At 48.5% G+C, this 57,671-nt stretch carries 43 protein-coding genes, 2 tRNA genes and 1 pseudogene (2 of these 46 running past the window's edge); 8 read left to right on the top strand and 38 right to left on the bottom strand.

Features of this window, described 5'->3' with window-relative positions:
- The 9 genes from NFR62_RS08245 to murB all read right to left on the bottom strand — a co-directional run.
- A protein-coding gene (locus NFR62_RS08245) for an energy-coupling factor transporter ATPase (protein ID WP_251617303.1) crosses the window boundary here: on the bottom strand, positions 1–864 show its 5' portion. 21 nt of this gene lie to the left of the window's left edge; the window shows 864 of its 885 coding nt (coding positions 1–864); it begins with the start codon at positions 862–864; the stop codon falls past the left edge of the window.
- Positions 855–1,676: an energy-coupling factor transporter ATPase gene (locus NFR62_RS08240; RefSeq protein ID WP_251617301.1), complete on the bottom strand. Its 822-nt coding sequence runs from the start codon at positions 1,674–1,676 to the stop codon at positions 855–857. Before NFR62_RS08240 ends, NFR62_RS08245 begins: the two co-directional genes overlap by 10 nt.
- The gene (locus NFR62_RS08235) at positions 1,663–2,787 is read right to left on the bottom strand and encodes a DUF2238 domain-containing protein (RefSeq protein ID WP_251617299.1); all 1,125 of its coding nucleotides are present in this window, start codon (positions 2,785–2,787) and stop codon (positions 1,663–1,665) included. The genes NFR62_RS08240 and NFR62_RS08235 overlap by 14 nt, the downstream gene beginning before the upstream one ends.
- A gap of 28 nt (positions 2,788–2,815) precedes the next feature.
- On the bottom strand, positions 2,816–3,775 hold the full coding sequence (gene pfkA, locus NFR62_RS08230) for a 6-phosphofructokinase (RefSeq protein WP_251617297.1): 960 nt from the start codon (positions 3,773–3,775) through the stop codon (positions 2,816–2,818).
- Positions 3,776–4,068: 293 nt separating this feature from the next.
- Positions 4,069–7,719 carry a DNA polymerase III subunit alpha gene (locus tag NFR62_RS08225; RefSeq protein WP_251617295.1) on the bottom strand — a complete coding sequence of 1,217 codons (3,651 nt, stop codon included), beginning with the start codon at positions 7,717–7,719 and terminating at the stop codon, positions 4,069–4,071.
- A 31-nt stretch (positions 7,720–7,750) separates the two neighbouring features.
- Complete coding sequence (locus tag NFR62_RS08220) at positions 7,751–8,008, bottom strand: HPr family phosphocarrier protein (protein WP_251617292.1); 258 nt, start codon at positions 8,006–8,008, stop codon at positions 7,751–7,753.
- Positions 8,009–8,059: 51 nt separating this feature from the next.
- Positions 8,060–8,983: a DNA-binding protein WhiA gene (gene whiA, locus NFR62_RS08215; RefSeq protein WP_251617289.1), complete on the bottom strand. Its 924-nt coding sequence runs from the start codon at positions 8,981–8,983 to the stop codon at positions 8,060–8,062.
- Positions 8,984–9,766 (bottom strand): PHP domain-containing protein, encoded by a 783-nt coding sequence (locus NFR62_RS08210; protein ID WP_251617287.1) that lies wholly within the window; start codon positions 9,764–9,766, stop codon positions 8,984–8,986. It lies immediately after the preceding gene.
- The gene (murB, locus tag NFR62_RS08205; RefSeq protein ID WP_251617285.1) at positions 9,767–10,600 is read right to left on the bottom strand and encodes a UDP-N-acetylmuramate dehydrogenase; all 834 of its coding nucleotides are present in this window, start codon (positions 10,598–10,600) and stop codon (positions 9,767–9,769) included. It abuts the gene before it with no gap.
- A gap of 159 nt (positions 10,601–10,759) precedes the next feature.
- Here murB and NFR62_RS08200 point away from each other — a divergent pair, with 159 nt between their 5' ends.
- Complete coding sequence (locus NFR62_RS08200) at positions 10,760–11,752, top strand: hypothetical protein (protein ID WP_251617283.1); 993 nt, start codon at positions 10,760–10,762, stop codon at positions 11,750–11,752.
- A 212-nt stretch (positions 11,753–11,964) separates the two neighbouring features.
- Here NFR62_RS08200 and NFR62_RS08195 read toward each other — a convergent pair whose 3' ends face one another.
- Positions 11,965–12,618, bottom strand: coding sequence for an HAD family hydrolase (locus NFR62_RS08195; RefSeq protein WP_338049907.1), 654 nt, complete (start codon positions 12,616–12,618; stop codon positions 11,965–11,967).
- A 68-nt stretch (positions 12,619–12,686) separates the two neighbouring features.
- Between NFR62_RS08195 and NFR62_RS08190 the strand changes: the two genes are divergently transcribed.
- Positions 12,687–13,766: a tetratricopeptide repeat-containing glycosyltransferase gene (locus NFR62_RS08190; RefSeq protein ID WP_251617273.1), complete on the top strand. Its 1,080-nt coding sequence runs from the start codon at positions 12,687–12,689 to the stop codon at positions 13,764–13,766.
- Between the two features lie 183 nt (positions 13,767–13,949).
- On the opposite strand, the gene NFR62_RS08185 is transcribed toward NFR62_RS08190, so the two are convergent.
- Entirely contained in the window at positions 13,950–15,062 is a 1,113-nt protein-coding gene (locus NFR62_RS08185) for a collagen-like domain-containing protein (RefSeq protein WP_275556890.1), read from the bottom strand.
- Positions 15,063–15,287: 225 nt separating this feature from the next.
- Between NFR62_RS08185 and NFR62_RS08180 the strand changes: the two genes are divergently transcribed.
- A tRNA-Met gene (locus NFR62_RS08180) sits at positions 15,288–15,364 on the top strand.
- A gap of 83 nt (positions 15,365–15,447) precedes the next feature.
- On the opposite strand, the gene NFR62_RS08175 is transcribed toward NFR62_RS08180, so the two are convergent.
- Together NFR62_RS08175 and NFR62_RS08170 are read right to left on the bottom strand one after the other, a co-directional pair.
- On the bottom strand, positions 15,448–18,396 hold the full coding sequence (locus NFR62_RS08175; RefSeq protein WP_251617270.1) for a type III restriction-modification system endonuclease: 2,949 nt from the start codon (positions 18,394–18,396) through the stop codon (positions 15,448–15,450).
- An 11-nt stretch (positions 18,397–18,407) separates the two neighbouring features.
- Entirely contained in the window at positions 18,408–20,336 is a 1,929-nt protein-coding gene (locus NFR62_RS08170; protein ID WP_251617267.1) for a site-specific DNA-methyltransferase, read from the bottom strand.
- A gap of 169 nt (positions 20,337–20,505) precedes the next feature.
- Here NFR62_RS08170 and NFR62_RS08165 point away from each other — a divergent pair, with 169 nt between their 5' ends.
- The 3 genes from NFR62_RS08165 to NFR62_RS08155 all read left to right on the top strand — a co-directional run bounded on the left by NFR62_RS08165 (position 20,506) and on the right by NFR62_RS08155 (position 21,492).
- On the top strand, positions 20,506–20,889 hold the full coding sequence (locus NFR62_RS08165) for a cell wall hydrolase (protein ID WP_251617321.1): 384 nt from the start codon (positions 20,506–20,508) through the stop codon (positions 20,887–20,889).
- 50 nt (positions 20,890–20,939) lie between these two features.
- Positions 20,940–21,248, top strand: a complete 309-nt coding sequence (locus NFR62_RS08160) for a hypothetical protein (RefSeq protein ID WP_251617264.1) — start codon at positions 20,940–20,942, stop codon at positions 21,246–21,248.
- Between the two features lie 168 nt (positions 21,249–21,416).
- Positions 21,417–21,492, top strand: a tRNA-Glu gene (locus tag NFR62_RS08155).
- A gap of 196 nt (positions 21,493–21,688) precedes the next feature.
- On the opposite strand, the gene NFR62_RS08150 is transcribed toward NFR62_RS08155, so the two are convergent.
- The 7 genes from NFR62_RS08150 to NFR62_RS08120 all read right to left on the bottom strand — a co-directional run bounded on the left by NFR62_RS08150 (position 21,689) and on the right by NFR62_RS08120 (position 32,095).
- Positions 21,689–23,860 carry an alpha-galactosidase gene (locus NFR62_RS08150; protein WP_251617261.1) on the bottom strand — a complete coding sequence of 724 codons (2,172 nt, stop codon included), beginning with the start codon at positions 23,858–23,860 and terminating at the stop codon, positions 21,689–21,691.
- Between the two features lie 272 nt (positions 23,861–24,132).
- On the bottom strand, positions 24,133–25,950 hold the full coding sequence (locus NFR62_RS08145; RefSeq protein WP_251617258.1) for a DUF5050 domain-containing protein: 1,818 nt from the start codon (positions 25,948–25,950) through the stop codon (positions 24,133–24,135).
- A gap of 158 nt (positions 25,951–26,108) precedes the next feature.
- Positions 26,109–28,499, bottom strand: coding sequence for a DUF4982 domain-containing protein (locus NFR62_RS08140; protein ID WP_251617255.1), 2,391 nt, complete (start codon positions 28,497–28,499; stop codon positions 26,109–26,111).
- 112 nt (positions 28,500–28,611) lie between these two features.
- The gene (locus NFR62_RS08135; protein ID WP_251617252.1) at positions 28,612–29,805 is read right to left on the bottom strand and encodes a hypothetical protein; all 1,194 of its coding nucleotides are present in this window, start codon (positions 29,803–29,805) and stop codon (positions 28,612–28,614) included.
- Between the two features lie 156 nt (positions 29,806–29,961).
- Positions 29,962–31,179 (bottom strand): ATP-binding protein, encoded by a 1,218-nt coding sequence (locus NFR62_RS08130; protein ID WP_251617249.1) that lies wholly within the window; start codon positions 31,177–31,179, stop codon positions 29,962–29,964.
- A 316-nt stretch (positions 31,180–31,495) separates the two neighbouring features.
- Complete coding sequence (locus tag NFR62_RS10155) at positions 31,496–31,741, bottom strand: helix-turn-helix transcriptional regulator (RefSeq protein WP_275556889.1); 246 nt, start codon at positions 31,739–31,741, stop codon at positions 31,496–31,498.
- A gap of 81 nt (positions 31,742–31,822) precedes the next feature.
- Positions 31,823–32,095 carry a helix-turn-helix domain-containing protein gene (locus tag NFR62_RS08120; RefSeq protein WP_338049906.1) on the bottom strand — a complete coding sequence of 91 codons (273 nt, stop codon included), beginning with the start codon at positions 32,093–32,095 and terminating at the stop codon, positions 31,823–31,825.
- A 74-nt stretch (positions 32,096–32,169) separates the two neighbouring features.
- Between NFR62_RS08120 and NFR62_RS08115 the strand changes: the two genes are divergently transcribed.
- Positions 32,170–32,559 carry a hypothetical protein gene (locus tag NFR62_RS08115; protein WP_251617240.1) on the top strand — a complete coding sequence of 130 codons (390 nt, stop codon included), beginning with the start codon at positions 32,170–32,172 and terminating at the stop codon, positions 32,557–32,559.
- A 117-nt stretch (positions 32,560–32,676) separates the two neighbouring features.
- On the opposite strand, the gene NFR62_RS08110 is transcribed toward NFR62_RS08115, so the two are convergent.
- Complete coding sequence (locus NFR62_RS08110; RefSeq protein WP_251617237.1) at positions 32,677–33,618, bottom strand: M23 family metallopeptidase; 942 nt, start codon at positions 33,616–33,618, stop codon at positions 32,677–32,679.
- 116 nt (positions 33,619–33,734) lie between these two features.
- Between NFR62_RS08110 and NFR62_RS08105 the strand changes: the two genes are divergently transcribed.
- On the top strand, positions 33,735–34,523 hold the full coding sequence (locus NFR62_RS08105; protein ID WP_251617235.1) for a histidinol-phosphatase HisJ family protein: 789 nt from the start codon (positions 33,735–33,737) through the stop codon (positions 34,521–34,523).
- Between the two features lie 91 nt (positions 34,524–34,614).
- Here the strand turns inward: NFR62_RS08105 and NFR62_RS08100 are convergent, their stop codons facing one another.
- The 17 genes and pseudogenes from NFR62_RS08100 to NFR62_RS08025 form a co-directional block, all read right to left on the bottom strand.
- Complete coding sequence (locus NFR62_RS08100; protein WP_251617232.1) at positions 34,615–35,793, bottom strand: serine hydrolase domain-containing protein; 1,179 nt, start codon at positions 35,791–35,793, stop codon at positions 34,615–34,617.
- Positions 35,794–35,796: 3 nt separating this feature from the next.
- A complete protein-coding gene (locus NFR62_RS08095) occupies positions 35,797–36,795 on the bottom strand; it encodes a LacI family DNA-binding transcriptional regulator (protein WP_251617230.1) in 999 nt (332 codons plus the stop codon).
- A gap of 178 nt (positions 36,796–36,973) precedes the next feature.
- Positions 36,974–38,941, bottom strand: a complete 1,968-nt coding sequence (locus NFR62_RS08090) for a hypothetical protein (protein WP_251617227.1) — start codon at positions 38,939–38,941, stop codon at positions 36,974–36,976.
- Positions 38,938–40,479: a hypothetical protein gene (locus tag NFR62_RS08085; RefSeq protein ID WP_251617224.1), complete on the bottom strand. Its 1,542-nt coding sequence runs from the start codon at positions 40,477–40,479 to the stop codon at positions 38,938–38,940. Before NFR62_RS08085 ends, NFR62_RS08090 begins: the two co-directional genes overlap by 4 nt.
- An 89-nt stretch (positions 40,480–40,568) precedes the next feature.
- Complete coding sequence (locus NFR62_RS08080) at positions 40,569–41,480, bottom strand: carbohydrate ABC transporter permease (protein ID WP_251617221.1); 912 nt, start codon at positions 41,478–41,480, stop codon at positions 40,569–40,571.
- Between the two features lie 18 nt (positions 41,481–41,498).
- Positions 41,499–42,614, bottom strand: coding sequence for a carbohydrate ABC transporter permease (locus NFR62_RS08075; protein WP_251617219.1), 1,116 nt, complete (start codon positions 42,612–42,614; stop codon positions 41,499–41,501).
- Positions 42,615–42,774: 160 nt separating this feature from the next.
- On the bottom strand, positions 42,775–44,292 hold the full coding sequence (locus NFR62_RS08070; RefSeq protein WP_251617216.1) for an ABC transporter substrate-binding protein: 1,518 nt from the start codon (positions 44,290–44,292) through the stop codon (positions 42,775–42,777).
- Positions 44,293–44,375: 83 nt separating this feature from the next.
- On the bottom strand, positions 44,376–46,511 hold the full coding sequence (locus tag NFR62_RS08065; protein ID WP_251617213.1) for a leucine-rich repeat protein: 2,136 nt from the start codon (positions 46,509–46,511) through the stop codon (positions 44,376–44,378).
- Positions 46,512–46,596: 85 nt separating this feature from the next.
- A complete protein-coding gene (locus NFR62_RS08060) occupies positions 46,597–48,747 on the bottom strand; it encodes a leucine-rich repeat protein (protein WP_251617210.1) in 2,151 nt (716 codons plus the stop codon).
- An 18-nt stretch (positions 48,748–48,765) separates the two neighbouring features.
- Positions 48,766–50,073, bottom strand: a complete 1,308-nt coding sequence (locus NFR62_RS08055) for an SGNH/GDSL hydrolase family protein (RefSeq protein WP_251617207.1) — start codon at positions 50,071–50,073, stop codon at positions 48,766–48,768.
- Positions 50,074–50,128: 55 nt separating this feature from the next.
- Positions 50,129–51,775, bottom strand: coding sequence for an SGNH/GDSL hydrolase family protein (locus NFR62_RS08050; RefSeq protein ID WP_251617204.1), 1,647 nt, complete (start codon positions 51,773–51,775; stop codon positions 50,129–50,131).
- A gap of 271 nt (positions 51,776–52,046) precedes the next feature.
- Entirely contained in the window at positions 52,047–52,313 is a 267-nt protein-coding gene (locus NFR62_RS08045) for a hypothetical protein (protein WP_251617201.1), read from the bottom strand.
- A gap of 127 nt (positions 52,314–52,440) precedes the next feature.
- Entirely contained in the window at positions 52,441–53,631 is a 1,191-nt protein-coding gene (locus NFR62_RS08040; RefSeq protein ID WP_251617200.1) for an ABC transporter ATP-binding protein, read from the bottom strand.
- Complete coding sequence (locus tag NFR62_RS10195) at positions 53,618–54,541, bottom strand: ABC transporter ATP-binding protein (protein ID WP_420851365.1); 924 nt, start codon at positions 54,539–54,541, stop codon at positions 53,618–53,620. Before NFR62_RS10195 ends, NFR62_RS08040 begins: the two co-directional genes overlap by 14 nt.
- A gap of 48 nt (positions 54,542–54,589) precedes the next feature.
- Positions 54,590–54,850: pseudogene (locus tag NFR62_RS10190) on the bottom strand (ATP-binding cassette domain-containing protein); the annotation flags it as partial.
- An 843-nt stretch (positions 54,851–55,693) separates the two neighbouring features.
- Entirely contained in the window at positions 55,694–56,833 is a 1,140-nt protein-coding gene (locus tag NFR62_RS08030) for an ABC transporter permease (protein WP_251617199.1), read from the bottom strand.
- 17 nt (positions 56,834–56,850) lie between these two features.
- A protein-coding gene (locus tag NFR62_RS08025; protein ID WP_251617198.1) for an ABC transporter permease crosses the window boundary here: on the bottom strand, positions 56,851–57,671 show its 3' portion. Its footprint extends 172 nt past the window's final position; the window shows 821 of its 993 coding nt (coding positions 173–993); its start codon lies beyond the right edge, outside the window; the stop codon is at positions 56,851–56,853.

Raw genomic sequence — 57,671 nt, 5'->3', positions numbered from 1 at the left:
GCGCAAAATCTCTTCAACAAGTTGCGCTTCGGTTAAAACAGAACGCGAAACGTTAAGCCCGAGCGAGTTAAGTTCGCACGCAAGCGCGGTAACTCCCGGCATTTCTATGTGCAAATCGCGCAAAAGTTCGGTTTGCGAAAAAAGCTCTGCGGGAGTGCTAACAAGTTTCAGTTCTCCCCCCGCCATCACCGCTATTTTGTCGCAATAGCGCGCCACTTCGTCCATGTTGTGCGAAATCATTATCACGGTAGGGCAAAGCGTTTCTTTTATTTTCGTTATAAGGTCGAGAATTTCCCGTTTGCCGCGCGGGTCAAGCCCTGCGGTCGGTTCGTCGAGCACCAAAATTTTAGGGTGCATGGCAAGCACGCCGGCAAGCGCCACTCTCCGCTTCTGCCCGCCCGAAAGGTCGAACGGACTGCGGGAACTGACCTCGTTATAATCAAGTCCCACCATTTCTATAGCTGACTTAACGCGCTCGTTCAATTCGTCGCCCTTAACGCCTATGTTTTTCGCGCCGAACGCAACGTCGTCGGCAACGGTTTCGGCAAACAGTTGATATTCGGGATATTGAAAAACCATGCCCACACGCGCGCGGAGCGCCTTGTAGTCGGGGCGGTGCTTCCGCTTAGGCTTTTTTCCGCCGTTCCCTATAAGCGTAAACTCGTCTATTTCTATCTTGCCGCTCTGTATTCTCGTAAGCGCGTTAAGGTGCGAAAACAGAGTGCTCTTTCCGCTCCCCGTGTGTCCGATTACACCCCAAAACTCGCCGTCGGCAATTTCAAGATTCACGTTCTTGAGCGCCGCTTTCTGAAACGGCGTGCCTTTGCTGTAAACGTAATTTAAATCTGTAATTTTTATCGGCATAGCGCTTTCACAAGCTCCTCAGGCAAAGTCACGTCGGCGTTCAGTTCGAGCCCGCGCGCTCTCAGCGCGTCGGCTATGCGGGCGGCAAGAGGCAGTTCGAGCCCCGCCCTTTCAATTAAATCGCGGTTGCGGAAAATTTCTTTTTTCCCCTCGCCCGCCACAAATCCGCCGCTAAGCACTATTATGCGGTCGGCGAGCGCAGCCTCTTCCATAAAATGCGTTATCATAACAACCGTCATTTTTTCTTCGCGGTTGAGGCGCATAATAACTTTCATAACCTCGTCGCGCCCAACGGGGTCGAGCATTGCAGTGCTCTCGTCAAGCACCATGATTTTGGGCTTTACGGCGAGCACTCCCGCTATTGCAAGGCGCTGCTTTTGCCCGCCCGACAGCCTAAACGGCGTACCTTTGCGGTGTTCTTCCATTCCCACCGATTCAAGCGCCCATTGCACGCGTTCGCTGATTTCTGCGGGCGGAAGCCCTATGTTTTCGGGTCCGAAAGCAACGTCGTCCTCTATTATGGACGCCACCATTTGATTGTCGGGATTTTGAAAAACAACCCCCACGGTTTTGCGAATGTCGAATAGCTTTTTCTTGTCGGCTGTGCTCATGCCGTCTATAAGAACTTCGCCTTCTTTGGGCAATATAAGCCCGTTAAAAAGCTTTGCGAGCGTGCTTTTGCCGCTGCCGTTATGCCCGACAAGCGCCACGAATTCGCCGTCGGCAATGCTAAACGACACGCCGCCGAGCGCCTCTTTTTCGTCGTCGGCGTCTTCGTTGTAAATATATTTAACGTTTTTAACTTCTATCATTCTTTACGCTTTTTGTTGCGCCGTTTTCCGCCGTCGCTTCTTGCGGTTCGGCAATAATTTGCGGTTCGCCGTTCCCTTCCGCATCTTCCGTCACGTCAACTTCGGCGCTGTCCGTTTTAACGCTCTCGCCGCCTGTTAGCGCAAGCTCTTGCTCTTGCGGTTGAGCTTCATCGCCCTCTTCGCCGTTTTCGGGCAACTGCGCCTCTTGCGGCGCCGAAAGTTCGCCGTCCGCCGATTCGTCTGTAATCTTTTCTTTTTCCGGGCTTTCTTCTTCCGATTGTTTCAAAACTTCGTCGCGCGCTTTTTTGAGCGCCTCCACAAGTTTGGTGTCGCCCGCTTCTTCGGCTTCCGCTATCGCGGTGTCGTAGTCGGGAATCTTACGCAACAAAAATCTGTTGAGATACTTTGTCTTTTTTCTAAGCGCAACATAGCCGAGCACGCTAACCACAAACGCCGCCGCAGTAGACACAATCATATCGCCCATTGTGTCTATAAGTCCGTAGCCCTGCTTAGGCGGAACAGCCTGTTCCACATTTTCGGGCGGAATATACCGTTGCATGTTAGTGCCGAAAAGGCTGTCGGAAGTAAATTCGAGCACTTCCCACAAAAGCGCGATTGCAAGAGCGAAACAAAACGAAAACAACGCCACAAACAACGGGCTAAGCTTTAAATGAGTGTTGCGCGAATCGTTCAAAATGTTCACAAGCGAGAATCCGCCCAAAGCTATGGCAAGCCCGCTCGTGGTGTGTAAAAGCTTATCGAATACCGCGCTCACTTTATACGTTTCGAAAACTTCGCCCAAAATGAAATGCGCGAATATGAACAACAGCACGAATATGTGCATTGCCGACGGAACATACAACTTAAATCTGCGTTGCGCTATGCTCGGAATGTTATATAAAACAAGCGAAACCACGCAAAGCATAATGTGCTCTATGTGAGTGCCTTTGTCGAAAAGAGTGGGCTCGGTAAAAAGCGACACAAGCGAAAACATCATCGTGCAAAGAATGAGTATTTGAAACATCCAATACACAACGCGCGTAGCCGTGCTGTTCAGCTTCGTTAAATTTATGTCGCTTTTTTTGTTGCGTTCGCCCTTTCCGTTTTTCATAAAGCTCCGTTTAAAATACGGCTCGATATTATCTTGCCACCACGCCCGCCATATTATAAAGCTCGGTGTTAAATTTCTTTTTCATGCCGCAAGCCGTAACAATGTCTTCGTCGTACAGCTTGTTGTCGCGTATGCCCACAACTCTGTTGCCTATTCCCTTTTCAAGAAGCTGCACGGCATACACGCCCATTGTGGTGCCCAAAAATCTGTCTTTCATGCTCGGACTTCCGCCGCGTTGCAAATGCCCGAGAACGGTAGAGCGAATACTCAACCCCGTGCGCTCGGCAATCTGCTTAGCCCATTCGTCCGCCGTGCCCGCGCCTTCGGCAAGCACCACTATTCCGCTGTGCTTTCCGCGTTGCTTGCTCGCCTCCAATCTTTCGCACACGCGAGCAATGTCTATTTTGTGTTCGGGAACTATTATAACTTCGGCGCCGCCGCCAAGCCCCGTGTGCAACGCAAGGTCGCCGCAGTTGCGCCCCATAACCTCTATAATCGAAACTCTGTCGTGGCTCGTCATTGTGTCGCGTATTTTGTTAATGGCGTCCAAAATGGTGTTGCACGCGGTGTCGAATCCAAGCGTGTAATCGGTGTAGGCAAGGTCGTTGTCTATTGTTCCGGGTATTCCGATAGACGGGAAATTGCGCTCGCTGAGAGCTTTCGCGCCCATAAAAGAACCGTCGCCGCCTATAACGATAAGCCCTTCCACTCCGTTCGCTTTAAGTTGCTCAACCGCCTTTGTTTGCCCTTCTTCGGTTTTCATTTCAAGGCAACGAGCCGTGCGCAAAACGGTGCCGCCGCGCTGAATAATATCCGACACGCTGCGCATGTTCATAGTCACGAACTTTCCTTCCAAAAGCCCCGCGTAACCGCGCTCTATTCCCATAACTTCCATGCCCGCGAAAATACCGTAACGCACAACCGCGCGTATTGCCGCGTTCATTCCGGGCGCGTCTCCGCCCGACGTTAAAACAGCGATTTTTTTCATAAAGCCTCCGTAGCAAAAATTTGCCCCGCAACGCCTTACGACGATTGCGGAAATTTCTCCGATAATATTGTATCAAAAAAAGCGCAATAAAAGCAACTGTTTAAAGAAAGTTTTTTTATTGTCTTGCGTGGCAACGGAAACTCTTTTTGACTTATTGAAACTTTGCGAGCGAAAGCGCGGCGGCTTTTTGGTCGCAAAAGGTCGGCGTTTGTTCAGAGCAAAGATTGCCGCGTCGCCTACGGCTCCTCGCAATGACAAGCGAACCCGTTGCCCGCAAAGCAACAAAACACCCCTTACTTCTTCACCGCAATTTTCACGTTTTCGCTTCCCATAAGTCCGCGAGCCTCGCTTACAAGGCTGTCGCTCACTTCCACCCCTATGCCGAGCGGATAAAGCTTGCCGTCGTCAAGGTTTTTGCAATACGTTTCGTCGCGTCCCGGATATGCCGAAAGAATGTCTTGCAAGTTGTCCATAACCGACGGGTCGCTATTGCCGAACGAAAGATAAAAGCAAATCATTTTGGGCGGAGCTTCGGGCTTAACGTCCCCCCACAGCTCTATTGAATCAACCCACACGGTAACGGAATCTTCGCGGTTTTTTATTTTGCCCGTAACGGTAACCATTCCGTCTTTTTGAAAAACGTTTTTAAGCTTTTTATAAGTGTAACCCGTAAGCATTAGGTCAACGGTGCCGTATAAGTCTTCGAGCTTTCCTATTCCGAGCTCTTTGCCCGATTTCGTGAATTTCTTTTCCGCCTCCACAAGCATTCCGCCGAGCTTTACAACGGTGTCATCTTTAAGTCCCGTAAGCTCGCCGTCGTCGCCCCACGCGGGTTTTATATTAGCCGAATTGTAGTTGTACTTTTTAAGATGCCCCGTATACTCTTCGAGCGGGTGCCCCGTTAAATACACGCCCGCAACTTCCTTTTCTTTGGCAAGTTTAACGCCGAGCGGATATTCTCTCATAGCGGGATACTCGAATTCGTCGAGCTTTGCGCAATCGTCGCTCATATCGAAAAACGAGAACTGACCTTTAAGGCGCGCCGCTCTGTCTTTGTTCACTCTGTCGATTACGGTTTCATACACCGCAATATATTGGCTGCGCGTTTTGCCCAAGCAATCGAACGCGCCCGCATATATAAGACTTTCGAGCATACGCTTGTTTAACTGCGCGTTTTCTATTCTTTTGACGAACTGCACAAAGTCGGTAAATTCGCCGCCCTTTTCGCGCTCTTTTATAATTTCTTCTATAACGCCCTTACCAACGTTTTTAATGGCGGCAAGCCCTATTCGCACCGCTCCGTTCTCAACCGTAAACTCGACGAACGACTTATTGATAGACGGCGGCAAAACGGTTACGTTGCGCTCTTTTAAATACGTTAAATAGTTGGTTATTTCGTCTATGCTCGTTATTCGGTTGTTGAGCACCGCCGTTATGAACTCTACGGGATAATAGCATTTAAGATATGCCGTTTGATACGCAAGATACGCATACGCCGCCGCATGGCTTTTGTTAAAGGCGTAAGACGCGAACGCAATCATATCGTCGTAAATCTTATTCGCCACGTCTTCGGGCACGCCGTTTTTAATGCAACCGGGAATTTCGACGCCGTGGTCAACCGTGCCGTGAACGAACACTTCGCGTTCCTTTTCCATAGCGTCCACTTTTTTCTTGCTCATCATGCGGCGCACGTTGTCGGCTCGTCCCAAAGTGTAGCCGCCGAGCGCCTGAACCATTTGCATAACCTGTTCTTGATACACCATTATTCCGTAAGACACTTCCAAAATGGGTTTTGTAAGCGGGTGGTCGTATTTTATTTTGTCGGGATTTTTTTTGTTGAAAACGTACTCGTCTATTTTGTCCATAGGGCCGGGACGGTACAGCGATATTCCCGCTATAATATCTTCGAGGCTTGACGGTTTTAGGTCGCGCATGAACTTTTTCATGCCTTCCGATTCGAGTTGGAACACCGCGTGCGTGTCGCCGTCGCCGATTAGCTTAAACACGCCCTCGTCGTTATATTCCATGTCGTAAAAGTCGAGGTTTACGCCCTGCGTCACCTTAACAATATCCACAGCCTTTTTAATGTCGGTAAGCGTTCTAAGTCCCAAAAAGTCCATTTTCAAAAGTCCGAGTTCCTCGCACTCTATCATATTGAACTCTGTGGTTATATTGCCGTCGCCCGTTTTAGCCATAGGAACGTGGTCGGATATGGGGTCGCGACAGATAATTACGCCCGCCGCGTGCATTCCCGTCTGGCGCGGCATTCCCTCTATTTTCATTGCCATATCCAAAATAACCCGCGCCATTTCGTTGTTGTCGTACATGTCGCGCAACTCGCCTATAACGGGGCTCGGCTCGTTGTCTTTCCATTTTTGAAAGCCCAAAATGTGCGTTAAGTGCTTTTTGCCCATCATTCCGGGAATGAGCTTTGTAATCTTTTCCACTTCGGAATACGGGTAGTTATACACGCGCCCTACGTCTTTAACCGCTTGCTTTGCCGCCATAGTGCCGAACGTTACTATCTGCGACACGTTCGGCGCTCCGTATTTTTCCGTAACGTACTGTATAACGAGTTCGCGCTTGTCCACGCAAAAGTCTATATCGAAGTCGGGGTTTGACACGCGCTCCGAATTTAAAAAGCGCTCGAATATCAGTTGATATTTCAAAGGGTTTACCTTTGTTATTCCGATTGCGTAAGCCACGATACTGCCAACACCGCTGCCTCTGCCCGGTCCTACGGGAACGTCGTGCGTTTCCGACCAGTGAATAAAATCCCACACAATAAGGAAGTAATCCACAAAGCCGAGCCTGTGAATAACTCCGAGTTCGTATTCGGCGCGTTTTTCTATTTCTTCGGTTATAGTTTTATATTTGCGAGTCAGTCCGTCGTAAGTGAGCTTACGCAAAAACTCGTAGGGCTCGCTTCCGTCTTCGGGATAGTACGACGGCAAAAGCGGCTCTTTGCGAAAATAATAGCACCCGTCGCATTTGTCGGCTATTTCTTTCGTTACTTCCAAACTTTCGGGCAACGACGGAAACAGCGAAAGCATTTCGTCGTAGCTCTTCAAATAAAATTCTTTCGTGGGGAAATATCCGTCGTCGGTTATTCCTTCGTCGGTAACGGCGTCGCCCGCGTCTTGCCGCACTTCGTCTTCGTTATACACCATTGTGGTGCGGAACGATATGCACTGCAAAACCTTTTGCATTGTGGCGTCGGCTCGCGTTAAATAATGCACGTCGTTGGTAGCAACAATCTTAACTCCGTTTTCGCGCGCCAACCTGATAAGGTGCGGCAACACAACTTTTTGGTCTTTTATGTTGTGGTCTTGAATTTCTATGTAAAAATCTTCGCCGAACAAACTTTTAAATTCTTTAACGAGCGCGTCCGCTTTGTTCAAGTCGCCCGCCAAAATAGCTTGCGGAATAGCTCCCGCAACGCAAGCCGAAAGGCAAACAAGCCCTTCGGTGTATTGCCGCAAAAGCGGCATGTCTATGCGCGGCTTGTAGTATAACCCTTCGGTATACGAGCGCGAAACAAGCTTTATAAGGTTTTTATACCCCGTCTCGTTTTTCGCAAGCAACACAAGGTGATTATATTTCGGCATTTTCCCGTCGCGGCTCGTTTTAACCGCCATATCTTCGCACATATAAAGTTCGCACCCTATTATGGGCTTAACTTTATAAGGGCGCTTTTCAGCCATAAACTCATAAAAATCCGCTTTGGGGTCGGTGTGTTTAACAGCCGCTTTCACAAATTCGAGAACGCCGTACATGTTGCCGTGGTCGGTAATGGCAACGGCGGGCATGTTCATTTCGTCGCATGCGGAAAACAGCTTGCCTATGCGGGTCGCGCCGTCAAGCAAACTGTATTCGGTGTGAACGTGCAAATGCACGAATTCTTTCTCTTTGCGTTCCTCTTTATTCGAAGCGGTTTGTTCCATGCTCGTAATTTCCTTGCGTGTGTAGTCTGTTCTATTCGGGGTGCTTTGCCGACAGCATCTTAACCGCCGCCGCGAGCGCGTCTTCTTGGTCGTCGCCTTTTGCGATAACGGTAACAACGTCGTCGCTTTTAAGAGCCATGCTTATAACTCCCATTAAGCTTTTTCCGTTTATTTTTTTCGTGCCCATTTCGAAAGTGATTTCGCTGTCGTAACGCATGCACCGCCCAACAATCTGTTGCGCGTCGGTATGCGTGAACACTCTTCCGACAGCCGTTTCTTTAAATACCATTTTTATTTCCCTCCCGTTTCCTTTTTCGTTTTTTTCCTATACCGATTTTTTTTATACTCCGCCGCGCTCGTAAATTTCTTTTAATCGTCGCAATCTGTTTTTCAATCCGCTTTTGGTAATTCCGAGAAGCGCGGCAAGTTGTTCGTAGCTGTAATCGGGATGAGCGAGTCGCATTTGCGCCGCTTCTTTCAGCCCTTGCGACACGACGCTAAGGTCGAGTTCTTTAAGATACGCGCATTGGTTGAGCCCGGTGGTGATTTGCTTATCTATGTTATACAGGTCGCAATTTTGCTGACGGTTTATGTGCGCGCTCATTTGCCTTGCCGCCATTATCGAATTGAGCGACAGCACCGCTTTTACGCCGCCCATTAAAGCGAGGCAATCGCTTATGTGCTCGCTGTCTTTGGTGTAAACCACAGCTCTGCCCCTGTGCGCGGTGAGCTCGGTTTTAATGCCGAACCTCAATATAAGCGCCGCAAAATCTTCGGCAATCGTCTTTTTTCCGAAAGAAAATTCAAGGTGGTACTTGGGCACAATCAAACTGCCGCCTCCGAGATAAGCGCCGCGCACGAACGCCGCCGCGTCGGCTCGCTCCCGCGTTAAGGCTTTGTCTATTCCGTCGCACACCACCCAACTCTCGGAGTTAAGCACTCTGCATTCGCCGAGCAACTCAACCGCGTCGCTTATAAGAACTTCCGACGTTTTTCCAACGCGCGAAACTTCGGCGGCTTTTCCCGTAAGGCTTTGCGCCGCGTCGGAAACGGCTTTCGCAAGAAATTCGTTTTGCGTCGAGACGCTCGCCGAAACGCGCGAACCGTGAATAAGCAGCGAACCCGACGTGAAAATCACTGCCGACAAAAAAGCCGTCTTTTCTCCGCGCGAGGCAAGCGGTTTTAACGCGAGCTCTTCTTTGCTTGCCTTGCAAAGCTTGCTCTCCGCTTCTTCCAATTCGGTGTTTCCGTCCGCTCCCGTCAATTAAAACTCCTCTCCCGTAACGTTTTCGCCCTCTTTCGTATCTTTGCATTTTCCGCTGCGGAACAACGGCAAACGCTCGTAGTTCGCGAGCCGCGAGAGCGGTATTCCCACCCGCTCTATTCTTTGTAACGGAACAGCAAAATCCGCTATTCTGCGCGGGGAATGCGCGTCGCTGCTCGCTATAAACTCGCACCCTTCTTCGGCGGCTGCCGCAAGCTCTTCGTCAGATAGGGCTATGCGTTTTCCGTTCAGTTCGAAATAAGTTCCGAAATATTTGCAAGCCCTCGCCACCTCGCGCACGTCGCACTTGCAACTGTTTCCGGGATGCGAAAGAATGTCTATTTCGTTTTTTTCGAGCGCGCTCAAATATGCCGCAGTATTCCTCGCAATCGTTTTTGCGCCAGAAAGCCCTATGTTGTTAGGCAAAAAATATTGTAAACTCGCCGGAAAAGCGCGCACTAATTTGTGATAGCCGCACACCGTTAAGTCAAGCTTTGGCTTGTCCGCCTCGCGCACGTCGATTTTTCCGTTAGGCGATAAAATATTCGCTTCCACGCCGATATATAATTTAACTTGCGGATATTTTTCGGCAAGCATTTCAGCTTGCTCGCGCATTTTCGCAAGTTCGCCTCTGCGCAAATTGTAGCAAAGATGGTTAAAGCCGTGCTCGGTTATCGCAAGTTCGCGCAAACCGAGTTTCGCCGCTTTAAGCACGCTGTCCTCTATGCTTCCTTTGCCGTGACTGTACACGGTGTGGGTGTGGTAATCGCCCCAAAACGCCATTTAAAAAAATTCTCCCAAAAGTTTGATTTCGCGCTCTAACCGAATTCCGTATTTCAAAAACACCGCCGTTTCCGCTTCGAGTATAAGCCGCAAAACGTCTCCGCTCGTAGCTCCTCCTCTGTTTATTATAAAATTCGCATGAATAGGCGATATTTCGGCGCCTCCCGCGCTCGCCCCTTTAAGCCCCGCGCGGTCTATCAAAAGTCCTGCGGGCAAAAGCCCCGCCGCTTTAAACACGCTTCCCGCGCTCGCCCCCAGCGGCTGAGTTTTTCGGCGTCGCGCCAAGTTGCGCTCGGATAGCTCCCTTATGGTTTCGGCATCGCCGAGCGGCGCTTTCAGCCTAAGTTTAAGCACCGTTCCGCGAATCCCGCTCGCTCGGTATTTAAAACCGCATTCCTCCGCTTTCAACTCTCGCACTTTGCCGCCGGAGAGCACCGTAACGCTATCCAAAACGTCTGCCATACAGCCGCCGAACGCGCCCGCGTTGCCTATCGCCGCGCCGCCCGCGCTGCCGGGAAGCCCATACGCCCATTCAAGCCCCGTTCGCCCCGCCGCCGCATATTCGCGCGACAGAAGCGACAGCAAAACTCCGCTGTCGCACTCGCAAAATTCGCCCGAAAACGTTCTCGAAGCAGTTCTGTTCACAACCACGTCGCCGTCGTAACCCGCGTCGCCCACAAGCACGTTGCTACCGCGCCCCAAAACAAGCGCGCCGCAATCCGCCGCCTCGCAAAGTTCTTCTTGCGTGTATGCGTAAGCAAGACGCCTTGCCCTGCCGCCCGTTAAAAACGTGCAACATCTGTTAAGAGGCGCGTCGCGGAAATAATCGAACATATATATTTTACCTCATACGGCGATTTTTTTCAAGTCTTTTTAACCAAAGATTTCGGATATACTTTTTTATGCCGCCGCTCGATAAAACGTTCGAGCGGATTTTGTCGCCCGCCGCCCCGCCGCTTGACACCTCGCCCGACGTTTTGGTATAATAAACGCATGCAGGTAATCGAGGCGAAAAACTTAGCGCTCGGCGTGGCGGCTAACATTTCTATCGACGACGCGGCACCCGGCAAAGCTACGGTGTCGGCGGCTATGACTTATCTGTGCGGAAAAACGGACAGAGCCGCTTTTTTGAAAAAATGCGCCAAAAACCCGCTTTACGCCCGCGCCGTTATAATGTGCGAACATGCGGGCAACGATTTCGGCGCCGACGCCTATTGCGCCACCCACAAAACTCTTTTCGAGCCCAAGCCAAAATGCGGCGAATTGCGCACAGGCGAACTCGTTATGACGGGCGGAAGTTGCGCCGACCCCAAGCTTTTGCGCGGCTCTCTTAAAAACGTGCTCACAAAACTGCAACAAATGCAAAGCGCGCCCGCAGTAAACAAAGCCGACTTTGCAGCTCAACTGTGCTGCTACATGCGCGAGCTTATAATACTGTCGCCTTTTTCATACGGCAACGGCACCGCGCGCAGAGCGTTCGTACAAAATTTTTGTTCAAGTCGCGGTTTCTCTCTAAACTACGCGGCAATAGGAAAAGCCGAACTTATCGCCGCCGAAAGCGAAGCTTTTGCCACCGACGACCCGCAACCGCTGTTTTCGGCTCTTATAAAATGCCTTAACTACGCGCAAGACGAAACGCAGAACTCAACCGCGCGTAAACCGAGCCGACGCGCCGCCCTCCCGCCCCATAATAAAATTCAAGCAAAGCAACAAGAGCCGGCAAAACAACTCGAACCCAAAAAATCCGCCGATAACGCCAAACAGCCCGAATTAAAGAAAACTGCGGAAAACGCCAAACAGTCCGACTCGAAAAAATTTGCGGAGCAATCAAAATCGCCAGACGTGAAAAAATCGGAACCTAAAAAACAACAGGATTCCGAACGTGAAAAAAACGAAGCGTTAAGAGAACTGCGCGAAATAAAGCGCGCGCTCGAAAATCTTACCTCGCGCGTAAACGAGGTTATAAAAAACTTAAACGAAAAATAAAAACGCCGTTCTTAAAAGAACGACGTTTCTTTTTAACGTTTATTTCTTTACGCGCTAACGGTTTAAACTTTGTTTTTTTCATCAAATTAACTCCTTTATTTTATTATTTTTTTATTTTAAAACTTTACGACATGAATTTATCGCCGTATATACACTATAATATCACATTTGGTGTATAAAATCAACTTTATAGCAATGTTTCTTTCAATTTTTTATCCTAATCGAACATTTATTTTTTCGAGCGCGCCCATAAGTTCGCTCGGCTTGTCTATTATTATATCCGCGCCCATTTCTTCCAAAAGCGCGCGGGGGCGAAATCCCCAACTCACCGCAATTATGGGTAGCCCGCTGTTTCTCGCCGTGAGAATGTCTATGTTGCTGTCGCCCACATATACGGCGTTTTCCCGAACGGAACCGAGCTCGCGGAGCGCATATTCCACCATGTCGGGCGCGGGCTTTTTATTCAAACCGTCGCGCTCGCCAACCGCAAGCGTAATTTGCGGAAACAGTTTTTCGCGCAAGTCCGCGACTGCGGCATGATATTTGTTTGAAACAACCGCCGTCTTATATTTTGCGCAAACGCCGTCAAGCATTTGTTTAACGCCGTCGTAAGCTCTCGTCTTGTTCTCTTTGTTTTTGTCGTAATGCTTTTCGAAAATTTCAAGCGTTTCGTCCGTTTTGTCTTTCGCAAAATCGGGCAACGCGCGCTCGATAAGCTTTCGAACGCCCTCGCCCACGAACGAACGGACCTCTTCGAGAGTACGCGCGTTATAACCCATTTTGCCGAGCGCGAAATTCGTGCTGTCGCAAAGGTCGTCGAGAGTGTTCAAAAGAGTGCCGTCCAAATCGAAAAGTACAGTATCCATAAATTTAATTATACAGCCCGAAAAAGCAATTTGTCAACCGCTACGCCGTTGCCGCATATAAATACTGTATGAAAATTTACGTTTATGCAATATGTAAGAACGAGAGCAAATTCGCCGAACGGTTTATGGAGTCGGCGCGCGACGCCGACGGTGTTTTCGTGCTCGACACAGGCTCTTCCGACGACACCGCCGAACGGCTTGCAAAGCTCGGCGCTACGGTAAAAAAAGAAACGTTTTCGCCGTTCAGATTCGACGTTGCCCGCAACCGCAGTTTGGAGCTTGCGCCCGACGACGGCGACCTTTATATCTGCCTCGACCTCGACGAAATTATGGAAGCGGGTTGGCGAAAAGCGTTAGAGACTGCGGCTAAAAACGCGCCTAACGCAAATCAATTTTTATACCGCTATGTGTGGAGCAAAAACGCCGACGGAACGGACGGAGTTGTTTTCTGGTCTGAAAAAATTCACCGCAAAGGCTTTGTGTGGAAAGGCGCGGTGCACGAAATTCTTGCGCCTGCGAAAGGCGTTGAAAAACATGCGGCTTACGCCTACGGCATGCAAATAACGCACTATCCCGACGCAACGAAATCGCGCTCGTCGTATTTGCCGCTTCTCGAACTCGCCGCCGCAGAACAGCCCGACGACGACAGAACCGCCCACTATTTGGGGCGGGAATACATGTTCGCGGGACAATACGACAAAGCCATAAGCGCGCTACTCCGCCACCTCGCGCTTCCGTCGGCAACTTGGAACGACGAACGTGCGGCGTCTATGCGCTATATATCGCAATGCTATTCGCGCACGGGAAACAGACGCGAAGCTATTAGGTGGGCGCTTAAAGCCGTAGCGGAATCGCCCGACACGCGAGAGCCTTATTTAAGACTCGCCCGCGCGTTCTACGACGATTCCGACTTTGCGGGCGTTATGTATGCCGCGCAAGCTGGCTTGCGTATAACGGAGCGCAAGCTGTCGTACATAACCGAGCCCGACGCATGGGGCGCGCCTCTGCACGACTTTTTAAGTATCGCCTATTATCAATTCGGGCAGTTTAAAAAAGCCGAAGAGCAAGCCGCACTCGCTCTTAATTTTTGCAACGACGAGCGCATAAAAAACAATTTGCGCCTCTTTCGTGAAGCGCAAAAAGACTGACTTTTTATATCCTTTTGCGCTATTGCTATAAGAGCAAATCGGAAAAACAATTCCGCAACCCTTAAAAACCAAGACTAACAAAACGCAAAAAAAGCAAGGTTCGAAAGAATCTTGCTTTTCTTTGCTTCATTATACTTTTTGGCGCGTAATGCCCCTCTCCGCGCCGTTTTTTCTCAGGTCGCCCTACTCGTCGCTTATTTCTATTTCCGAATCGTGCTCCGTCAACGTTACCGCCGTTTGCAACAACCCTGCCGCACGCATGTTTGCAAGAAGTTGATTCAGCGTTGCTCCAACCTCTTCGGGCGTTGGAGTGCCTTCAACGTCGGCAACGGGCGCCGCAGGAGTAACCGTTCCCGCAGGGCCTTGAGGACCGGTCGGTCCGGTGGGTCCTATTTCACCCGTCGCGCCTGTGGCACCCGCAGGACCTTGAGGTCCCGTAGGTCCCGCAACGCCTTGAATACCTTGTAAACCTTGAATGCCCTGAGGACCTGTCGGTCCCGTAGGTCCTACCGCACCCGCAGCTCCGTCGGCTCCCGCAGGGCCTTGAGGTCCCGTAGGTCCTACTGCGCCCGTCGCGCCTGTGGCACCCGTTGCGCCCGCAGGTCCCGTAGGGCCTACTTCACCCGCAACGCCTTGAACGCCTTGCAAACCTTGAATACCCTGAGGACCTGTCGGTCCCGTAGGTCCTACCGCGCCCGCAACGCCTTGAACGCCTTGCAAACCTTGAATGCCCTGAGGACCTGTCGGTCCCGTAGGTCCTACCGCGCCCGCAGCTCCGTCGGCTCCCGCAGGGCCTTGAGGTCCCGTAGGTCCTACTGCGCCCGTCGCGCCTGTGGCGCCCGTCGCACCCGCAGGTCCCGTAGGTCCTACTTCACCCGCAACGCCTTGAACGCCTTGCAAGCCTTGAACACCCTGTGGTCCTGTCGGTCCCGTAGGTCCGATTGCGCCCGTTGCTCCCGTCGCGCCCGTAGCTCCGGCAGGTCCCGTCGCGCCCGCAGGTCCTTGCGGTCCCATAGGTCCGGTGGGTCCTACGGCGCCCGCCGCGCCGGGCACGCCCTGAAGTCCTTGCACGCCCTGAGGTCCGGTAGGACCCATAGCGCCCGGAAATCCCATAGGACCTACGGGTCCCATAGGTCCGCGCGGTCCTGTGGGACCGGTGGGACCTATGCACATATTAGGCTCAGGACAAGGCGGAGGCACGGGGCAACCGCAGTCGGGCTCGGGCTCGCAACAGTCGTCGGGGCGGCAATTCCCGCAATCGCATCTGTTTCCGCATCCGAAATTGAATCTGAACATGTTTTAGTCTCCTTTGTCGTGAGATAGCCTCTCTATCCCATACTATTCGCCGAACCGTTAAAGCGTTTATGTTTTTAAGCAATTTTTTTGCGCTTAAAGCATAAATCTTTTTATTGCGAATATTGCAGCTTACAATCGCGTTTGCCGCGCGAAAATTATAATTTTACCGCATTAAAAGACTTGCAAAAACTTTTTTTATTTGCTATAATAAAAAAGCTGTGTTGCGGCGGTATAGCTCAGCTGGCTAGAGTACTCGGTTCATACCCGATTGGTCGTTGGTTCGAATCCAACTACCGCTACCAAAAAAACGACTCTCTTATGAGAGCCGTTTTTTTATGCTATAAGTCGTATTTTGCACGCCTAAACGTCTTTTTTTCTTACAACCTTAGTCGAGAAACAAGCTTTCCACAATTTTAACCATTTCTTCTCCTGAAAGTTGTTCTCTGAAACGAACGTTTGGAACTTCGCGTTGCATTTCTTCAAAAAGCTTTTTCGCGCAACAAATTTTTCTTTCTTCTTCGGGCGCAAGCTCCTTTCTATCTTTGGTTTCAACAATCAAATTCAACTGTTTTCCGCCGTCTTTTTTCTTTACAACATACATAAAGTCGGGGCTGTAAGTGCCGTCGGCATACGTCGGAATGCGCACCGTTCTTCTCGGAATTTTGCCGAACACTTCGATTTCCGCAATATCCGACATAAAATTAAGCGTTATATTTTCTTTTTCAAGCTGAGAATCATAACAGCAAGCGTCGTAAAGGTAATTCTCGGGAATGGAATCCGTTGCGGAAAAAACGCCGACGTCGCTACGAACTACCGACTTTTTTAAAACGCCGTTTTCGCAAAGAGGGTCGTTCACTTCAATGTCAAGTTTTTCGTAGGCGTATCTTTCTTTAAAATTCAAAACAAACCATTCTCGATATTCGTCTATAAAACGTTTTAAAGTTTGCCTGCTGAAAAATTGCGGCGGCACGGGTTTATCGGCAAAATACTCGCACAAAGCCGCGTGCATTATAGAAAGCGGAATATTAGTCCTCTTTTGCACCTCTTTCAAAAACGCGGCATACGGCATAACCTTTTTCACGGTAAAAGACAACCCCGCGTCAAACTGAAAATCGACGCTACCGTCTGCGTCAACCTTTTTGGAGCGCGCTATTTTGGTAGTAACGGTGGAACGTCCGTCAATGTTTTTTTCAAGAATATCCGCAACCGCTTGTTTCAAAGTTTCGTCGTCGATTTTTTGAAAATGCAAATAGAATTTTTGATTTATAAGCTTCCACAGCCTTTCAAGCTTTTTAAACACACTCTCGCGCACGTTTATTTTGGCAACGGATTTAGCTTTATCGTTCACATCCAAAATTTTAGCGTTATTCAAAGATTTGAATAAATCGGGATATTCTGCGGTAAAACTTTCGCGGTTTTCTTCTATCAAAGTAAAATCAATCGGGTCAATATAATTCTTAACAATTAAATCACGCAAAAATTCGCGTCTGTCAATATGTTTCGTTTTTGCATATTGTTCAAGAAATTCTTTTGTAATTTTAAATTCAAGACTTGCGTCGCCGTTTATTTCTTTTTTTAGCCTGTCGGCAAAATCCTTTTCCGAAAAGTCTATTATATAGCGCAAATAAAACTGCTCGTCGCTTATGCGGTTGCCGTATTCGTCAACGGGCAAGCGTAGCCCGCGCCCAACTTCTTGCAGTTTGCTCGTTTCGCTTCCGCTGCTCCTAAGCTTTGCTATAACGAACACGTTCGGATTGTCCCAACCCTCTTTGAGCGTCCATTTCGAGAATATAAACCGCGTGGGCTCGAAGTTACCTTCGTCGTCGCGTATGCGTATTATTTTGTCTTTCGCGCGCAAAACTTTGTCTACTTCGCGCTTTATTTCCTCGCTGTCCGTTCCGTTGTCTTCCGAAAAATACGCCGCTATCGTTTCGGGTATGTGCGCAAGCGAATATTCAAGGTAGTCTTTGTATTCCGTTTCACGTTTGGAAGCCGAAAGCTTTTTAATTTCGGACTTAATTTTTTCTCGCAACAGCTCTTCGAATTCCGCCCGCAGATGCCCTTCGTCACGAAAAGATTCGATACTGTCTATAAAAAACAACGACAGCGTTTTTATTTTGTTTAAACGCATGAAATTCTTTTTCTCTTTTTCGAAATGGCGTTCGAGCGCAAGCCTTAGCATTGTTCTTTGATACGTTTCGCCGAACACTTGCGGATAAATGGAATCGCCCGTGCGCAGTTCCATTCCGTTGGAAAGAGTAACAACTCCTTTCGCAATTTCGCACACCGTTATTCCGTCTAAGCTCGCGTCGATTTCGGAAAGCGCCTGACCTTCGGTAAAGTCGTAAGCTTTTTTTGTGAGTTCGTTTTGCAAGCGCGCTGTCTTAACTGTTCCCCTGTTGGCGGTTATGCTCAAAACTTTAATTTTAGCTTGCTCTTTCATTTTTTCTTCTTCGGCAATGTATTCCACTTCAACGCCCTTAATAAGATTGCCGTTAAACGAATCGCAAGAACCGAGATTGTAAACCACGTTTTCGTAGTCGAACACGCCTTTCGACACTTCGGGGAACGTGGCGCCGTAACGAATAACGCATTGCGGCTTTATATTTTCAATCAAGCATTTAAAAGTTCTTTGTTCGCGTGAAAATTTGTGCGGCTCGTCTATAATCACAAACGGCGCGATTTCGCGCAACGTGTCGTAAGGATTATTATAAACGCCCAAAAGAGTTTGGTCGTAGTTCGCTCCCATTGTAGCTTTTGATGTAAGCATGCCGCTGTTCATCAACAAAACGTCTATTCTATTCCCGCCAACGTCTGTTGCGTTGGCAAAATCCGCAATGGCGCTCGGAAACATCTTTCTGCCTTTAACGTTTTTTTGAGGGTCTAAAACATGCAAACACAACCGAGCTCCGCCGTATAACGCTTGCAAATCTGTACGCATATAGCTTGATGTTAAAAACGCTTTCGCGCCTTCTTTAATTGAAACTGTGGGCACAAGCACTATAAATTTGTTTATTCCGTAATGCTTATGTAGCTCGAACATAGTGCGGGTGTAAACGTAAGTTTTTCCCGTGCCCGTTTCCATTTTAACGTCTATGTTAAGATAGTCGTTATCGGTGTAATTGTTTTTGTAATAGGCGGGTAACGTATAATCGTCGGTATAATAATTCCCGTTTTGAACAGCGGCAATATTGCTTTTTATTTCGCTCGCGGAAAAAACCATGCGGGCGCATTTGCTTTTGTCGGCGCGCTCCTGAAATTCCGCTTTCGCAAACACTCCGCACACAGCGTTTATGGCGTTTAATTGATGGGGCAAGTTGTTTTCTAATCGCATACTTTTTCACCTCAATAACGAATAATAGGGAAAAGAGAAGGTCTGTTTTTTAAAGTGATTAAATTAGAGGAAAGCGCGGTGTTAGAGCAGTGAGTGAACGCGTAGCCGTATTCTATAATTCTGTCGGGATTAAGCTCGTAAGTTTCCAGCTTTTTCACGAGTTCTATTATTGCCTTTTCGGGCATATCGTCGAGTAAATACAAAGTTGTTCCTACTTTGCTATCGGAAAGAAGATATGCCGTGTACCCGCATAAATCCACTTCTTTGTAGCTTGCGTTAAAGCCGTACCCGTCGCGTATCTTCCACGTTTCCATAATTGTTTCTTTTCCGTATTTGCTTTTTATATCCTCGCCGTTTATTGGGAGCGCGGGGTTAAACTCTATTAGCTTATCCAACGTATTTTTGTCTGTCGCTTTTAAATAATACGTTTTAAAGCCTAAATCCGCGTCTTTCGCTTTTTCCGGCTCTTCTTCCGACAGCTTTTTCCCCGCTCGCCTTATCCTCTCCCGCCCTATTTCATCGATTGTTTTGTAGCCGGCTTTTTCCGCCTCGCTTTTTTCTTTTACGGGCTCGTCGAGTTGCACCATTATGTATTTGCACTTTAATTGTTCGCTTACGTTCCTTTGCATTACCGCATGCGCAGTGGTAGCCGAACCCGAGAAAAAATCAAGAATTATTGCTTTATCATCAAAATGGGTTGCTGCGTCAATTAACATTTTCACATAGTTTTTAGGTTTTGAATATTCAAAAATTTTACTTACATTGAACAAACTTTCAAGTTCTTCATACGCATCTTCATTTGTTCCTTTAATACTAACACCATTTATATAACTAGGAAATCCTTTAAATTGAAATTCTTCACAAACTTTAAAAACCCTAATTTGAAAATTTATTGTATTTATGACGAATTTTGCACCAGCTTCTAATTGTTCGTTAAATTTTTCTTGTGACCACACGAATGGAGCTTTTATGCGAAAAGAATTCTGTATTATTCCTTGTTCAACAACAACTTTATCAATCAATTCAACAGGATTTACAGCATCTCCATATACACCACGCTCATAAATCCCATCTTTCAATTTTGTGTAAATTGTTCTTTCAGGAATTTGCAAAATAGACGTTTTATTTGTTCTCTTTATTATAGGTTGAGATTCCTCTTCATCCATTTCGCCGCCATAAAGTCCGATATTTTCATTTATTTTTTTAGCATATACTAATAAATACTCTGTTAAACTAATTATCCCTTTTGCTAAAAAACTACCCTTGCGTTTTTTGCTCCAAGTTACTTTTCCCACAAAATTAGCTTCGCCGAAAATAGAATCGCAAAGGAGTTTGCAATTAGCTTGCTCGTTGTCGTCTATGCTAATAAAAATAACGCCGTCGTCCGAAAGCAAGTCTTTCGCAAGCTCCAAGCGCGGATACATAAACGTTAGCCATGCCGAATGGGTGCTCTCGCCTTGCATTCTTAAAATACGCTCAGCTTCTTCCTCTTCTATATTTATTTTTCTTGCAAGCTCTTCCGCTGTAAACTCGAATTTGTCGTTATACACAAATCCGTCCGACCCCGTGTTATACGGCGGGTCTATGTATATGCACTTTATTTGCCCAGTATACGAATATTTTAGGTGTTGTAACGCGTCAAGATTGTCTCCTACTATATATACGTTCTCGGAGTTTATTTCTTTGTTTTGCTCGTCAGGCACTATTACCGTTTCCGAATCGAGGCTCGCCAAATATCTGCCGTAAGACTTACCTAAAAAGTCGAGCGTATACCCCTCTTTTTTCACGTCAACTTCCGCGCTTTCTATTATTCGCTCTAAAATCTTTATATCGAACTTCCCGTGTTTATCGAAGCATTGCGGAAAATCTTTTTTCAACAGTTCTATCTCTCGGCTGTTTGCCTTTGCCTGCTCGTTCTTTTCGAGCGTTTCTTTTAGCATTCCTCTTTTCTCCTTCGTGCTCTTTCTTCTATTATATCATGTTTTTTTTTAATTGAACAGCGTTTTTTATATGTTGCACATTTGCGCATATACGCGCATATATCATATTAAACTTTAAACGGCAAAGAGGTGAAATTTGACCGAATTAGAACTGCTCGCAAGGCTCATAATGTGCGAAGCGGGAGGCGAAGGCGACATAGGAATGAGCGCTGTGGCAACCGTAGTTATGAACCGCGTGAACATAACGGAAGGCGAATACGGGCGCTACAACACCGTGCGCGACGTGGCTTACGCGCCCCGACAGTTCGAGTGCGTAACGGGCAACCACCCCACTCAAAATATTTGGTCTATGAATCCGGAGTGGGTGCATTACGCAATAGCGGAGTGGGCGTTTAACGGCGGACGGCTCGGCATGGTGGGAAACGGCTTGTGGTTCTTTAATCCTTACGGCCCCGAATGTTCGTATAATTTCCCGTCGGGCGTAGGCGTTTTTATGGCGCGGCTCGGCGACCATTGCTTTTACGCTCCCACATCGTCATACTACAAAACTTAACGCCTTTGCCCGAAAAATAAAAGTAATTACATAAAAGGAGACATATTATTATGGAAGACGTTTGCAACTGCGAATGCCGCAACCCGTCGGAAAAAAACGGCTGCGTAAACTACCCGAACATGCGCACCGACCTAAACTCCGAACCGTTTCGCGGCTCATTTCAACAACTGCTCGAATCAAACATAGGAAAATTCGTAACAATCGAATTCTTGCTCTCTTCGTGCGAACTTCGCCCCATTTCGGGCTATGTGGAAAGCGTAACGGGAAGATACGTTGTTCTTCGCAATCCGAAAAACGATTGCCGACTTGCCTGCGACGCATGGACAATTAAAATAGTGTCGTTCCCCTGTTGCAATTAGCGCTTCCCCCTTGTGTTCCGTTAGCGAAAAAAGCCGTTCCTTTATTGCAAGGAACGGCTTTTGCGCATTTTCCGCCGCGTAAAATATATTAACTCCGCGCAAACTTTTTATATTAAAACGGTTGCAATTTAAATCGAACTTTGTTATAATATAAAAGTTGCTTATTGCGGCCCCATGGTCAAGAGGCCTAAGACATCGCCCTTTCACGGCGGTAACCCGGGTTCGAATCCCGGTGGGGTCACCAAAAAAACAAACCCGAACACTCTTGTTCGGGTTTGTTTTTTATACTTTTTATAAATTCGTAGCGCTCCTATTATCATCTGCAATATTTTCTTCCAAGCGCAATCCTTTTTACCGTATTTGCAGTTGAAAGCGATAAGCGCGCAATTTGTAAGGTATTTAAACAAAATTTTTTAAGTTTATACTTTTTAAACTTTCTTTTATTCTTCGCTCTCTGTTATGTGCCAAGCCCACGCGCCGAAATCGCCTAATTGCGGCACAGGAACGCCGAGCACGGCAAGAGTTCTTCCGCTCGCAATAATGCCGAGCTCCTCTATTTTATACGTCTTACGCTCGCTGAGCCCGCGCAGCCGCAAAACGTTCGCATAGCCGCCGAAAGGTCCGCCCAAAAACACTTCGCCCGCAACGTAAGCTTTCGTCTTATCTTTCGACACAAGCATTTCGCAAAACATATTTGTTTCGAACGGATTGCTCAAACGGTAAAGGTCGCCGCGCAAAACGAGCTCTTCGATTTGTTTATAATTTTTAATGTGGCTTTTTATTTCTGCTTTCTCGCCGTCGGTAAGTTTGGAGCAATCGAGTTCGCAGCCCGTTGCTCCGAGCGACGCGACGACGCAACGGGTGTTAAGAGGGGTAGTTCGCCCCGTTTGGTGGTTGGGGCAAGCCGCGACGTGGCAACTCATTGCGCTCACGGGATAGCACAACGAAGTTCCCCACTGAATACGAGTTCGCTCGAAGCCGTCGGTGTTGTCGCTTGTCCAAATTTGAGGAAAATAATATAGAACTCCCGCATCGAAGCGTCTGCCGCCGCCCGCGCAACCCTCAAAAAATACTTCGGGGAAAGCGGACGTAAGCCGCTCCATAAGATTGTACGAACCCAAAATAAAGCGGTGCGCAAACTCGCCCTGACGGTTGGCGGGAATGCTCGCCGAATAAAATTCGGTTAAATCGCGGTTAAAATCCCACTTGACGTAAGCTATATCGTTTTCGGAAAGGATTTTACTCACCGAATTAAATATGTAGTCCACAACCTCAGGGCGGGTTAAATCGAGCACAAGTTGATTGCGTCCGCGCACAGGTTCGACGCCCGCTTTCGCTATAACCCATTCGGGATGAGCGCGGAAAAGCTCGCTATCTTCGTTCACCATTTCGGGTTCGAACCATAAGCCGAATTTGAGCCCTCTTTTTTTGCAACGCTCGATAAGCGTTTTTAGCCCGCCTTCAAGTTTTTCGGTGTTCACAACCCAATCGCCAAGCCCCGCGTTGTCGAAGTTGCGCTCGCCGAACCAACCGTCGTCGAGCACGAACGTGTCCGCCCCGAGTTCGGCGGCGCCGTCTATAATGGGCAACAGCTTTTCGGCGTTAAAATCGAAAAAGGTGGCTTCCCAGTTATTCGCAACGAGCGGACGGTGCGAACACGCAAATTCGGGACGCATTATGCGCTCGCGGATAAAATCCGCATATTCGCGCGATAATTGCCCCAACCCCTCGCCCGAATAGCACAAAACGGCTTGCGGCGCAACAAAAGTTTCGCCCGCGCCGAGTTCCCACGAAAAACCGAAATCGTTCACTCCGCCCTGCACTCTCACGCTTCCCGAAAAGCTCTTTTCGGCTGTAATAGCCCAGTTCCCGCTATACACAAGTTGCGCGCCATAACATTCGCCTTGCGTTTCGGTGCAACCGTCGCGCATAATCGCGGCAAACGGATTCAGCCCGTAAGACGAAACGCCGCGCAAGCTTTGCAAGCGCGTGACTCCCCGCCCTATTTGAGTAGTTTCCACTCTGCACTCCGTAGCCCACGCGCCGAACAGCCTAAGCATTTTATAATCGCCGCTCGGAAGTTCGTTGCAGAACGAAAACGCGCGTTTAAGACGCACAGGCTCGCTCCCCGCGTTTTTAAGCTCGGCATACCGCACAAGCGCGTCGCTTCCGTCGAACACAACGTAATACAGCGTTATTTCGCTCGGCGAAAAATCGTCGCGCAGAGTAACCGCAAGAGTGGCGTCGGCGCTTCTCGCATGCGGAAGCCCTTTTAATCGGGGCGCGCCATTTCTAATTTCGTGCGATACATAGCGGAACCTACTCATGCTCGCGCCGTCGTGCCGCTCTATAACAGCGGTAGGTTCGCGGAAATCGCCCCTACCGAAAAAACCGTATTCGCCGGGCATTGCGTCTAACGCAAGCTCGCCGTTAACGTTTTGCGGCGGACACAGCAAATCGCCTCGCCTAATAAGTTCCCCTAAATCGTTTTCGTCTATTCGCCCGCCGTAATGAAGATTTTGCAAAAAACCCGCGCCGTTCACATACATAACGTAATCGTAACTTTTGCCGCGAAGCCAAAACGTTTTTTGCCGCTCGTAATAACGTATCATAAAACACTCTTATCCCCTTTTATATAATTAAAAGTATACCATACGGATTATGCGAGCGCAACCGTTTTTCTTCCTTTTTTAACGCGAAATGCACCGATTCAGAGCAATGCTCGCAATTTGTTGCTTAGCTCGTTTATAAAGCCTTACGCGGCTACTTGCGCTTAGCATTTGCCTTACTCGCTCTATCATGTTTAATCCCCGTTTAGCATTTTGAATGCACAAAAAAAAGACCCGCACTGTTGCGAGTCTTTTCAATTATTTGTTCGTATTTATTATACCGTAACCGTATTCGAGCGGGCGCTGTATAATCCGTCCGACGTTGCCGCCACAACCCAATATTCGCCGGGCTGACCTTCGTCTACGGTGTAGCTCGTTTCGGTTATGCCTTTGGCGGCTATAAGCGTTGCGTCGCTCGTTTTGCGATACACGGTGTAGCTGTCGGCGTTATCGACAGCGCTCCAGCTTATAACTCTGTTTTTAACCGAAATGCTCGGAGCGGAAAGTGTTTCGGAGCTGAGTTTTTTACCTACTAAAACGGGCTCGGAACCGATGTAGCGCTCCACGTTTTTAAAGAAAGTATATGAATCCGCCAAGCCGTCGGCTTTGCCGAAATACACAATGTAGCCCGCGCAGTAGTCGCCGTTAAAACCGCTTGCCGTAACGTCGGAACCCGAAACCTGTTCTTTATCGTCTTTCGAACCTACGGGAAGCGCCCACTTGCTACGGTAAATAACGTTCGCGTCGGTGCCCGTGAAATACATGTAGTCGTCTACCACATTCACGATTTTGGCGCCCTCGCCGAGCACCTTTATTTTGTCGTTAAGCGAACTTCTGAGCTCGACTTCGCCCGACTTTGCGCCGAGCATATAAACGTTGTTGCTAAGCTCTCCGCCCGGACGGAAGCAATAAGTCGAAGTGTAATCCGAAATCTTCGAGGTGGAAAGAATGGTGCCGCTAATCTGAACGCGAGCGCCGTCGTCGTAAGCGCCGAGCGATTCTTGTTCCTTTTTATATGCGGCGTCGCCGTACACCTCGCCCGCGCCGTGCTTGTCGCCGTTCTCGTCGGTGTACTCTTCGTTGCCCATTAAAAAGTCGTGCAAACTGTCGTATTTAATAAGAGTGTTGTTAGAATTGTCTGTCGTGCGGTAGAACAACAGTCCGTCGCGCACCGCTTCGAGCGCGTCGGTCGTTTTTTCCTGCGAGTGATACACGCCGCCGCTCTTTCCGTCGGGACGCATAATTTCTATAACGTTGCCCGTTTTCTGCCGGTCGCCGTCGCGCACCGCGCGAAGCACATACACAAAGTGGTTGAGCGTGTTTTCGCTCATTCCGCTGTAATAAGTTTGAGAATACGGAAGCAAAACGCTTGTAACGCCCGTAGCGATTGTAACCTTATTTTCGGGCTTTTTCGCAACGCGCACCGAAACGAGGTCGGTTCCGTCTTGCGCCACAAGATAGGCGGCGCCGTTATATTTATAGAACGCGTAAGGGTTCGACTCGTTGCCCGTGTTTTCGGTGGTGTATATTTTCTGAACGTCGGTTCCGTCAAGCTTGGCGCGGAAGAAATCTGTTTTGGTGGTTTGCACAGTGCCCGACTTGTTCTTTTCGTTGTTGGGCGACGCAAAGTATACCCATTCGTCGTAAATAAATATTCCGCCGTTCGCGTATCCCGAAGTGCCTATGCGTTTGGGCGCTATTCTTTGAACGTTGGCAACCAAACTCTCGTTGTTCTCGTAGTCGTAGCTCTTGCTCGAAACAAACTCCATGCTGCCCGCGCCTTCAGCCGCCGACGGCACAAAATCGTTACCCTTGCGCTCTCCCGTAAATTCGGCGCGATAAAGCCCGCCTTTAACCACGTTCGGCCATGTGTTTTGCGAACCGTCGGCATCGTCGTAGCCCGCATAACCGTTTATAAAATAAACGTAGTTTCCGTATTGCACAGCCATGCCGCCATTTCCGTGCACCATGTAGGTTGTGTCTTGCTTGCCTACAACCTTTATTTTGGAAAATGACTCGCCGCTGCATCCGCAAAGCGTAAAGCACGCCGCAAGCACAAGGCACACCACTATGGGAATTATTTTCTTCTTCATTTCAGAACTTACTCCGTTTGCGTTAAAAAAATTTCGTTTACCGCCGCCCCGCACATATGGCGCGGCGCGCTTTTTCGCGGGTACTTTTTTTATTATACTATAATTGTTGCCGTATAGTCAATTATTTAGACAAGATTGCTCGTATTCGCAGGCGCGTTTCATTGCTTAGGCGGTTTCACCCTAAGGCTTATTTTGCCGCTTAACAATCCGTCGCTTACCGCTTTAACGGTTATTTTGCCGTCGTCGCCGCCCTTCGCCTTTATAACTGCGAGCGCTTTCCCCTCGTATACGGGGCAAATAGCGTTGCAATCGGTTTTAGACTGCGCTTCGGGGTCGGCGGAACCGAGCGCTTTTAGCTCGCCCGCGCCCGTAACGAATATTTCCACTTCGCGCGAGGCGAACGGAACAACCCGCCCTTCCTTATCCGTTACCGCAATTTCAACAAACAGCAATTCGCCCTCGCGGCAAGATTTTTTAGCCGCCGAAAGTTTAACCGCGCGCGGAGCCGTAACCGATTCGAGTTTAACTCTGCTGCACTCCCGCCCCTTATGATAGCTTACGGCTTCGAGCGTGCCCGGATAGTAGTCGGTTTTAAACGTTGCTATATGCTTGTTCACGCGCCCCGCAAGCTTGCGCCCTATAAGTCTGCCGTCGCGGTAAAGCGCAACAACCTCGCCGCCCGAATAAACTTCCACTTCCATAGTTTTGCCCAAATTATGCGGCCAGTTCCAAACGGGGTGAGTTTCTTTAACCGCCAACCCCGATTGCGTAAGTTTTTGACGCGCTTCGGGATTGTTCACAGTTATGCAACTCCGGCTTCTGTCGCCGAGTATTATGGCGTGATAATAAGCCGACGGCTTGCGCGAATATATAAGGTCGAGGTCGCCGCAATACGACGCGTGAGGTGGCAACAACTTTGTTTGCTCGTCCTCGTACTCGGGCTTTCCGAGCGGTTCGCCGAGCATGTCTGCGGCGCAATACACGAACTCGCCTATAACGTTTTGATTTTTTTCGCACTCGTCAAACGCGTCGAACGCGCGCGACGGATAAGACGCGCAACCCACAATAAGCCTTTCGGGATAGTCGGCACGGTCGAACGCATAGCGCGGATAAAGATACGCGTAGCCCGCAACGTCGGCGCAATCGAACGACGATTTCGTTAAACCCCCGAACAAGTCTTTTTCGCGCCCCATGCTAACTGCGGCAGAAGAGTCGGTAACCTTAGAAGATTTAAGACCCGCCGCTTCGAGCTCTTCGCGCAAAGGCACGCGCTCGCGGGCGTTCACAACCACAAACCGCGTAGGGTCGAGCGAACGCACCTCTTTGGCAAGCATTTGTGCCGTTTCGCTTCCGTCGCCGCGCCCGTATGTTTCGGCGGCGTCGTCGCACAATCCGTATAACACAACCGACGGGTGCTTGCGAAGTTGGCGCACAAACCTTTCGCAATCGTAAGCGGCGTTAGCGTCGAATCTCGCGTGCCCGTCGTAAGGAAAATCTCCCTGCCCCCAAACCTTGAACAAATCCACTTCCGCCATAAGCCCGAGCTTGTCCAAAGCGTTTAACGCTGCTTCCGTAGGGCAACCGACATAACGAACGGCGTTATATCCTATTTCTTTTATTCTTTGCAGTTTGTATTCTTCCGCCGAGAGCGTGCTCTCCAAACCGAGTATTCCGTTGTCGTGCCCCACTACGGCGCCTTTAAGCTTAACGCTTCTGCCGCACAGCACAAGCCCGCGCGTCGGCGTAAGCGCTCTGCCAACTATGCCGAAAACGGTTTCGCTCTCGTCGAGAACCTTTTCTTCGCCGTCGCGCAGAGCGAGTTTAACGGTGTATAAATACGGGTCGTCAACCGTCCAGGTGTAGTAACGCGAAAGCTTAAAATTGAGCTCGCAAAGATTTACGCAAGAATTTTTTAATTTTATTTTTCTCGTTTTACGCACCGTCTTTTTGCCGCGCGCGTTAAAAACGGTAGCTTCGAGCGAAAGATTTTTGTTCCCCGAATATTCTCCGTTTTTATCGCAAATTTCGGCATGCACGGATATGCGCGCCTTTCCGCTCTCCAAAACGGACGTAACGAAAACGCCGTCGTCGCGCAAAGCCGCCGACGAAGCGTGAGTATGAATTCTGACGCCTCCGCCTATTCCCGCGCCCGCGTATTTTCCCGCCATCTGCGGCGCCCACACACTTAGCTTTAATATGTTTTTCGCGCCGTAGCGATAGTGTTTTGTAATGTCGGCAAAGTGTTTGCCCTCGCCCTCGAAATGCGCCACCTTAACGCCGTTTATGCTTACGTCGGCGAATTGATTAACGCCTTCCGCTTCGAGTATAATCCATTCGTTTTTATTAAGCTGCGGCAAAACGCGGTAAAACGTTGCCGAAACCGCGTCGTAATAGCTTCCGTATTTTCCGAGCGCAGTATTGTAATTTCTGTTTTTTCTTCGCAACAAATCCAAAGGCAAGTCAACGTCTACCGCCTCTGCGGGAATTCCGATTTCGTCGCATACAGTACCGTCAACGTACTTCCAGCTATTATTTATGTCTATACGCATAATCTTCCCTTTTAAGCTTTTTATACTTTATTATATCAATATGCGCCCGTTTTTGCAAGCATTTAGCGCACATTTGGGAATTTATGCAAAATGGCGGCAACCCTTTTTCCGCTTACGGATTGCGCGGTATTTCCTTTCCCGTTTCGGCGGACTGAAACAGCACCCAAAAGCCGTCGCCCGCAGGGAGCTCCGCTTTAAGGGGCACGAAATCCGCCCCCTCGAGCGCGGGCGGCGCGTCGCCGTATCTGCCGGGAACGCCGTAGGCTATATAATCGGGCGCGGCTCCTATAAGCCCTACCGTGTAATATCTTCCGCTTCCGTCGTAGTCTACCTTAACCCAACGGGTGCCCGGCAAAGCCTCTTCGAGCGGCGAAAATCTTTCTCCGTTCGAAAAAAGTTCGTCAAGTTGCTCTTTAACGGTGGCGTAAAAACCCGCGTCGGTTTTAACCGCCGCAATAGCCTGCTCCACCGTGTATTCGGACGCGCGCTTTATCTTTATTTCTCCGCCGTCCTTTTTTTCCGACTTTTCGCGCTTAACGTCCGCCTCTTTTTCGAACGCGGGCTGTTCCGCAAGCGCCGAAACGGTTGTAAACGCCGCCGACTCCGCCGCCCCGCCGGCGTTCTCGTTGGAGCGGATAGCCGCGAACGGCATAACCGTTGCGGACTCTTTTTTAACTTCCGCGCTAAAAGCGCGAGCGCCTCCGAACCTTGACGATAAGTAGCGCCTTTGCATTTCGCTCGGCGTAACGGGCTTATCGTAGTAGTCGGCATTTTGCGCGGTTTGCGAAAGCGGCACGCGCGGCGAATAATCGAAATAATTCACTTCGGCAAGAGCGCCGTCGTAATACTCGGCGGACGGCTCTATATCCAAAAAATAGTCCTCTATCTTCTTCTCGCTAAACTTAAACTCCTGCGCCTCCGCCAAAGCCTTGCCCGTATCCGCAATCTTCTTCTCAACTCCGCCTCTCCTGATACCGTCCATTAAGTTGCCTTCCCACAGCTTTCTTGCCGCCGAAGTGCCGTAAAGCACAACTTCTTCGTCGTAAGTGCGGAAAAGCACGAGGTGCACCGAATCATATTCGCCGTCGGGAAGCGCGAACCGCGATTTTATTCTGCCGAGCGAGCCTATTTCTCTGCGAAAAACCTGCGTCGCCGTTTTCACGCCGAGCGCGTATTCTCCCGCCGTTAAATCGGGCAGCGAAAAAGTGTTCACCGTTACGAACGTTCCCATTCCGTTGCGTTCCAACAATACCGTTCCTCTGCCAACCTTACCCGTGAGAATCACAAGCTTTTTTTCGAAGTTCATGCCGAGCCACCTCTTTCATGTATTCGACTTTATTGTACTTGAATATATATGCCGTAACTCGTATAAAAATGCCGAAAAAAGTGTTTATTTGTGTAATTTGCCGAATACGCGATTTAATAAAAAAGGCAAACCGTTTTAAGTTCGCCTTTGCTTTTTTTATACGTCCCATTCCCCAAGTAAAAAATCCGACAAATGAACAAGCTTTATACCGTCGGCGTTTCCTTCGGCAAAATCGTCTAACGTAACAACGTATTTGGGGTGATTGTCTTTTATTCGTTGCAAATTGCCTATTTCCCTATCTTTGCCGCTTTCCGATTCGGGAATTTGCCTGCAAACCTGAACATACATTTTTTTATCTTTGTCTATGCCCACAAAGTCGATTTCTTTTCCGCCCGCGTGCCCCACATACACCTCGAAGCCGCGCCTTAGCATTTCAAAATAAACTATGTTTTCAAGCATTGCCGAAACGCTCGTAGCGTTAAAACCCAAAACCGAATATTTAAGCGCGGGGTCGGCAACAAAATATTTTTCCTGCGTTTTAAGAACTTCTTTCCCCTGAATATCGTAACGGTTGGCTCGGTACACTATGAAAGCTTTTTTCAGCATGTCTATATAGTTGTAAACCGTTTCAACGTCTGTTGTGCGCCCCTCGCTCTTCATGTATTTGGCAATAGACTGCGCCGAAAACGTTTTTCCCACGTTTTCGAAAACATACCGAACAATCCGTTCGAACAAATCGGTTTTGCGAATGTTGTTGCGCTTAACAATATCGTTATACACCACCGAATTATAAATGTCGCGCACTATGGTGTATACTTCGTTTTGAGTAAAATTGCCCACGCTCACGGCGGGGAATCCGCCCAACCTAATGTAACTTTGCAACAACTCTTTTTCGCCGCGAGTATCGCCGCTGTCTTTCCGGAACTCTATATATTCTTTAAACGACAGCGTGTATACGGGAATCGAAATGTATCTGCCCGTAAGATATGTTGACAACTCGCTTGACATAAGCTTAGAGTTCGAGCCGGTAACGTATACGTCGGTGTTGCAGTCTTGCATTAAAGCGTTAACGGCTTTTTCCCAATTTTCAACCTCTTGCACTTCGTCGAGCAATAAATAATATTTGCCCGACTCCTTCATTTTGGAACGAAGATTGTTATACATGCCGTCGCCGTTCTCTATTGTGCCGTGTTCGTAGGAATCGAACCGCATAGAAATTATATGCGAGCTCTTAACTCCGCTCTCTTTCAGATATTCGGCAAACTCTTCGAAAACAGTAGACTTTCCCGCGCGACGAATACCCGCAAGTATTTTAACAAACGGTTTATCCATATAAACTTTTAATTGTTCAATATAATGCGGGCGCTGAATCATAAACGGCACAACTCCTTAAAGTTTTATTAGTTTACCATATTATTCCCAAAAAGTCAAGAGTTTATAGGGGTATACCCCGATAAACTTCCCATTTTTACCTACTTTATCGGGTTATACTCCGATAAACTTCCCATTTTTACCGACTTTATCGGGTTATACTCCGATAAACTTCCAATTTTTACTAACTTTATCGGGTTATACCCCGATAAACTTATCTAATTTTTTAGACAAACCGCAAATGTCATTGCAAGGAGCTGTCAGGCGACGGGGTAATAAACTAATTAGCAATAACAAAAAAACGCGTTTAAACGCGTTTTTATTCTAAATCAAATAAATCATTAGCATCAATTTCAAGAACTAAAAGCATATTGTATATATCATTAACATGAGGCGCTCTTCGACCTTGCTCCCAATTTGAATATGTGCTCAAATTTACGCCAAGTTTTTCAGCCATTTGCCTCTGCAACAATTTTCTTTCTGTACGAATTTCGACTAACCGCTTACAAAAGACTTGTTTAAAAGCCTCTTTTTCTTTTATAAGTTCTCTTAGCCGTTCTCTCATAGTAATATTATAATAAATATTACTAAAAAATACTTGACATCGGTCAAATTGACCGATATAATGTTATTATAGTCATTTTGACTACAATATTATGTCATTGTTAATACCAAACAATTCGTTAGCATCAACTTCTAAAACCCAAAGCAAGTTATAAATATCGAATATACTCGGCTCCCTTCTGCCTTGTTCCCAATTTGCAAATGTGCTAACGGGTATCCCCATTTTTAAAGCTACTTGCGCTTGCGTTAAATCTTTTTCTTCTCTCAATTCTTTGAGCCGCACGCAAAAAAGCTTTCCGAAAATATTTTTCGGATTACTCTTCTCTTTTGAAAGCAACTCAACCAATTTATTCATTGTAAATAATTATAATAGCTTATAGTCAAAATGACTTTCAAATAGTCGTTTTGACTACAAGAAAAGAGTTTTATATGGAAGATAAAAAAGAAGAAACCAAAGCGCAAGAAGAAAAAGAGAATAACAAACCTAAATCGAATTTTAAAAACATAACTTTCGAAATGGTTCTTCCCAATTTAAAAAAGGGTCCAAGCTCTTTGCGCGCGTTGTATTACGAACAATTCGGCGACCGCACTCCTATGTTTATAGAAGTGCCGAATATAGTTGTAAAGCTTGATTTTGTACACGCGCTTTATCTTGGCGACGTTTGCTATACGGGCTTAAACTATCTTTACGACCCGAATTTTAACTATGTTATTCCCGAATTGAAAAGAAGCGACGGCACCGTAGAAACCGAATATCCTATGGCAGCCGACAATTTCAATATGCTTCTTAAAGAACTTGCTTTCCCTTTAAAAGGATAATTATTGCCTAATAATGCCCTAAAAGCTTATTAGGGTGTAGATAGATAGGGCTTGCCCAGCCCTGATTTCTCCCGGTCAAGCCTATCCCGCAGACAGGCTTGACCTTTTTTTATCCGTTCACACCCACAACCTACGCCCCGTAGAAGTGTATTCCCCGTTTTCGCCTTTCACCGCCTTAACGCGGTACTGCGCCAAAAAGCGCGTTAAGGCGTATAAATCCACCCATATTTCCTTAGGTCCTTTTTCCTGTTCGGGCGCAAAAATCAACTGCAAGCCAAAATGCAAATGAGGGCTGCAAGACTTTAAATTCACGTTCTCGCGCGTAGAATAGCCCGTAACGCCCAAATAGCCTATAACGTCGCCCGATTCCACCCTTTTGCCCACAGTCATGCCCTGAGCGAAAGGACGGCCCTTTCTCAGGTGCGCGTAATAATAGTAGCGAAGCGTGTCGTCGGAGCGAACGCCTATTCGCCAACCGCCGTATTTGTTCCAGCCGCATTCGGTAACTGTGCCGCCCTCAACCGCAACTATGGGAGTTCCCACGCTTCCCATAATGTCGTGCCCCAAATGCCTGCGCTTATATCCGTAGCTGCGCGAGTTCCCGAAATCGTCGTAATGGTTATACCAATGTCCCGCCGCAAGCGGAAAACAGCATCTTAGCCCGTGTTTGCGTTCTCCCGTGTTTTCGTCTAAATAGTCGCCCACAAGCGGAGCGAGCACGGCGCCGTAAGAAGTTCGCAAATATTCGGCGTAATCCGTTTTTGGCATTATGTCGGCAAATTTTTCGCCGTCGCGCAATCTTTGCACAAGCTTAGCAAGAGTTTTGCGGTCTTTGCTAACCGAAAACCTGTTGCCGTTTGAATGAGCCAAAAAAGCTACGGCGTCCGAAAAATTATAGCCGCAATCGGTGCCGTAAAACTCGTTTTCGTATTTGAGGCACTCTCTAAGCGCCCATTCGCTCGCGTTGAAATCAACCCATTTAACGGGCGCGGCATACGCGAACCCGCACGACGCCGCCACCGCCGCAACGCATAAAATAGCACAAACAAATTTTTTCATACTGTGTATAGTTTGCCTATACCAAAACATTTTATGCAAATAAGTCTTTTTGACTTATCCGCGTTTTTGTGCTATAATTTTAAATAGCCGAAAAAAACAAAAAGGAGAAAGCTTTTATGGTTGCCGACAATCACGTTCACACAAAATATTCCCCCGACGGGCACAACGAACCCGAAGAGTTTGTTTTGCGCGCCTTAGAACTCGGTTTAAAACACATTGTTTTTACCGAGCACGCCGACTTAATGTATTATAAGCCGAACGTGGCGCATTGCGACCTTAGCGACTACTTTTCGTGCGTGCGCGCTCTTCAAAAAAAATACGAAGCCGAAATTTATATAGGCGCGGGACTCGAAATAGGCTTCACCGAGCAAAACAAATACGCCAACGCCGAACTCGTGGAAAAATACAAGCCGGACTACATTATAAACTCGGTTCATCAAGTGGGCGACGCCGATTGCTACTTTGCCGAATATTTCGAAAACAAAACGCCGCAAGAAGCTTACATAACTTATCTTAAAGCAGTGCTCGCCTCCCTCTCTGCGCCGTACCGCTATAACGCAATCGGGCATTTGGGATACGTTTGCCGCAACGCGCCTTTCTCGCTTTCGCTGTATTCCGCCGCTCTCGAGCTTATAGACGAAATACTTAACGGCATAATAGAACGCGGAAAAATTCTCGAACTGAACGCAAGCGTGCGAAAACTCGGCGGAGCTACCGTTCCGCCCGAAGAAATTCTACTGCGTTACGTTTCGCTCGGCGGCAAAAAAGTTTGCTATTCGTCCGATTCGCACCGCCCCGACGATTTATGCCGACACTTCGACGCCGTTCGCTTATCCGCGCTTGCGGCCGGCATAAACAGCCAAACGGTTATAGAACACGGAAAAGAACTTTCGCTCGAATTTTAAATATTTTTAAAATTTGCTTTGAATATCTTTAATCTAAACACAATTCGTAAAAAAAACACGGAACGTCGGCTCCGTGTTTTTTATATTTATCTTACTTATCTTTTAAAGAGCGCATTACGTCGCATTCGAATTCGAATGCGGTAATCGCGCCCGCGCCGCCAGCGTTGCTCATATTGCTCATATAAACGCCAACTATTTTAAGTTCGGGGTCAACCCAAAAATGCGTGTTGTAGGCGCCGCTCCAACCGTAGCTCAAAGGAGAAAGCTCCTGCACGTTTTCGGTTTGGCGTTGCCTTACGCGCACCGTGTAGCCCCAATTAGAGTATTCGTCCATGCCTGCGAACCCGTTTTTAAAATGCGGCGCGCGCATAAGCCTAACCGATTCGGGCGAAAGCACCCGTTGCCCGCCAAACTCGCCATCGCCACAAAGCATTTGCGCAAAACGTGTGTAGTCGCAAGCTGTGCCGAACATTGCCGTGCAACCGCTTACCGCCCCTGCGGGAAAACCGTCGTGCCCCTCGCGCCCCATTTCGTGCGGTTCGAGCTTGTCGGCGGAGTCGCCGAGTCGGTACATTTTAACAACGCGCCCGTATTGCTCTTCGGTTAAATTATACCCCGTGTCGGTCATGCCGAGCGGCAAAAAAATACGCTCGCGCAAAAAAGATTCGTATTCGGTATCTGTAACCTTTTCCACTATTGCCGCAACAACGTCGAGCGCCGCCAACGGGCTATACATCTGACTTGTGCCCGGCGAAAAATCCAACAGCCATTCGCCGTAATGCTCAACGGCTTCGCGCGGCGTGCGCACATGCGCGCGGGGAAAACTTGCGAATTGCGCGTCACCCACCTCGCCCGAACCGAGCCCCGAAGAATGAGTTAGAATATCTTCAACGGTAATTTCGCGCTCGGCGGCTCCAAGCGCCGCAACTTTTCCGCGCCCGTCGAGCTTTCCAACCCTACTTCGGGCGAACGCGGGAAAGTATTTGCTTATTTTATCCGACAGCCGCAATTTGCCGCGTTCGGCGCACCACAGAGCCGCCGCCGCAGTAATAGGCTTAGTCATAGACGCCAACCTAAAAACGGAATCGCGCCTAAGCGGAATTTTTTCTTCTATGTTCGAATATCCCGCAGTATAATCCAAAACGCATTCGCCGTTAAGCATCACCCTAAGCGTTACGCCGGGCAAAACTCCGCGCTCTATGCGCCCGTTCACCGAATTTATAACGCGCGAAAATTTTTTCGAATCGCCCAAAATAACACAGTTTTTCAAAGTTCAGTTCGTCCCTTTCGCCTTGCCGAGCGAAACGCGCAAAACTTCTTCGCACGGAAGCAATATGTTTTCGGGTTCGCCGCCCTCTATTCTGCGCACAAGCGCTTTCACCATTTCGGTGCCGCGCTCAAAGCAAAACGTTTCTATTGTGGTGAGCGGCGGAGAGAAAAACTCCGACATGCTAATGTTGTCGTACCCCACAACCGACACGTCTTCGGGCACGCGTATGTGCAATTCGTTTAAAGCCCTCAGCGCACCCAACGCGCTTATATCGTTTATGCAGAACAAAAGAGTTACGTCCGTTTCGTGCGAAAAAACCTGCATTGCGCCCTCGTAGCCGAGCACCGTAGAATTGCGAAGCGGAAAATCGCCGTAAACAAGGTCGGCTTTCGCAAAACCGAGCCGCTCCGTCTCCTCGCAAAACGCGTTCACACGCGGGTCGTTGTTTGCGGTTTCAAAGTCGGGATAGCCCACTATATACGAAGCTTTGCGATGCCCCAAATCGTAAGCCCTGCGAATGAGCGAACGCATGGAGGGCGCCATATCGTGGCTAACAACGCTGCCGCACTCGCGTTCGAAATTAACAAGCGCAACGCCGCTGTTGTTCAATTCTTTCATGAAAGTAAGCGTATACGGAATGTTCGAAATATTTATTATGCCCGCAAATCCCCGACTCATTATGTCGCTGTATTTCTTTTCTATGCTGTCGGAAATCAAAATAATCGTTATAACGTAGCCGAGCTCCGCCGCAGCCGTTTCGATTCCGTGCAAAATTTCAACAAAATACGGATTGCCTATTTCGCTTATGAACACTCCTATTTGCCTACTGTTTTTTGTGCGTAACCCCTGCGCGATTACATTCGGGTGATATTTCAGCCTTTTAGCCGCCGACCTCACCCGCTCTTCAACTTCCTTAGTTGCCGACTTTTTGCCGTTTAATATGTTGGTTACGGTTGTTTCCGACACACCCGCCGCCCGCGCCACGTCTTTTCTGCTGCTCATAGTTTACCTCGCGTTATGTTCGCACACCCGTGCCTTATATATAGTATAATTTAAGTCCCCCCCCCGTCAAGCGTTTGCGGGTTTTTTGTGTTGATTTTGTGTTGCAAAGCTTTCGGTTGCCGTAATATTTAAACCGACCGTCAGTTTTCCCCTCGCAACAAAAAAGACTTTTCAATACTTACTTCCCGTAGCAATACCCGAGCCGCCCGATAGGCGCGGCGTCGCCCGAATTGTAGTAGCTCAAAACGTCGTCGGGATTAGTAATGTTGTCGCACACCTTAAACGAGAACGACGGAACTTCGCCGCCCGAAAGCCCGAGCGCGGCGCGAGGCACAGCCACTTGCAACACCTTTCCTTCAACCGCGAGCTTAGCCTCGCCCACAACTTCGTAGTCGCCCGAAGCGGTGCGGCGGCACACAGTGCTCTTTCCGTCGGTAACCGAGCGGTTCACAAAATAGTTGTAGCCGAACAGATTGCCTGCGGCGGACGCGTCGGTGGAAATCAAAACGTTCATCCAGCCTGTGTCGTTCGCTTCATACGGCTCAACGTTTTCAACGGTGGTAATGCGGAAATAAACGTAATCGCCGTCGTGCGTAACCGTTACGGTGTCTATATCGTTGCGGTTACTGTCGTCGGTTAAATACACAAAGTGCGGCGAGTTGGGGTTAGAAACCCAGCCTCTGTAATTGCGCGCCGTGCATTCGCCCGTAAAGTCGTGATAAACTTTGCCGTCTTTCCATGCCGCCGCATCGAACTTAGCAACGTCTATACTTGCGGCGGGATACGAAAGTTCGAATTCATCGCCCGTTTTAAACGCGCGAATATTGCGCGCCGTTTGCAAATAGAAATTGTCTTTGTAGTCGCCGTATGTCGGCTCAATGTCGCGCGAGTATTCCTCGTTGAATCCGTCCACCAAAAACGGCTTGCCGTCGGCGCCCGTCTGTTTGCTCGCCGTCCATTCGTTCCAACCCGTTATAGTCACCATGTTCACTTCGTTTTTGTTGTCGAGCACCTGCTTCCACAAAAATTCGTAGTTAGTACCTTTGCTCGAATCTGCCGAAATGTTTTTCTTGGTCGCGTAATCGTAGCCTCTGCCGTAGTTGCGCGTGGTGTCCGAAAAGCGAATAGTGTTCATGTGCTGAGCCACCGACACGTTCACCGTGCCGCCGCGATTTTTAAGATACACGCCGTTAAAATATTTTTCCATCCACGGGAACGAATCGGGGTCGAGGTCGTCTTGGTCTTCCGCCTGATTAGGCCAAATCGTGTTTTTAAACTCGAAATAGTCGCTAAGTCCGTAGTTGGGGCTGTCCTCTTCCGCAAGGTCGAGTATTTGCTGCGATTCGAGCGTCATAACAATCATCGGCTTGCCGTTGGGCGCGAACCAAACGTCGTCGTACATTCCGTCGCGGTATTTATAAAACTTGTTGTAAATTTCGCGCACCACGTTCACGTCGTCGTTCGGCTTTGTGCACTGCGAATTTTTGGTGCCGTTGGTGCCGTTGTTGTTGGTGTAGAACATAAGGCGCGGCACGTCCCAACCCGCCTGAACGTATTCGTGCACTATTTGCATAACCTCATAAGTCGAGTCTTCGAACAATAGGCTTATGGCGTCGTTGAACGTCTTGTCGCTGAACGCGTTCGTAACGTCTATAAACAAAAAGTCAACGCCCGCCATAGTGAGCATTTCGAGCTGTTTGCGAATTACCCATGTGTCGCGTTGCGAATAGTAGTCCCAAAGCGGTTTGCCCCAGTAGTAGGCGGTGTTGTCGGGGTGCTTTGCCGCTTCCGTAAACCACTTGCCTATGTCCGCGCCGCCGTCCGTCATTTCGGTAACGTCGTGCACTTCGTCGTAAGGCATTTCGCCGTGAAGAGTGAAAAAGAACATGCCCACATATTTGTCGTCCTCTTTCTCGCCGCTAAGCGAAAAGGTACGCCCGAAATCGTCGGTTGCCGAAAGCATAGCAACAGTGCGCTGTTGCGGCGTCATTTTATCCCACTCCGTTTCTACGGGAGGCACGGGCGGATTGTCGTCGGGCGGCGGGTTGTCGCCCGTAGGAGTTTTGGGAGCATTGCCGCAAGCGCAAGCAAACAGCAAGCAAAAAGCGAGTAAACAAGAAATTAAAAATCCGAGTTTTGTTTTCATACCCAATTCGGAACCTCCTTTCCTACCAAAAATTCGTTTTTCGCGCCGCCCTCTTTAAGTTTGGCAAAGAGTTCGCGCACGCCGCTAACGCTGTTGAGCGCAAGATAATAAGTGTAGTCGAAAGCTTTGTAAGTTTCCATAGAGAAATTGCCGAGAGGAGCCGCGTAAGTGCTCGACGCCGCCTTATACGGCGCGGAACCAAGCTCCGCCACCGAGTTGTTGAATCCCGTTGTGCGACCTGCCAAAGTGGTTACAACGTCGGGCACATAAAGCCCTATTCCCCAATCTTCTTCGTTTACCCAAGCTATCCAGTTTTCGGTGCAACGCATGCGCGCGTCGCGGTTGCCGTCCCAAAACGCCATATTCTCGCGGTAAGTCAATTCGTCGTTCGTGAACGGTTTGTCGCCGTTGTAATACACCGCTTTGCCGAGAGGCGCTATTCCGTAGAACGCGGGCAACTCCTGAGCGCGCGGATTGTTATGTTCGTAACCCGAAAAATCGGTGAAACGGTTTCTAACCTTAACGTATTCGCCGAGCTCGGGGTCTTTTTCCACGCTGTACCAATTTTCCATATACGACGGCGTAACTTCGTTGACTTTCGCCCAATCCATAGGGCGCGCTTTAATATAAACTTCCCCCTCCGAAACTTGAACGTCAACCAATCGGCTGAAAAAGTTTTTCTTATCGCCGCCCTGCACGGGGTTATAATGCCACGGGCGCGTGTTGTTGTCGTCCGCGCCGAATTCGCCCGGAATATATCCTTGATTATTATCCGGTCCTATGCCGTAATACGATTGCTGAATAAGTCTGCCGTTGTCGTGCGAGTTCACAAGGTTTACGTCGTTATCTGCAACAACGGCGCCGCTCTTTTGCTCTTTGCCGACATACACGCCGTTTTCGGTGTTAATCTGCCTGACGGTGCCGTCGGTGCTCGACAGCCAATTCACCGCGCCGCCCGATTTGAGCGTGCAACCTATTTTCACAGTTTCGCCCGCAACGAAAAGCTGCATCTGAGGTTCCACCTCTTTGTTGGTGAACGACACGTCGTAGAAGTCTATGGGGTGCTTAGCCGCCGAAACGTTCGAAAGCGTTATTTTGCCGTCGGTATCGCCCAAGTTAAACAGCTCTATTGAACGGAGCTTTTTGTTGCCCTCGTTCTCGCCGTAAAAGTCGAGTATTTGGCGCAGTTCCACGTTTTGCCCCGCAAGAGTATAAAACGTTTCAACGTCTTCGTCGCTGTCGTCGGTTATGTCGCCCTTGTATTCGTAGGCATAACGGATTTCGCCGCGCAACGTTACATTAGACGAAACAATCATTTTAAGATAGTTTTTATCGCCCAAATCGGCGCCCGGCTCGTAAACGCACTTGCCGCCCGACGCAATCTGTTTTTCTTCGCCCTCGAACACCGAAACGAACTCCACCGCCCACTTGTCGCCTTCGGGTTCTTTATCGGGAGGGGTTTCGGAATTAGGCTTGCCGCAACCGAAACACATCACGGCGCCGAGTATCGCCGCCAAAAACGCCGAACCTTTTTTCATTCTCTTTTCTCCTTTATCCTAAATATTTTTTTACGTCTTTAAAACACATTCGGCAAAGCGGACTTATTCGCCTTGCCGAACAAAATTTTTTAACCTTTTATGCCGCCCACTTTCACGCCGCCTATCATGCTCTTTTGGAACGTGAGGAACAGCGCTATGGGCAATAGCGACATCACGGTACACATTGCCATAAGCCGCGCCGAAAGTTGCGACGCCACCGTCTTATCGCTGAAATAATGGTAAAACGCCAAGCCTACCGTCCATTTCTTGCTTGAATTTAAGTAAATGAGCGGGCTTTGAAAGTCCATCCACATGCCTATAACAACGTTTACCGCAATCAAGATAACTATGTTGGCGCAAAGAGGGAACACAATTCTCAAAAAGATTTGAAATTCGTTCGCGCCGTCTATTTTAGCCGCGTTGTCCATTTCTTTGGGAAGCGAACGCATGAACTGAATAACAAGGAATATATTCAGAGCGCCGCCGCCCCAAAACGCGCCTATCCATTGCGACACAAGCTTATCCACAAGCCCGAAACGAACGTAAAGCGTGTATTGCGGCACCATTAGCACGGTAGAGGGAATCATAACCGTAGCCATTATTATGGAGAACATTGTTTTTTTGCCCGTGAACTTATGGCGCGCAAGCGGAAACGCAACGAAACACGCCGAAAGCGGAATGAATATGGCGTTTATAGCAATAATTACGAGAGTGTTCAAAATGTTCTTAAAGAACCGCCCCACAACGGCGTAATTCTTTACAGTGAACATTTTAGGGAAAAAGTGCACCAACTCGCCCGGCAAAGTTTCGGCGGGAGACATGAACGATTTTAATATCATGAACGCGTAAGGGAACAAAAAGAAAACTATTAAAACCGCAGCAATCAAATATTTAACCGCAAGCATAGCTATGCGTTTGCGTTGCGCCGCCTTTTTTTCGGGCGACGTATAAAGCGTGTGAACGCCGCCGTCGAAACTTGTTGTGTCTATCGAATATCGCATGTTTTCGGTTGTACCTCCTTAATTGTCGTCGCCGTACTGCACCCAATTCCCCGTTTTAAACATTACGAGGGTAAGCATACCTATAATGAGGAACAGCACCCAAGACATAGCGCACGCCAAGCCGTGATTGTGCACGCTGCCCGAAAACGCGGTTATATAAATTCTGATTGCAATAAAATAAAGCGACTCGTTTTTGCCCGTGCCGTAAGCGGCGAACGTGCCGAACACTTGCAAACCCGAAATCATGGAAACAACCATGTTGTAGAAAAGTATGGGAGTTGAAAGCGGAATAGTTATTTTAAGCAAGCAACGCATGTAGCCCGCGCCGTCTATTCGAGCCGCCTCGTAGTATTCGGGCGAAATGTTCTCGAAAGCCGCAAGCCACATAATCATGCCGCCGCCCAAGCCCCACAAGCCCGTAAATAACAGCGACAGCATGGCGGTGTTTTCCGACTCGAAAAACGTGGCTGTGGGAAGCCCCGCCTTTGTGAGCCACATATTGAACAAGCCCAAACCGTTGTAAGGATTGCCCGCCGTAGGAACGCCGTAAGAAAGCACGTCGCGCCAAATAAAGCCGCTCGCAAGTCCCGGAATAAGGCAAGGCAAATAACAAAGCACGCGAATTATTTTTATGCCTTTAATCTTATTGTGCAAGAATAGCGCCAAAATGTAAGACAGTCCCAAGTTTATTACCGTGCTTGCGATAACATATATAAACGTAACTCCGAAAGACTTCATAACGGGCAAAAACAGACCGCCGCGCCCCATAGAGAACATGTTTATATAGTTGAAAAAGCCCATTTGAGTGGCTCTTGCGCCGTTATAGTTGCTGAAACTGTATAAAAACGACATTACAATAGGAAACGCCGTGAACACAAGCGCGCCCACTATGAACGGAAGCAAAAACACATAGCTGATTAGGTCGTTTTTTATTCTGCGGTTGCGGTGCAATTTTTTACGTTCCGCGTCTATCGGCACAATAACGCCGCCGAAATTATTATCCATACTTTTCCTTTTCAAATTCTTTTTCGTTCTGTTGCCGCGTCGGGCTTCGCCCTTCTCGCAATACTCGCCTACGGCTCGTGGCGTTCGCACGCTTTGCGTGCTCGGCTGAGGACAACTGTATACCGTCATTGCGAGCGTAGCGACGCAATCTTTTGCAATATGCGATTATCGCGGCGGTTCCCGCTCTATGTTCAAGATTGCCGCGTCGCGCTTCGCCCTCTCGCAACGACAACTGCTATACTGTCATTGCGAGCGTAGCGACGCAATCTTTTGCAATACGCGGTGCCTATTACTCTAACGGAGCCTTGCGGATTTGGCTGTTTATATCTTTTCTGAAACCGTTAAGTTTAGAAGCAATATTCTCGCGGGTTTTGGCTTTGTCGCCCTTAACCACAACTTCAAGGCTCAATAAATCAACGAACACGCCGTTCACGGTGGAACAAATTTCGGTTACAATGGTTGTGGGAACGTACTTTTTGAATTCCATAGTGGTGGCTGCGTCTCTACGGTATACGAACGCGTCGTGATTGAAGTCGGCGCGAAGTTTGCCGTATTTGGCTTCGTTCACCTGCGCAAGATTGCGCCATGCCGCGTCTTCGTCGTCTAAAAGCGACTGCACAACGGGAACACCGTTGCCGCAAGCGCTGAACGCTTCTTGCGCGCTTTCGCTTACTATGTTTTTAAGGAACAGCCAAGCTTCGGTTGCATGAACCGCGTTGCGATACATAGCATAGCCCGAGCAACCCGCGCCGATAGAATACTTGTCGTCGTCGCCCAAGCAAGGCATGGGAGCCACGTTAAGATTTTCATACACGCCGTTGCGCGCTTCGGTTTTGGCTATAACGTCCGAGAGGCAAGCGCGAGACTGAAAGCACATTGCCGCGCGTTCCGACGCGAAAAAGTCGAAGCCTTCGGTTTCGTTCGGACCCGTCATTACGTTGTTATAAACCATGTCCACAAGGTAATCGAACATATTAACGGTTTCTTCGCTACTGAGAGTGCAGTTGCTATCCGAATCGATTATGGTAGCGCCGAAGTTACGCGAAATCGCGTAGTTGAGCGAGCCCCAAATCGAACGGAAATCAACAGCCTTGCCCGCTTTATATTTTTGAGTGGACGCCATCCACGCTTGCACCTTTTTCGCAACTTCGGTAAATTCCGCTTGCGTCATGGCGCGAACTTTTCCGTTTTCGTCCTTAAATTCGTCGGGACTCTTAATTGTGGAGTCGGCGGCTTTCGCTTCCGCAAACATAGCGGTGTTGTATAAAAGCGCAATTTGGTTGTAGTCGCGCGGCATCATATACATGTGTTTCTTAAAATAAGAATCCTGCACCATAGACTGCACAAGGTCGGTAGTGTCCCATTCCTTATCCGCTTCGTCGAAATAGTCAATCGGCATAAGAACTTCGCTGCTCACAAGGCCGGGAATATCTTCGTTCGCCACCCAAATAATGTCGGGCATACTGTCGTATTTCCCCAAAGTGGTAGCGGCGCCGTGCATGGTAACAACGCGCGATATAAGGTCGGGAAAGGTTTCAACCTCAACCTTAATATTTTTATACTTGTTTTCAAAGTCTGTTTTTAACGCGTTAAAACTATCCGCCGACGCAATGTCGTCCATAAGCGCAACTTTAAGAGTGCCCTTATAGTTCGTGTCGGCGTTAAAGTCAACTTTCGAAAGCACCTCTTTCATAAGCTCGTCTATCGGCACTTCGGGAGAATAGAAACAACCCGAAAGCGACGTAAGCGCAAGGCAAAGCATAAGCGATGCGGCAATAGCGGCAAAGAATTTTCTGAATTTTTTCATATTGAATTTTCCTTATTTTCGGGGTTGACTGCGGCGGCAAACGCTTTGCCGCCGCACTCCCCTATTGTAGTTTTAGTTACTGTTTAAGCGGCTTGATTTTCGTCGCCACTCTCTTCGGGGACATCGGGCTCTTCGGTCTGCGGCGCAAAAGTAGCTTCCGTATTGAGTGTCGGTACAAACTTTTTCAATGCTTTAAACTTATAATAACCTTCTTTGTCTGAAGTTTCTTCTTTTGTAAAATAATTTGCTAAATAATAACTAATATCTTCAAGAGCAGTATCTACTGAAATATACAATGTTTCAGCACCTTGCCATCCGCCGAAATCCAAACCAAACAACGAACCGCAATTATCGGGATTATTACCTGCATAAGCTTGCGACGGACCTACGTTTTTGGCTACTTCATTATTGCCTTCTAAGAAAATCACATTGCGAATGCAATTAAAGAAAACTAACGAACGCGTATTAAAATTAGGAAAAGCGTTATTTGTAGTTCCTTTTTCGTATTGTCCCAAAGCGTCCGTATTGAGTTCAGCACCTATATGAATTTCTCCGATATTTGCCCCCATAAAGGCACCGTCGTCTATTAAAGTAACATCGTTAATATAAAGCTTCTCTAAAACTAAGCTATTGAAAGCGTTAACGGCAACTGTACCTATATTTCCAAGATAAAGCGTTTTTAATTTAGTAATTCCCGCGAAAGCCATTCCAGGCAAATCAATACGAGCTCCCTCTCCTACATGAGGTAAAAATTCCAAAGACACTATACCTGCATTTGCAAACACACCTGTTTCTAACGTAGTAACGGAACCGGGAATAGCAAGTGCAAAATTATTAGCATTTTTGCCCGCTTGGTCAAACGCGTTATTCTTGATAGTTTTTAGTTCTGTGCAATCTTCAAGATTAAAGGCTTCCAAATCGTACATTTCGTTAAACGATTGTATTCCGATTTCTTTAATGTGGTTTCCTTTTTGCACCTCAACTTTTGTCGCAGTAGAAAGACGGAAAGTAAGGTTGGGAATGGAAGTTAAAGTGCAAGGAAGATAAACCGTTTTAACGGCGGCGTACACGCTTTGCATAGCGTCAACGGCGTCTTTATTCGCTTCAACTTTTGCTTTATAAGCCTGAGCGTTAGCTTTTTCCGTCTCATCTTCTATCGCAGCTATTTGGTCGTCGGTTAAAGGTTTTTCGTAAGCAAGGAAATACAATGTTGCAATATCTTGCGGGTTCTTGCCAATCGACACAACGGGCAAACGGTTGTGTATTGCGGGAATGCGGAGCACTCCTTTAACGTCGACTTCGTCCATAATGTCGGAAGCGGAAGCGTTGCTCGAAATGAACGCTTCGTAGCCTACAACGGTTGTGCCGTTTTTAACTTCGCGGTATTCGAGAAGTTCCGTGCCGATAAGCGATTCCTCAGCCAAATCGTTCCAATCGTCGGTGCAAACAACGGTGTAGATTTTAACGGCGTGTTCTTCGTATTCAACCGTAGGCTCGGTTTCGCCGTCTTGCGGTTGTTCTCCGCCCTCTTCGGCGTTCTCTTTCACCGCAAGGATTTTAGCGGTAACTTTCGCAACGCCCGCTTGTTCGGCTTTAACGGTGGCGGTTTTTCCGTCTTCCGACGCGGTTACGGTTGCCGCCGCGCCCTCAACCGAATATTCGATTTTGGCGTTTTCGATAAAGTGCGTAACGCTTATAGTTGCGGTTTCGCCGTCGTCTTCGCCCGTTACGCCCGCGTCGAAAATTTTCTCGTCTTCGTCAAAGTCGGCGTTAAAACGGTAGTCGACGTTTTCAACCTTTACGGGAACGGTAACGGCGTCGGCGCCCTCTAACTGCACGGTTAAGGTGTCGTCGCCGCCCGCAAGACCTTTAATAGTTGCGGATTTCGCGTTCGTTTCGGTTTGAATAGCCGCAACGGTAGTTCCGCCGAGCGAGAACGACGGAGCTTTATCCGAACCCGTAACGGTAGCGGTAACAACAACGTCTTCGCCTATAATAAGCGTAATCGAATCTTTATCGAGCTTAATTACGGGTTTCGTAGGTTTTTCGGGGTCTTTGTCGTCGGGATTGTCGGGGTCTTTGTCGTCGGGCGGCGTAACCACTCCGCCGGGATTGTTGTCGTCGGGCTTTTTCGAATCGTTGTTGCCGCAAGCAACTAAGCCGAATGCCAACATAACCGTCAGCATAGCCGATAACAGGAACAAACAAACTTTTTTCATAACTTTCCTCCAAAAATAGTATTTATCTTTCGCCCCTTTTCAGAGCTAAAAGCCAAAGTAATTTTTTGTTGCGAGCTTTCAAACATTACGCTTTAAGCACCCAACGAGTGTAACCGTCTTTTTGAATACCGTCGGTTTTCTGCTCGTAACGGGATTTGAAAAATTCCGAAGGATTGAGAGTATCGAGCACATAAACTTCGCCAAAGCAATAGCTCTTCGCGCCCTCGGCGGTTTTTCCGTAAGCGCCCAAAAGTCCTCTGCTGTCGTAGTCGAGAGCCGCGAACGGAAGCGCACGCACGTCCTCAATCATGGCGTTGTCTATTGTAAGCGAGCTCACCAAACCGCTGGTAAGCGCGTAAACAAACGGATTGCCCCATTCTGTGGTGTGGTCTATAAGCGCGTAAGCGCCGTTACTTACGCCGTTTTGGTCAACGTCAAGCTCGGGGTCATACTGATAGTCTTTATCCCAATATTTGTAAGGCGAGAACGCCCATTCGCACGTTGCGGCGTCAACATATACGTCAACAATGCCCCACCCTTGAAAGAACGTGCACGACTGAACGCGTTTAACGTTGCAAAGGCGAACTTTTTGAAGCGCAAGGTTATATGCGAACGCGCCGTCGCCGGGATTTGTTAGCGTTCCGCCGTAAATCGTAACCGCGCGTTCTTCGTGACCTTCGCCGTTGTCGTCTTCGAATATAACGCTTTTAAGAGTTTGGTGGTTGTTGCGGTTAGCGTCGTTGGCTATTTGCGCAAAAGCCGCTTTGCCTATAACCGTAACGCTCTTGGGAATAAAAATTTCGGTCATGCAATGGTCGGCGAACGCGCCGCTTCCTATCGTTTGCAATTTGGTGAGGTCGCGCAAGTTGAACGAACCGAGTCTCGCCGTACGGAAGAACGCATGACGCCCTATTGTTACGAGCTCGTTGTCCTTTTGCACAAGCACCGCTTTAATTTTAACTTCGCTGAACGCGTCGGCGCCGATTTCAACTACGCTCGCGGGAATATAAACGCTTTTCACGTTAAGCGTTGTAAAGCTCTCAAACGGCTTAACGAACGGTTCTTTGTGTTCCGACATAGCCTCGCCGCTGTATTCGGCAAACGCACGCATAAAGTTTGCCGCAATCTTATTAACGGGTCTTGCTTCCGAATCGTCGGCGCCCTTATAGTAGGCGGGAATAACGAGACTTTCGGGAAGAGGAATTGTTCCGTTAAGCACTCCTTCCGAAAGCGTAACCGTGTAGCCTTCGGTAATGTCGGAAGCCGCGCGAACTTTCGCTCTCGCCGCAATTTCGGCGGCGCCGCTCTCTCCGCCCGTTTCGTCGGGATTTTCCGGGTCGGGCGCGGGCTCGGGGTCGGGCGCGGGCTCAACGGGATGGTTTTTAGCGCGGTCCGCATCTATTTTGTCTTTAAGACTTTGCGTAAGCGTGGGGTCGGGCATCGCAGCAAACTCTTCGGGCACGCTTTCCGTGCTACGCTCAAACGAGAAATACTTATAATCGTAATATTTGTCTTGAAAGAAGTTCACGAAAGTAATATCGGTAGAAGCCGAAACTTCTTCGTGCCCTTTATCCGCGCTGTCTTTGCTAAGCGTGATTTTCACGTTTATTTTGCCTTCGGCGGTGGGGTGAACGGTAACGGTGTCGTCTTCCACTTCCCACGTTGCTATGCCTTCGGCGCCCGTTACGTCAACTTTCATGCTTGTGGTTTGGTCTTGCCCGAGCGAAGTATAGGTAACTTCGTAAGGCACGTCTACCGCGCTCTCGGCGGATTCGGGCATACTTATTTTAAGCGACTGCGTAACTGTTACTTTGCAAGCTGCGGTAGGGATTTTCTTGCCGCGCTTATTGTAGCCCTGCACTCTCACTTCGCCTTTTTTAAGCGCCGAAACTTTAAGCTTGCTGTTGCCGATATATTTAACGGTGGCAACTTCGGGATTGCCCGAAACGTAGCTCGAAGCAGTTCCCGTAAACGTTATATAGCCCGAGTCGCCCGCTTCTATTTTAAGCTCCGTTTGGTTAAAAACGCAGTCGTCGTTCGAATCGGGAAGCGGAACTTCGGGTTCGTCGTCAGGCTGAGTGTCGTCGGGGTCTTTGTCGGGGTCTTTGTCGTCGGGCGGCGTTACTATTCCGCCGGGTTCTTGCCCGTCAGGCTTTACTTTGTTGCATGCGGAAAATCCCGCGAAGCAAACGAGAAGCACAAAACTAAGCAAAAGTCCGATAATTCTCTTTCTCATATTTTATTTGCCTCCTTATTACGGATTTGAATTTTCTGTTAAAAAGTAGTCGTGCCCGAACATTGCCGTAAGGCAAGTCATGGTGTAAACTCTTCCCGCGAAGTCGTTGGGGTGATTTATGTTGTTTGCCGTTATATCGCGGTAGCGTTCGCCCTTTTTGCGATAGAGTTGGCGGTGCATTTTGGTAACTTCGGCAATACCGACGTTCTTATATTCCGACTCTTCGCCTTCGGGGAAAAACTCGTTGTATAATGCCTGCATTTGGCGGTCTATATCGTAATAAACGGTTGATTCGGGATTGCCTATCATGGGAGCGACAATAAGCACTTCTATGTCGGGATTGTGAGCTTGCAAGTTTTCCACTATTTCGCCTATACGGATTGCGTAAGATATGTGTTTCGCATCATAAGGCGTATGCAAGTCGTTGAGTCCGAAAGCCACGACGCAAAAATCGAGCCCGCGAAGCTGTTCGTTCGATTCCGCCTGCATTCTTCCCCACGCCGCGTCTTTTCCGCCAACCGACGGATTAACGTAGGTAATGTTTTCGTTGTCGAAATGCTTAGCCATATACGACGTCATCATGCGCGCGTAAATTTCGGCGTTAGGCTCGAACGAACTGCCCGGCATTCCCGACGCTATTGCGCCGAACGTTACGGAGTCGCCCAAGTAGCCAACCTTAACGGGTTCTTTCGCTTCAAGTTTTGCGGTAAGGCGAGTAAACTTATCTTTGAACACTGCGGGAACTTCCCATTCTTCGGAAGCGTATTCGTTGTGTTTGTAAGTTATCGCAACTTGCAAATTCGAAATATACGAGCCCTCTCTGAAAAACAGATACGTTTGATAGCCTCCGCCGTTTACGTCCGAGCCCTTTTTGGGCCAACTTGTGGCGTTTTGCTCTTTGGCTTTGTCGGCAGGCAAATACCAGTCGTCTTCCTCAACGTAAGGAATGGCGGAATTTTCCGTTCTTTTCAACAAATTGTTTTCGGCGTCGTAGGTGTAGTCTTTTCCTTCCTCGTACACCGTTTTAAGGTCGTAAGAGCGCACGCTCAAAATTTCGGTAGCCTTATACAGCAGCGGCGAAGCGTCGTTTTTTCCAACGAACAACGCAGTTTCGTTATACACAACGTTGCCGCGCCAATAAGGATAAATGTAGGTATCAAGCTCGTATTTGTCGTAAGTCATGCCCTCGTTATATAAGCGCTCGAGCTTTTCCTTTGCGGGCGGATTGTCGTCGGGTTTTTGAGCTTCGTTTCCGCAAGCGCTAAGTCCTACCGCCGCAAAAGCCATTATAATTGCCGCAAGAGCGCAAAATATTTTTTTCGTCATAACGGTTTTTAACTCCTTAAAAAACGGAATGTATTTCTTATTTTGCTTAGTTATTTTAAAGCTTATAATAATCGGAGCCGAATATTGTTTCAAGGCAGGTTTGCGCTATAAGCCTCATTCCCATATCGTTGGGGTGGTTTACGTTGTTGCCCGTAATGTCGCCGTAGCGGTTCCCCTTTTTGTGGTACAGCTGGCGGTGCATTTTTGTAACTTCCGCAACGGCGAAACCGTTGTATTTGGCGTTCCCGTTCGGGAAGAACAAACTTTTAATCGCCTGTTCCTGCGTGTCTTCGTCGGAATACGGGAAAGAAGCGGGATTGCCGAGCGCGGGCGACGCGAAAAGAATTTCGCAGTTCGGAAAGTTTTGGCGCGCCTTTTGCACAAGCTTTTCTATGTTTTCCGCAAACTTTTGCGGCGTATATCCGAGCACGTTTTGGTCGTTGAGCCCGTAGCCGAACACAATTAAGTCGGGCGTTACGGTGCAAGGCTCGGTAGGAATTACCGATGTGGGAGTGCGCGCGGGGAAATAAGAAAGCGCTTGCTCGGCGGTTGTTCCGCCCGACGCTATGTTCTGCTGAACAACCGTAGCGCGCGGATACTTCGCTTTAATAAACGAAGTAATCATGTCGGTGTATTGTTCGGCGTTTGGCGCAAGCCCCACGAATTTAGAAGCGTTGGCGCCTTGCACAACCGAGTCGCCGTAGTAAAGTATTTCTACGCGTTGCCCGTTTTCAAGCTTATTTCTAAGCTTAGGGAAAGCCGCAACGTTGGCGGCGGGCAAAGTCCATTCTTCGGGCGCGTATTCCTCGTGTTCGTAAGTTATCGCTATTTGCTGTTCGGAAATAGTTTTTCCTTCAGCAAAATAAACGTAATTCGACCACTCGTTAGTTGCCGTGTTCAGCGTGGCTCCTTTCGCGGCAAAAGCGTTTCCGCTTGCCAATAAGCCGTTGGCTTTCGCCTGAGCCAGCGTCATGTTCCACCGCGTGGGTTCCCATGCGGGAATACGCGAATTAGCCGTCCTGCGCAAAAGATTTGCAGACTTATCGTAAGTGTAGTCTACGCCTTCGGCGTAAGTAGTTTTAAGGTCGTAAGAGGTAACTTTTAAAATTCTCGACGCTTTATACAAAAGCGGGGTCGCGTCGGTGTTGCCCACAAACAACGCAGTTTCGTTATACACGGTGTTGCCGTGCCAATAGGGATAAACGTAAGTATTTAAATCGTACGAACTGTATGTCATACCGCCGTTGTTCTCCTTAGGTTTTTCGGGTTCTGTGGGCGGGTCGGGTTTTTCGGCGTCGCCCGCGTTTACGCGTACTCTGCACGCGTTATATTGCCGTCCGTCTTCGTCTACCGCCACAACGTAAGTAACGCCCGACTTCAAGCCTTTTACCGTTACGGTGTCGTTTTCGGCGGTAACCGCTATTTTATTCGAATCGAGAGCGCGGAACGTAACTGCGCCGCCCGTTGTTGTAACTTTCAACTCGAACGACTCTCCCGCTTTCACTTCTTTGTTAAGTTCGCTGAAATACGCCCGCGTAACTTCTTTTATTTCCTCTTCTGCGGGCGCCGTAACGCTCTCGTCAGGCTGAACCGCATTGCGCAAAAAACTCTCTTTTTTGGGCGAGGGCGCGGCGCATCCGAAAAGCGCAAAACCCGTTGCCGCCATAGCGAAAGTCAATATTAGCGATACTATCTTTTTCATCGATTTCTCCCTACAATATTATTTAGTGTGTGCTCTACGCGCGAATTGAATGCTCTTTTAAAGCATATTTTCGCAATTCGTTCGGTTTCTCGAATCGCCTCGCGCAGTTATTCGAATAACTCGCGAGGTTTTTCGAATAACCTCAACGATAAATACAGTATAACATGCTTTTTGCGTCTTGTCAATAGGTTCAGAAAAAATAAATTATGTTTTTTTGTTTTTATTCAAAAAGAAAGGGCGCAGACATTGTCTACGCCCTGTCGCTTACGGTTTAACGCAACCACAGCCAAATTAAAATTGCGGTTATTCCAAGCCCGCATATTGTGCACAACAGCGGTTTAATCATAGACAAAAACGTGCCTTTAAACACCGCCCGACGCTCCGCCCGCGTAAGTTTGGGCATTTTGTCGGGCTCGTAGTTTTTGCCTCTGTAACACGGCATTCCCTCAACGTTCATATCCGCCACAGTTCTGCCGTCGTCTACAAACTTGGTTTTTTTCTTTTTTGTTTGAATGCCGTATTCGTCTTTCTTTTTCATTCTTTTTCTTTTATTTGTCTATATCCTTTTGAAAGCACAATCGCGTCACGACGGGCAATATTATCGAGTTAGCGGGAAAAAGCGCTTTCACACAATCCTCTCAGAGCCTTAGCGCGAACTTTCAAAACTACTCCTGCGGGTATAAATGGCAAGCCACAAAATGCCCTTCTTCATACTCGCGGTAAACGGGAGCTTTTTCTTTGCATACGTCGGTGCATTTAGGGCAACGGGTATGGAACTTACAGCCCGAAGGCGGATTCGCGGGCGAAGGAATATCGCCCGAAAGAATTATTCGGTTCATTTTCACTTTGGGGTCGGGCACGGGCACCGCCGAAAACAGCGCCTGAGTGTACGGGTGCATAGGGTTTGAGAAAATACTTTTGTTCGAGCCGAACTCAACCATGCTACCCAAATACATAACGCCCACGTTATCCGATATATGTTTAACAACGCTCAAATCGTGCGATATAAACAAATAGGTAAGCCCGAGCGACTGCTGCAAATCTTTCAATAAGTTTATTATTTGCGCCTGAATGGAAACGTCGAGCGCCGAAACGGGTTCGTCGCACACAATGAGTTCGGGATTAACCGCCAAAGCGCGAGCTATGCAAATTCTTTGACGCTGACCGCCCGAAAATTCGTGCGGATAACGTTCGTAATAATAGTCGCGCAAGCCGCACTTATCCATAATATCCAAAACGTAGGAATGGAGTTGCTCTTTCGGCACGATTTTATGATACTTCACCGCCTCGCCTATTATTCCTCCTACCGGCATACGGGGAGGCAACGACGAATACGGGTCTTGGAAAATTATTTGCATTTTGGTGCGCAACGGGCGAAGCCTGCTCGGCGGAAGCGGCGCAATATCCACGCCGTCAAAATAAATTTTTCCGTCCGTCGGCTGATGCAATTTAAGAATTGTTCTACCCATAGTGGTTTTGCCGCAACCGGATTCTCCCACTATGCCCAAAGTTTTGCCGCGCTCCAAATCGAACGAAACGTCGTCTACCGCTCTGAGTTGCGCGGTAGGACGCCCGAAAAAGTCCTTTTTAATGGGGAAATATTTTTTAAGATTGCGAACACGCAATAAATATTTTGAAGAATCGGTTAAATCCTCTTCTGCGGCGGGCTTTTCGGCACCCGAAGCCGTAATTGAATCCGCTTCTACCGCGTTCGCATTTTCCGAAGCATCTGTTTCAACGCCGTTAGCAGCTTCGATTGCCGCGTCGGCTTGAGCCGATTCCAAAACGGCGTCGGTTGCCGCATCGGTAGCGGAAACTTTTTTATCTTTCGGCTTAGAGCCGTTATTGCTTGCCATTTGTCCCCTCCTTTCCGTACAGATAGCACGCCACCTTATGAGTGGGGCTCACGCTAACCATATCGGGGAATTTTTGCGCGCACGCCTCGCACGAACGAGAACAACGCTCTCTGAAATAGCAATATTCGGGCATGTTTATGGGGTTGGGAACGTTGCCGGGAATGTTGAACAGCCGTTCTCCCTCCGAGTTCATGCTCGGCTTGCTCTTTTGAAGCCCCACCGTGTAAGGGTGCAGCGGGTTGTCGAAAATTTCTTGCACCGTGCCCATTTCCACTATGCGACCCGCATACATAACCACAACGAAATCCGCCATTTCGGCTATAACGCCCAAATCGTGGGTAATAAGCATAATGCTGCCGTCGATTTTGTGCTTTATGTCGCGCAACAGGTCGAGTACCTGCGCTTGAATGGTAACGTCGAGCGCGGTTGTAGGCTCGTCGGCTATAATAAGGCGGGGATTGCACGCAAGCGCCATAGCTATCATAACGCGCTGACGCATACCGCCCGACAGTTCGTGCGGATAGCTTTTATATACGCGCTCGGGCATGGCTATGCCCACAAGATTGAGCATTTCCAAACTTTTGGCTTTGGCGATTTGCTTCGTAGCGCCCGGCAGGTGCAACAAGCTTACTTCGTCGAGTTGGTTGCCTATGGTGAGCACAGGGTTAAGGCTCGTCATCGGCTCTTGAAATATCATCGATATTTGACGCCCGCGAATTTTGTTCATGTCGCGCACAGGCATTTTTGCAATGTCATACGCCTTTTCTTCCATTTCGAACAACAAGACGCCGCTACTGCCCGTTTTTTGCACGTTCTCCATAATGGGATTGCCGAATTTATCGAGCACAACGTTGCCCTTTTTGTCGGTTTTGGCGCGCGTTAGAATTTTTTTATTTCCGTTCTCGTCCAAAGCTTCGTTGCCGTTCTCGTCGAGTTCGTATTCCCAAATAGGAATAGGCTTGCCGCTACCGTCAAGCTTGTAGTCGAGCGATTTAAAACGAATCGAACCGTCGGCAATTTGCCCTTGCGGCGCTTGCACGAGCTGCATCAAAGAAAGCGAAGTTACGCTTTTGCCGCAACCCGACTCGCCCACCACGCCTACGGTGCTCGACTGCGGAATATCGAACGACACGCCGTTCACAGCTTTAACAACGCCCGCGTCGGTATAGAAATAGGTGTGCAAATTCTCGAATTCCACAATGTTGCGGCTGTCGCGCATTTGAGTGGTGTATTCTTCGGGAGACACGCGCCGCTTCTTTCTTTTTTCGAAAGAACGCATTGTGCGCATGTTTTCTTTGCTTATGCGCTTGCTCTCTTTGCGCGAAATATAATGCTTGTTACGGAATTTGCCAGCATACCAGCTTTTAATACGCGATATGATTTTTTTGAACTTGTTCTTTTCAACGGGTTCTTCAACTGCGAACCCGCCTTCGTCCGATTTTTCCGATTCCGAAACAAAAATATTTTTTTGCTCTTCGCTTACCTGCGTGTCGGAAACCGCGTCGCCCGTTTCCGCGTCGGCGGCGGGAACGGTATTCGGAGTTTCGTCCGATTTTTCCTCTTCGAACTCGGTAGCCGTTTCTTGCGGCTCGCTAACCGTAGCGGTTACTTCGGCAACAACCGCCTGCTCTACGCTTTCCGACACGTTAGCCGTCGCCGCGTTCTCGACGGTTATTTCCGACGGTTCGGACGTAGCGGCTTTTTCCATTTCGGGCGCGGTTTTTTTAACGCCCGTCGCCGTTGATTTCGTTGAGGAACTTGTTTTCGCCGTTCCCGCAGAAGTCGTTTTCGCAGTAGAAGTTTTCTTTACGCCCGTAGAAGTTGATTTCGTCGAGGAACTCGTTTTCTTTGTTCCCGCAGAAGTCGTTTTCGCAGTAGCGGTCTTTTTCGCGCTCGTCGAATTTGTTTTTTTCGCGCTCGTAGCGGTTGTTTTCGTAGCGGCTTTTTTAGCGGAAGAGCTTGCCGTTGCCGTAGCTTTAACCTCGCTTTCCGCCGTTTTCAATTTTTCTTTATCTTCGGGCTTTGCCGCCGAAGTAATGTTACTTTTCTTCGTCGCCATAGCCTACCTCTTCATTTTCGGGTCGAGCGCGTCGCGCAGACCGTCTCCTATAAAGTTAAACGCAAGCACAGCCAAAACGATTAGCACGCCCGAAGGCACCCACACCCACGGATTGTATTGCAACACGTTCACGTCTTCGGTGATTATGTTTATCATTGTGCCCCACGCCGCATACGGAGCTTTAACGCCAAGCCCCAAATAGCTTAGGCTCGCCTCGTACAGTATCGTGCTGCCAAGTCCGAGCGTCATGGAAACAATAAGTTGCGGCATAACGTTTGGCACCAAATGCTTGAATATCTTTCGGGCTGTGCTAAGCCCCATAGCTTCGGCGGCAACCATGTATTCCTGCTCTCGCAAATACAAAATCTGACCGCGCACTATTCGCGCAGTGCCCGCCCAACCGAGAAACGTAAGTATCACCATAAGATAATAAATACGCAAACTCGGGTCCACTTTCCATGCGTCTAACAACGAACCCGCAATTAAAAGGAGCGGCAACGTCGGAACGCAACTGAAAATGTCTACAATACGCATTATAACCTGGTCTACCCACTTGCCGAAATAGCCCGCGAGTCCGCCCAAAATTACGCCTATAACCGTTTCGAGCAACACGACCAAGATAGAAATTGTCAGCGAAATTCGTCCGCCGTACATTATGCGGGTGAACACGTCCATTCCCGCCTTGTCGGTGCCGAGCCAGTGTTTTAACGACGGCGGCGACAAAGTGTTTATAGGTTGTTTGGCAACCGTTACCTGAATGATTTCGGTTTCGTTTCCGTCGGCGTCCGTAACGGTTACGGGCACCGAAATTATTTCCTCTTTTCCGCCGTAATCGGTTTGAGTTTCGCCCCAACGGTTGAAAATAACGGGTCCCAAAAACGAGAACAAAAACAACAAAATAATTAGAGTAAGCCCCACCATGCTCAGTCTGCTGCGGAAAAACCGTTTCATAACAAGCATGAAAGGAGAAAGCGTTTTAACGTTTGCGTCAAGCGGCTCGTTAAGCGTTTGGGCTGCAGGCGCTTGCTCCGATAAAATCGCGTTAGTCTCGTCGGCATTTCCGAGCGTAAGTTCGGAAACGGAACGCGCCGCCGCGTCTTCGATTACTTCGGAGGCAGCGCGGATATTTTTTTCTTCGTTCATATCCTTTTCCTCCTTCTTTAAGTTAATTTAACGCGCGGGTCAACCACAACGTACATAATATCGGACAAAAGCGTTCCGAGAACGCTGAGCACCGCAAGGAACATATTGTAGCCCATAATAAACGGTATGTCGCCCGCAATTTGCGCCTTATACGCAAGGTTGCCTATGCCGGGAAGCGAGAATACCTGTTCGATAATCATCGCGCCCGAAAACAGCGTGGGCAAAATTCCCGCAAGCAACGTTACAAGCGGAATCAAAGTATTTCTGAAAGCGTGTTTATAAATAACCTTGCTTTCTTTAAGTCCTTTCGCGCGAGCCGTTCTAATATAATCGGCGTTTAAAACTTCGAGCGTGTTGGTTCTTGTGTAGCGCATAAGCGAGCCTATGCTTAGCACAACAAGAGTAAAGATAGGCAGAATTATATGGTGAATGTTGTCAAAGAAATACATCAGCCCGCCCGTTTCGGTAGAGGAAGCGTCCGCCATACCTTGAATGGGAAACCAACCCAAATCCACCGCGAAAACCTTAATAAGGATTGCCGCAAAGAAAAAGCTCGGAAAGCTTATTCCTATCATGGTGAACACCGTAACCGCGTAGTCGCGCGCGCTGTACTGATGCGTAGCCGCCGTAACTCCGAGCGGAATAGCAATAAGAAATTGAAATATGAGAGCAATAAAGGCGATAAAGAACGAAGTCCACATGTTCTCGGAAATTACTTTGCTGACGGGGGCGTTATATTTAAAACTTTGCCCCAAATTGCCGCGAAGCAGATTGCCGAGCCACTGGAAATAGCCTTTGATTATGCCCCAAAAGCTGTTGTCGCTCAATCCGTAAATTG

It is taken from the genome of Pumilibacter muris (genome assembly GCF_943193045.1).
GTDB lineage: Bacteria > Bacillota > Clostridia > Christensenellales > Pumilibacteraceae > Pumilibacter > Pumilibacter muris.
Note: the sequence above shows the minus strand (reverse complement) of the source record. Positions and strands in the feature narration are given on the sequence as shown.

Coding starts and splice junctions, on each gene's coding strand:
- NFR62_RS08240 (WP_251617301.1), bottom strand. CDS start 1,676: ATGATAGAAGTTAAAAACGTTAAATATATTTACAACGAAGACGCCGAC.
- NFR62_RS08235 (WP_251617299.1), bottom strand. CDS start 2,787: ATGAAAAACGGAAAGGGCGAACGCAACAAAAAAAGCGACATAAATTTA.
- pfkA (WP_251617297.1), bottom strand. CDS start 3,775: ATGAAAAAAATCGCTGTTTTAACGTCGGGCGGAGACGCGCCCGGAATG.
- NFR62_RS08225 (WP_251617295.1), bottom strand. CDS start 7,719: ATGGAACAAACCGCTTCGAATAAAGAGGAACGCAAAGAGAAAGAATTC.
- NFR62_RS08220 (WP_251617292.1), bottom strand. CDS start 8,008: ATGGTATTTAAAGAAACGGCTGTCGGAAGAGTGTTCACGCATACCGAC.
- NFR62_RS08210 (WP_251617287.1), bottom strand. CDS start 9,766: ATGGCGTTTTGGGGCGATTACCACACCCACACCGTGTACAGTCACGGC.
- murB (WP_251617285.1), bottom strand. CDS start 10,600: ATGTTCGATTATTTCCGCGACGCGCCTCTTAACAGATGTTGCACGTTT.
- NFR62_RS08200 (WP_251617283.1), top strand. CDS start 10,760: ATGCAGGTAATCGAGGCGAAAAACTTAGCGCTCGGCGTGGCGGCTAAC.
- NFR62_RS08195 (WP_338049907.1), bottom strand. CDS start 12,618: ATGGATACTGTACTTTTCGATTTGGACGGCACTCTTTTGAACACTCTC.
- NFR62_RS08190 (WP_251617273.1), top strand. CDS start 12,687: ATGAAAATTTACGTTTATGCAATATGTAAGAACGAGAGCAAATTCGCC.
- NFR62_RS08185 (WP_275556890.1), bottom strand. CDS start 15,062: ATGTTCAGATTCAATTTCGGATGCGGAAACAGATGCGATTGCGGGAAT.
- NFR62_RS08175 (WP_251617270.1), bottom strand. CDS start 18,396: ATGCGATTAGAAAACAACTTGCCCCATCAATTAAACGCCATAAACGCT.
- NFR62_RS08170 (WP_251617267.1), bottom strand. CDS start 20,336: ATGCTAAAAGAAACGCTCGAAAAGAACGAGCAGGCAAAGGCAAACAGC.
- NFR62_RS08165 (WP_251617321.1), top strand. CDS start 20,506: ATGTGCGAAGCGGGAGGCGAAGGCGACATAGGAATGAGCGCTGTGGCA.
- NFR62_RS08160 (WP_251617264.1), top strand. CDS start 20,940: ATGGAAGACGTTTGCAACTGCGAATGCCGCAACCCGTCGGAAAAAAAC.
- NFR62_RS08150 (WP_251617261.1), bottom strand. CDS start 23,860: ATGATACGTTATTACGAGCGGCAAAAAACGTTTTGGCTTCGCGGCAAA.
- NFR62_RS08145 (WP_251617258.1), bottom strand. CDS start 25,950: ATGAAGAAGAAAATAATTCCCATAGTGGTGTGCCTTGTGCTTGCGGCG.
- NFR62_RS08140 (WP_251617255.1), bottom strand. CDS start 28,499: ATGCGTATAGACATAAATAATAGCTGGAAGTACGTTGACGGTACTGTA.
- NFR62_RS08135 (WP_251617252.1), bottom strand. CDS start 29,805: ATGAACTTCGAAAAAAAGCTTGTGATTCTCACGGGTAAGGTTGGCAGA.
- NFR62_RS08130 (WP_251617249.1), bottom strand. CDS start 31,179: ATGATTCAGCGCCCGCATTATATTGAACAATTAAAAGTTTATATGGAT.
- NFR62_RS10155 (WP_275556889.1), bottom strand. CDS start 31,741: ATGAGAGAACGGCTAAGAGAACTTATAAAAGAAAAAGAGGCTTTTAAA.
- NFR62_RS08120 (WP_338049906.1), bottom strand. CDS start 32,095: ATGAATAAATTGGTTGAGTTGCTTTCAAAAGAGAAGAGTAATCCGAAA.
- NFR62_RS08115 (WP_251617240.1), top strand. CDS start 32,170: ATGGAAGATAAAAAAGAAGAAACCAAAGCGCAAGAAGAAAAAGAGAAT.
- NFR62_RS08110 (WP_251617237.1), bottom strand. CDS start 33,618: ATGAAAAAATTTGTTTGTGCTATTTTATGCGTTGCGGCGGTGGCGGCG.
- NFR62_RS08105 (WP_251617235.1), top strand. CDS start 33,735: ATGGTTGCCGACAATCACGTTCACACAAAATATTCCCCCGACGGGCAC.
- NFR62_RS08095 (WP_251617230.1), bottom strand. CDS start 36,795: ATGAGCAGCAGAAAAGACGTGGCGCGGGCGGCGGGTGTGTCGGAAACA.
- NFR62_RS08090 (WP_251617227.1), bottom strand. CDS start 38,941: ATGAAAACAAAACTCGGATTTTTAATTTCTTGTTTACTCGCTTTTTGC.
- NFR62_RS08085 (WP_251617224.1), bottom strand. CDS start 40,479: ATGAAAAAAGGTTCGGCGTTTTTGGCGGCGATACTCGGCGCCGTGATG.
- NFR62_RS08080 (WP_251617221.1), bottom strand. CDS start 41,480: ATGCGATATTCGATAGACACAACAAGTTTCGACGGCGGCGTTCACACG.
- NFR62_RS08075 (WP_251617219.1), bottom strand. CDS start 42,614: ATGACGGTATACAGTTGTCCTCAGCCGAGCACGCAAAGCGTGCGAACG.
- NFR62_RS08070 (WP_251617216.1), bottom strand. CDS start 44,292: ATGAAAAAATTCAGAAAATTCTTTGCCGCTATTGCCGCATCGCTTATG.
- NFR62_RS08065 (WP_251617213.1), bottom strand. CDS start 46,511: ATGAAAAAAGTTTGTTTGTTCCTGTTATCGGCTATGCTGACGGTTATG.
- NFR62_RS08060 (WP_251617210.1), bottom strand. CDS start 48,747: ATGAGAAAGAGAATTATCGGACTTTTGCTTAGTTTTGTGCTTCTCGTT.
- NFR62_RS08055 (WP_251617207.1), bottom strand. CDS start 50,073: ATGACGAAAAAAATATTTTGCGCTCTTGCGGCAATTATAATGGCTTTT.
- NFR62_RS08050 (WP_251617204.1), bottom strand. CDS start 51,775: ATGAAAAAGATAGTATCGCTAATATTGACTTTCGCTATGGCGGCAACG.
- NFR62_RS08045 (WP_251617201.1), bottom strand. CDS start 52,313: ATGAAAAAGAAAGACGAATACGGCATTCAAACAAAAAAGAAAAAAACC.
- NFR62_RS08040 (WP_251617200.1), bottom strand. CDS start 53,631: ATGGCAAGCAATAACGGCTCTAAGCCGAAAGATAAAAAAGTTTCCGCT.
- NFR62_RS08030 (WP_251617199.1), bottom strand. CDS start 56,833: ATGAACGAAGAAAAAAATATCCGCGCTGCCTCCGAAGTAATCGAAGAC.